This window comes from Micromonospora sp. NPDC050686 (assembly GCF_040654475.1).
Lineage (GTDB): Bacteria > Actinomycetota > Actinomycetes > Mycobacteriales > Micromonosporaceae > Micromonospora.
Genome location: NZ_JBFAID010000008.1, coordinates 1 through 57671, shown reverse-complemented (window position 1 = coordinate 57671; position 57671 = coordinate 1). Strand labels below are relative to the sequence as shown.

The window sequence follows — 57671 nt, the reverse complement described above, 5'->3', positions numbered from 1 at the left end:
CGGACGGCCGACCCGTCGACCAAGCTCTGCTACAACGACTACAACATCGAGAACTGGAGCTACGCCAAGACACAGGGCGTCTACAACATGATCCGGGACTTCAAGTCCCGCGGCGTACCGATCGACTGCGTCGGTCTGCAGACCCACTTCACCGGCGGCAGCTCGCTGCCCGGCAACTTCCAGACCACGCTCTCCAGCTTCGCCGCCCTCGGGGTCGACGTGGCGCTGACCGAGGTCGACGTCACGAACGCCTCCACCAGCCAGTACGCCGGGCTGACCCAGGCCTGCCTGAACGTACCGCGCTGCATCGGCATCACCGTCTGGGGCGTCCGCGACAGCGACTCCTGGCGCTCCAACGAGAACCCGCTGCTGTTCGACGGCGGGGGCAACAAGAAGGCCGCGTACACCTCGGTCCTCAACGCCCTCAACGCCGCCGGCCCGGGGCCGACCACCTCGCCGACGGCGACGCCGACCAGCTCGCCGACCACGCCGCCGCCGGCCGGCGGCGCCAACCGGATCGTCGGCAGCCAGTCGGGCCGGTGCATCGACGTGCCCAACTCGTCGCAGACCAACGGCACCCGCGTGCAGCTCTACGACTGCCACGGGAACACCAACCAGCAGTGGACGTACACCGGGAGCAGGCAACTGACGGTGTACGGGGGCAGCAGGTGCCTGGACGCCGCCGGCTCCGGCAACAGCGCGGCGATCCAGATCTACAGCTGCAACGGCCAGACCAACCAGCAGTGGAACGTCAACTCCAACGGCACCATCACGGGCGTCCAGTCCGGCCGCTGCCTCGACGTCTGGGGCACCGGCAACGGGCAGCAGGTCCAGCTCTACGACTGCAACGGGCAGGCCAACCAGCAGTTCCGGCTCGTACCCATCTCCTAGTGGCGGGCGGTGGCTCGCCGTCGTGGCTGGTGCCGCGGCGGTGAGCCACCGCGGTCACCAAGCGCTGGCGCCCGCCGTGGCCGGGCCCCACCTGGATGTCCGGCCACGTGTGTGACGCGGCGACTAGCCGACGGCGGTGAGCCCTTCGTATTCCCCCACCGGGGCGGTGCCGACCCGCTCGTACTCGAGCAGCAGCAGGCCGTTCGCCGTCGCGTCGTGGTGAACGAGTCGCAGGCCGACGGGTGCGCTCGGATGGTCCAGTAGCCGCCGTCCGGAACCGGTCACGGTAGGGGCGACGACGAGTCGGAGCGTGTCGACAAGACCGGCCGACAGCAGGGCGTTGCCGAGCCGCGCGCTCCCGTGGATCTGGAGTTCCCGTCCTGGCTGCGCCCTGAGCTCCCCGACGGTCTGAATCGGGTCGCCCTGGAGCAGCGTCAAGGGGTGCCAACTGCCCTCGGTCAGGGGGTTGGTGACGACGTACTTCGGTAGTGAGTTCATCCGTTCGGTGAACGGGTCGTTCGGGTCGGTGATCTGCGGCCAGTCGCGCGCGAACGCCTGGTAGGTCCGCCGCCCAAGGAGCAGACCGTCGGCCAGGTCCAGCCAGTCGGAGGCGCACTGGACGAAGTGTTTGTCCAGGTAGGGCACGAGCCAGCCACCCCGAGTGAAGCCGTCGCTTGAATCCTCGGTCGGCGAACCGGGACCCTGGCTGACTCCGTCGAGGGTTACGAACTCGGTCAGGGCGATCTTCATCGCGATTCCTCGCTTTCGGCGACCACGGCAAGCTGCTTGGTCACCGACCACCAACCGTCCGCGAAGCCGAGTGCCTCGTGCCGGGCACGAGCGGCGGGATCACCGTGGCGAACAACGACCCGATAGTCCGTGCCGTCCGAATGATCGTTCAGGGTGATCTCGGCGGTCATGGCGACCGGGGTCGGGTTCGCGGGCCGCCAGGCGCTGTCGATCGCGTTCGTGAACACGATCCGCTCGAACTCCTCCACGACGAGGAAGGTTGCGTCCATGTGTGGGGCGAACTCCACCCCGTCGTCGCTCAGCCTGGTCACGAAACCACCACCGGGACGGACGTCCAAGCGGTCGACGCGACAGCGGGCAGGGGCGGGGACCCACCACTTCTCGAAGCGGGACGGGTCGGTCCACGCGCTCCAGACGGCGGCGCGCGGCGCGCGGATGACCCGCTCCACGGTCAGGTCCAGGTCGGGATTCACTGTTGGCTCTCCTTGGGGTCGGTGACGAAACGTTCGAGGCGATCGGTGCGCTCTTCCCAGATCCGGCGCTGCTCCGCGAGCCAGTCGTCGATGACAGCGAGGCGCTCGCGGTTGAGCACGCAGGTGCGCACCCGACCAGCCTTGGTCGTGTGGATCAGCCCGCTGGACTCGAGGACCCGGACGTGCTTCATGAAGGACGGGAGGGTCATCGGAAACTCGCTGGCGAGATCGCCGACGCTCGTCGGACCGCGGCCGAGGCGTCGGACGACCCCGCGCCTGGTCGGGTCAGCGAGGGCGACGAACACGCCGTCGAGTTGTGCCGAATACTGTGCCATGCGGCTAAGCATGGTCCGTAGCAATACTTAGCGCAACGGCTAAGTATTTCGTGCGAGCCCTGAAGTGGCCGCCGACGAGCCAACCGAAACGCATTGCCTGGTCGCCCACCGGCGGCAGCCGTCCAGAATGATCGAAACGCGCGCGCTCACGGAGGGCGGATGGAAGGTCTGGCGGCAACTACGGCTCGCTGCGCTGACGGAGACGCCGTATGCCTTCGGTGCACAGCTGGCGGACTGGTAGGGCGACGGCGACCGCTACGTCGTGACGGACTGTTCCGTGCGGCGTTATCGGAGGACGCTTCTCAGACCGCTCGGCCGCAACACTTCTTGCCCTTGGCTGTCGAGCCGCACCAGCATGGGGAGTTGCGCGGTGGCGGCTACGCGAGCGTGTGCTTCTCCCGTCCGGACTCCGGCGGCACACCTGCGCAGGGACAACGCCGCATCCATACGGATACGGCGCTGTCCTCTTGCGATCGGCTAGCTGGTCTTCTTGCGGTAGATCGCTGTCGCGACGGCGTAGGCGGCCACGAGCATGCCGGCGCACCAGGCGAGGGCGATCCAGATGTCGTTGCCGACGTGCTGCTGCGCAAACAGTGCGCGGAGAGTGTTCACGATGGATGTTACCGGCTGGTTATCGGCGAACCACGCGACCGGGCCGGGCATCGAGTCGGTGGGGACGAACGCCGAGCTGATGAAGGGCAGAAAGATCAGCGGGTAGCTGAAGGCGCTCGCGCCGTCGACGGTCTTGACGGACAGGCCCGCTATCACGGCGATCCAGGTGAGGGCGAGGGTGAACAGGATCAGGATGCCGACGACGGCGAGCCAGTCGGCTACGGATGCGCCGGTGCGGAACCCCATGATCAGCGCGACGCCTGTGACGATCACGATCGAGGCCAGGTTGGCGACGAGTGAGGTCAGGACATGCGCCCAGAGCACGGAGGGTCGTGGGATCGGCATCGACTGGAAGCGTTCGAAGACGCCGCCCTGCATGTCGAGGAACAGGCGGTACGCCGTGTAGGCGATGCCGGATGCGATCGTGATGAGCAGGATGCCCGGGAGCATGTAGTTGATGTACGACTCGTCGGATCCGGTGTTGATGGCTCCGCCCAGCACGTACACGAAAAGCAGCATCAGCGCGACCGGAGTGACCGCGGTGGTGATGATGGTGTCCGGGCTGCGGAGGATGTGACGCAGGGAGCGGCCGGTGAGGGTTCCGGTGTCGCTGAGGACGTGGACGGTCATCGGGATTCCCCTCCTGCGGACATGGCGGCCTCGTCGGCGGTGTCACTGGCGTCGCCAACGAGGGCGAGGAAGACGTCCTCGAGGGTCGGCTGCTTCTCGACGTACTCGACCTTGGCGGACGGGAGGAGCTGCTTCAGCTCGGCGAGGGTGCCGTTCTGGATGATCGTGCCTTTGTGCAGGATCGCGATCCGGTCGGCAAGTTGCTCGGCCTCGTCGAGGTACTGGGTGGTCAACAGGATGGTCGTGCCATCCTTGGCGAGCTGCTTGACCGTCTGCCAGACCTCGATGCGGGCCTGCGGGTCGAGGCCGGTGGTCGGCTCGTCGAGGAATACGACCGGCGGGTTGCCGACAAGGCTCATCGCGATGTCCAGCCGCCGGCGCATGCCACCCGAGTACGTCGCCGCTCGGCGGTTCCCGGCATCAGCGAGCGAGAAACGGGCGAGCATGTCGTCGGCGATCGCACCCGGGTTCTTCAGGTGGCGGAGCTTCGCGACCAGGACCAGATTCTCCCGGCCGGTGAGCACCTCGTCGACTGCGGCGAACTGGCCGGTCAGGCTGATCGACTTGCGTACGTCGACCGGAGCCGAGGAGACGTCGAAGCCGTGGACGGTCGCGGTGCCGGTGTTCGCTTTCAGCAACGTCGACAGGATCCGCACCAGCGTGGTCTTTCCGGCGCCGTTCGAGCCGAGCAGAGCGAAGACGCTCCCGGCTGCCACGTCGAAGTCGACGCCCCGTAGCACGTGCAGGTCCTTGTAGGACTTCGTGATGGACTGCACCCTAATCGCGGGTTCGCGCGTCTTGGTGATCATGCGCTCTTTTCCTCGCCGTTGTCGCCGGCGGCGGCGTCGATCGCCGTCCGGAGGCGCTCGCGTTCCTTGTCTATCCACTGCTTGCCGGAGTACGCCTGCAGGAACGTCTCGGCGAACTCGACCGGGTCGTCTCCGACGATTGCGCGGACCGGCGTTCCGTCGGCGACCGCACGATCCCAGAGGTCGACGAAGTCGCCGAGCATCGTGATGAGCGTGTCGCCGTCGAGGATCTCTCCGTGGTACATGAAGTACCGCTGAAGAGCCTTGGCCGCGCTGCGATAGGGCTCCGGCAGGGCCTCGATTCGAGCCATGTGGCGCTTGTACTGCTTCTTCTGCTCGAGCGACCCGACGAGCGTCTCGATCCACTTCGTGGCCATGCTCATGCTCCTTGGTCCTGTTGGTTGTCGTTGTGGTGGAGTTGCTCGATGCGTTCCGCGAGGACGCTCCACGTCCTCCAGAACTCGGCGAGTTGGTCTCGCCCCTTCGCGTTGAGCGAATACACCTTCCGCGGGGGCCCTTTTTCCGAGGGAACCCTCTCCACGTCCACGAACCCGCGCTGCTCGACGCGGACGAGCAGCGCGTAGATGGTGCCTTCCGCGATGTCCGAGAATCCGCGGTCGCGCAGCCACGCGGTGATCTCGTAGCCGTATGCGGATCTGCGGGCCAGGATCGCCAGGACGATGCCTTCGAGAGTGCCCTTCAGCATCTCTGTCATCTGGTTGCCCATGCCATCATCCCCTCGCTACCAAGCGACGCTTACTACCGGTAGACGGTAACACTAGGTACCGGTAGATAGCAACGCTGAATACCGAGGGATTTCAGAACGGACCACTCGGCGCCGAAGTCCACATCATCCTGATCCGGTTGCCCCACGACGGCTGGGTGGACGAGGTGATCAACAGCGCCGGAACGATCGCGGGCGGTCCGGGCGCATGGACCCTCATCGCCAGCCAGGACGGCGGCAAGGGTCGCCCCACCACATACCGGCAGACGCCCGCCCCGCGCCGCTAACACTCCAGCCAGCGACCATTCACGCCATCAGGCCGACCCTGGCGCGCGCGCGACTACACCCGATTCGCACGGTGACATTTGTGGGGCGGACGGGACTCGAACCCGTGACCGATCGATTATGAGTCGACTGCTCTAACCCGCTGAGCTACCGCCCCGTTACCGCGCCGGATCGTAACCTGCCCGCTCGGGCTGCGGCCACCATCTTGGGTGCCGGATTTCGCCCACGCCGTCAGGGCCGGCGCCGCAGGGACCGCACGAAGGGCAACGCGAGGATAACAGCGAGCAGCCAGCACACCACGATCAGGATCCATACCCCAGCGGGGTCCGACACGTCGTCGAACGCTGCTCCGAGGGTGCACAGACAGGACAGCCCGGCCAGCAGCACGGCCAGCACCAGCGTGGTGATCACCACCGGCTTGGCGGACCAGTTGATCGCCGGGGCCTCCGCTCCGGCGGAGGCGGACCCGCCGGCGGCGGGGGCGGAGCGCTGCGCCGGTTGCGGGATCCGCTCGGGCGCTCGCGGCGGGAGGTCGACCCGGCGCTCCGGCGTGATCTGCCCGTCCAGGTACTGCATCGCGCCGGGGTGCAGGTCGAACAGGGTGGGCTCGATCCGGACGATGATGCCGTCGTGGCCGGTGAGCTGCCGGGCGCCGTCGGGCCACGCCAGCATCGCGGCGCACTCGGCGTACCGGACGGTGAGCAGCCCTGCGGGCAGGACGAGGCTGACCCCGTCGGGACCGATCCGCAGTTCGCCGCCGTCGTCCTCGCGGGACCGGTACGGGGTGCCGGCGACGGCCTCGGTGGAGAGCGTGGGCGCGGCGACGAAGCCGGCCCAGTCGGCGTCACTTCCCTCGGGCACCATCAGCAGCGCGGAGGCCATCACCTCCTGAGCCACGGCGTGCACGTCGGCCGGGGTGACCGCCTTCAGCTCGGCCCGGTACTCGTCGACGGTCAGGTTGGGGTGCCCGGTGAGCAGGTTGAAGGCCTGCGTCGGCAGCATCGCGGCGTGCACCTCGGCCACCCCGAGCGATTCGCTGGCCTTGGCCACGTGCGCGTCGACGTCGGCCTGCTCGATCCGGCCGACGGCCAGCTTCGCCAGCACGTCGACGAACCCGCCCAGCACGGCGTCCTGCTTGTCCGGCAGCGCGTCGGCGAGCCCGCGCACCGTGGCGTACCCGTCTCCCCGCGGCTCGTAGCCGGCGGTGGCGGTGTAGCAGAAACCGCCCTCCTGGCGCAGCGCCCGGAACAGCTCGCGCTCCAGCACCCCGGCGAAGACGCTGCCGGCGATCCGGCGGCGGACCACGGCGTCGAGCGCGACGGCCCGGCCAGGCCCGATGAAGTACGCGGGCGTCTCGGGCAGCGCCGACGACGGCGCCGGCACCGGCTGCCGGTTCCCACCGGGCAGGGCCAGCCGCAGCCCGGCCGGGACCCGGTCGCCGGCGATCCAGAGCACGGCGTTCTCCCGGGTGAAGTACCGGGCGGCCCAGCCGCGCAGGTCGTCGGGGCCGAGCATGCCGAGCCCGAACTCGGGGTAGCTGGCCAGGCCGTGATCCCGGGCACCGTGCCGCCACAGCGGGACGGAGTCCATCGCGCCGGGGGTGCGGGTGCTCCACTCGGTGCGCAGGATCTCCTTCTCCATCTCCAGCCGTTGCAGCGGCGGCTGGTGCAGGTGCTGGCAGACCGCGGTGAGGAACCGGGCGATGTCCGGCTCGGAGCCCTGCATGTGGAAGTACGTGAAGACGCTGCCGGTGGCCCCGTTGTAGTGGTAGTCGACCTCGCTGAGCGAGGCCAGCGCGAGGTGCTCCAGCAGGTGCGTGATGCCGGCGCGGGCCAGCGTCTCGTCGGCGGTGCCGACCCGGAACACCAGGCCGGCGCGCATCGGCCCGCCGGTGGGCGCGAGCAGGGTGGGCACCCCGTCGACGTCGAACTGTCGGATCATCGCGGGCCGCCCTTCGCGTACGCCTCGGCGCGGTACTCCCGGAACTGTTCGGCCGGGTCACCGGGGAGGTAGTCCCACATCCAGTCGTCGCCGTACGGGCCGAGCGCCGCGAACTGCCCGGCCGCGGCCGGCCACTCCCCCGCCAGGCTGAACGCCAGGGCGAAGGTGCTGCGGGTGAGCACCCAGCCCGGCCCGTGCCGGAAGGCGGGGTTCCACACCGACCGCTGGGCCGCCTCGTGGATCTCCTGCCAGACCTGCGGCGTACGCAGGTAGCCGGTGGCGTCATCGACGCCGCCGAGGTCGAGGGCGTGCTCCAGGTGCCCCTCGACGACCACGACCGGGCTGCACGATCCGGGCGGCGCGGTGCGCAGGCACTCCCGGGCGAAGCCGTGCGCGCCCTCCCAGGTGCCGCTCCACTTGGGGCAGAGCTTCTGCAGCAGCGACGACTGGGCCGGCTGGTGGTGCGGCTGGTGCCGGGCCAACCGGTCGTAGCGGCGGCGCGCCTCCGACTCGCCCAGTTCGAGACCGCGGGCGGCGGTGATGCGCAGGTACCAGGCGGTGACGTAGTCGGGGTGCCGGGCCGTGACCTGGATCAGGGCCCGCTCGGCCTGGCGCAGGTACTCGTGGAACCGGGCGAACTGCTCCCGGCTGACGTGCTGGGCGCGGTGTGCGGTGCGGACCCGCCAGCCGGTCCGGATCAGGGTGGAGGCGAGCATGGTCGCGGCGACCGGGTCGGCGGGCTGCCGGGCGACCACCGCGCGGAGGAACTCCTCGGTCCCCTCCAGGTCACCGCAGAGCCCGGTGAAGATGGAGATGCCGGCCCAGTCGAGCCCGCCGATGATTTGCCGGACGCCCGGCCAGTCGCCGGCGCCGAGCGCGGCCCGCATTCGGGCCAGTTCTGGGTACGCCGCGCCCGGCTCGAACACGGGCGCCGGGGGCTGGCCGGGAGCAGGCATGGCGGGGATCATAAGTGATCCACCGGCCGTCCATCTGCCCCGCGACCGGCGGATGTGCCCCTCGCATCGGCGTTGCCGGGTGGGCGGCTATCCCGCCCGCAGCCGGGCCAGCACCGCCCCGGCGGCCCGCCAGCCACTGGCCAGCGCCCCCTGGATGGACGGGCTGTCCCGGTGGTCCCCGGCCACGAAGAGCCCCGCGCCGAGGTCCACCGGCTTGCGCAGCCGGCCCTGCGGCGGCGGCGCGGCGGGCAACGCGGCCGGGACGGACACCGTGGCCAGGTGGGCCCAGTCGGCGGTGGCGCGCCCGTACAGGCGGGCCAGTTCGGCCCGGATCACCGGCTCGGGTGGCGCGGCCGGCCCGACCACCGAGGTGGCCACCAGGTGCCGGCCGGCCGGCGCGTACGTCGGCGCGGCCCGGCTGACCACCGCCGTGTTCGCGACCAGTTCCCGCCGGTCCCCGTCGACCAGCAGGATCGGCTCGTCCAGCGGCGCGTCGTCCGTGCCGTGGTAGTACGTCGTGTAGCTCTGCATGCGTACCCGGGACAGGGCCGGCAGGAGCGCGGCCGCGGCCGGCGGGTCGACGGCGACCACGACGGCCCGGCAGCCGATCTCGCCGGACCGGGTGCGGACCCGGCCCGGGGCGACCTCGGTGACCGGGGTGTCCAGTTCGATCAGGTCGGCCGGGAGCGGGTCGGCGACGGCCCGGGGCAGCGCGGCCATCCCGTGCGCCGGCAGGCCGATCCGGCCCCGGGCGAACGACCGCAGGATCATCGCCAGCACGTGGCTGGAGGTCGCCAGCTCCCGGTCGACGAGGACGCCGGAGAGGAACGGCCGGAGCAGTTCCTCGATGATCGCGTCGGAGAGTCCGGCCCGGCGCAGCGCGGCCTCGGTGGTGGTCTCCGGCGCGGCGAGCAGCCGGCCGGGCGGCAGGGTGGCGCAGCCGGTGGCGAGCCCGGCGAGGCGGAGCCGGTCGCGCAGCGAGCCCACCCCGGCGAGCGCGGTGCGGGGCGCGCCGGCGGGCTCGCGCAGCGGGTTGACCAGCCGATGGAGCCGGTCGCCCCGGCGGACCAGCACCCCCGGGGTGAACCAGCCGAGGTCGAGGGCGGCCGGGTCGAGCAGCCGGCCCAGCCGGGGGTAGGCGGTGTTCAGCACCTGGAAGCCGCGGTCCAGCAGGTAGCCGTCGACCGCGTCGGTGGCGACCCGACCGCCGAGCCGGTCGGCCGCCTCGACCAGCCGCCACGGCACGCCCGCGCGGTGCAGCCGCCGGGCCGCGGCGAGGCCGGCGAGGCCGCCGCCGACGATGACGACGTCGGTGTCAGGCATCGGCCCGCTCCCCCGCGCCCCGGGAGGACCGGGACAGCCGGCTGGGCCACCACACCTTCGGCCCGATGTCGTACGCGAGCGCGGGCACCAGCAGCGACCGGACGACGATGGTGTCGATCAGGACACCCACCGCGACCGCCACGCCGAGTTCCACCAGCACCACCAGCGGGAGTACGGCGAGCGCGGAGAAGGTCGCGGCGAGCACGATGCCGGCGGAGGTGATCACGCCGCCGGTGACGGCCAGGCCGACGAGCACCCCGGCCCGGGTGCCGCGTCGGACGGACTCCTCGCGGACCCGGCTCATCAGGAAGATGTTGTAGTCGATGCCGAGGGCGACCAGGAACACGAAGGCGAAGAGCGGGAACGACTGGTCCACGCCGGGGAAGTCGAGCAGGTACCGGAAGACCAGCGCGCAGAGCCCGAGGGTGGCCAGGAACGACAGCACCACGGTGGCGATGAGCAGGGCCGGGGCGACCAGCGCGCGCAGCAGCAGGGCCAGGATGATCGCGATCACCGCCAGCACCACCGGGATGATCACGTTGCGGTCCCGGGCGGCGGCGTCCGCGGTGTCCACGTTGATCGCGGTGAAGCCGCCGACCACCGCGCCCGCGTCGGGCACCCGGTGCACCGCCTCCCGCAGCGCGCGGATGGTCCGCTCGGCACCGTCGCTGTCCGGCGAGTCGGCCAGGGTCGCCTCCAGCTCGACCATGCCGTTGCTGACGACCGGTGGGGCGTTCGGGTCGGGCACCCCCGCCGGGCCCGGACCGGGGAGGGGGCGGACGGCGACCACGCCCGGCACGGCCTGCGCGACCCGGGTCACCTCCTCGACGGCCCGCCGGTTGGTGAAGATGGTGGCCGGGCTGCCGGTGCCGCCGGGAAAGTGCCGGGAGATCACCTCCTGGCCGGCCACCGAGTCGGTGCGCCGGGTGAACTGGTCGGACTGGCCGAGCGTGGTGACGCCCAACTGGGGCAGCGCCAGCACCAGCAGGGCCAGCAGGGCGGCGGTGACCAGCCAGACGGTCCGGGACCGGCGGGCGACGAAACCGGCGATCCGGCTCCAGAGGCCGTGCTCGGCGCGCGGGTCGGCCTGGTCCTCGCGCGGGACCCGGGGCCAGAACGCCCACCGCCCGCCGAGCACCAGCAGGGCGGGCAGGAAGGTCAGCATCACCAGCAGGGTGGCGGCGATGCCGATCGCGGCGACCGGGCCGAGCGCGCGGTTGGAGTTCAGGCTGGACAGCAGCAGGCAGAGCAGGCTGACGATGACCGTGCCGCCGGAGGCGATGATCGCCGGAGCCGCGCCCTTCCAGGCGGTCCGCATGGCGTCCCAGGGGCGGGCGTGCCGGTGCAGTTCCTCGCGGTAGCGGGCGATGAGCAGCAGCGCGTAGTCGGTGCCGGCGCCGAAGACCAGCACGGTGAGGATGCCCTGCGCCTGGCCGTTCAGCTTGAGCACGTCCGCCCGGGCCAGGACGTAGACGAAGACGGCCGCCAGCGAGTACGACATCCCGGCGGCGAGCAGCGGAAAGATCCAGAGCACCGGGCTGCGGTAGACGATCAGCAGGATGATCAGCACCACCGAGAGGGTGACCAGCAGCAGCGGCCCGTCGATCGCGGCGAACACCTCGATCAGGTCGGCGAGCAGGCCGGCCGGGCCGGCCACCTCCACCGTCATCCCGCCACGGTTCTGCCCGACGATGGCTCGCAGTTGGTCGACGACGCCGCCGATCCGCTCCCCCTCGGCGCCGTCGATCGGCACGACCACCTGCACCGCCTGCCCGTCCGCGCTGGGGATCGGCGGGGGCAGCGGCGCGACCACGCCCGGCACCCGGGCGAACCGGGCGGCGTCGGCGGCCACGAGTCGCTTGTCCGCCTCGGTGATGCCGGCGGTGCGTTCGTAGACCACCAGGGCGGGGGTGCTGACCTTCTCGGTGAACCCGGCGGCCAGGTCCTGGGCCTTCGTGGCCTCCGCGCCGGCCGGCAGGAAGGCGGCGTTGTCGTTGGTCGCCACCTCGCTCAGCCGCCCCGCGTACGGTCCGGCGATCCCGCCGACCACCAGCCACCCGAGCACGACCGCCACCGCGATCAGCGTGGCCGTAGGGCGGCCCCGTCCTCCGGCCATCTGCACCCGTCCCTGAATCGACTCACCGATCGACGCAGCGGGAGCCTAGGACCATCCTGCCGGCCCACCGCGCCTGCCGGACCCGAAACGTCCCACCTCGCCGCGCGACAGCCCCCACATCCCGCTACCCGGCCGGACACCGACCGGGCGGCCCGGTCGGTGTCCGGCCCGGAAACGAAGGACGCCCGTCGGCTATGCCGACGGGCGTTGATGGTGGAGAAGCTCCCCCGTTTGGACTCGAACCAAAAACCTGCCGGTTAACAGCCGGCTGCTCTGCCAATTGAGCTACGGGGGACCGCACGTCGTCGCGCTCCGGATCTCTCCGGCGCTCGGCGACGGCACAAGAGTACAGGACTCCGGGGGGTGTAGGTCCAGGGGGTTACCACCCTCGTCCGGTCGCCGAAGAGGAAACAAAAGCGGGCATATCGCCATCCGGGCACAACCAGGTATGAGCACAGAGCAGGATGGGTAGTTAGCTGCGGACAGGACGCAGGCGCGAAATGGTCGCCCCGGCGGAACACCCGCCGGGTCCGACGGCGCGTCAGGTACGGAAGGAGCCGCCATGCGCGGAAAGATCATGTTTCTTGGCGGGCTGGCTGCGGGATTCGTCCTGGGCGCCCGTGCCGGCCGGGAGAAGTACGAGGAGCTGGTCGTGCGGGGCCGCAAGGTGCTCGACCACCCGACCGTCCAGGAGGCGGCCGGGGTCGCGCAGGCCCAGGCGACCCGGCTCTACAGCGAGGGCAAGGACAAACTCGGCCAGTCCAAGCTGGGCGAGAAGCTGAGCACGGGCAACGGCAACCGGCAGGAGCTGACCGCGGCCGACGACGCGTTCGCGGGCACGCCGGCCACCGTCGGCGCCAAGGCCGGCGGCAGCTCGTCGAGCAGCAGCTCGACCGGCTCGTCGTCGACCAGCACCACGCCGCGCGGCAAGTCGTCCGGCACCGGCACCAACGGCAGCACCGTCTGAGTCACCGTACGCGGAAGGGGCCGGTCACCTCGGTGGCCGGCCCCTTCGGCGTGCCCGGCGCCGGCTGGTGGCGACCGCCCAGCCGATCGGTCGCCACGATCCACCGAACGAGCTACACCCGGACGCCGAAGGGACGACCGACACCCCCGGCAGGCGCTGCCACCTGCGAAAACGCCGGCCGACGGGCTCACCCCTCGCCACTTTCGCCGATCCGAAGCAAAAGTACGGACTCCTTGTAGAAAACTTCGTCCCTCAGCCTCTTTTCTTTATCGCCGCTCGGAAATATCGTCCTGCGTAGAACCTGGCCAGGCTCTCGTCTCCCCCAGAGCGACCACCTCAGCCGCATCCAACGGACCGAGGCGGACCCGCCCAATTAGAGCGAGGTTCGATGCGCAAACCAGGCCGCAGGGCCACCACCTTCCTCAGTCTCCTCACCCTCGTCGGCGCGACCCTCGTCGCCACGGCGAGCCAATCCCCCGAGCCGGCCTCCGCCGCGCCCGTGCTCACCGCCCCCGCCCCACACAGCAACGGCATCCAGTACAAGGTCCTGGTCTTCACCCGGTCCGCCGGCGGCAGCAACGCCGCCACGGCGGCCGGCGTGCAGGCGATCCAGCAACTCGGTCAGGACCGACGGTTCACCGTGGAGGTCACCAACGACCCCCGCAAGTTCGACAAGCCGCACCTCAAGCAGTTCCGCGCGGTCGTCTTCCTGAACACCGCCGGCGACGTGCTGGACGACGCGCAGCAGGCCGCCTTCGAGGCGTACTACCGCGACGGCGGCGGCTTCGTCGGTGTGCACTCCGCCATCGAGGCCGAGCCGGGGTGGTCCTTCCTCACCGACGTGCTCGGCACCCGGGCCACCGGCGCGCCCTCCGCCGCCAGCACCGCGACGGTGACGGTCGCCGACCGGGTGCACCCGGCGTCGGAGAACCTGCCGGAGCGCTGGAGCACCACCGACCGCTGGTACAACTACGCGGCCAACGTCCGCGGCGTCTCGCACGTGCTGGCCACGGTGGACGAGAAGACGTACGCCGGCGGGACGATGGGCTTCGACCACCCGGTCACCTGGTGCAAGGACTACCAGGGCGGCCGGTCGTTCTACACCGGCCTCGGCGCCACGCCGGAGAGCTACGGCAGCACCGACCTACGCGCCCACCTGGGCGGCGCGATCCAGTGGGCGGCCGGCGTGACCGACGGCGACTGCGGCGCGACCGTGCTGGCCAACTACCAGATGACGGTCATCGGGGCGCAGCCCAACGTCAGCGAGCCGATCGGCTTCGACGTGCTCCCCGACGGCCGGGTGATCCAGACCGACCGGCGCGGCGGCGTACGCCTGCACAACCCGGACACCAACAAGACCACGGTGCTGGCCCAGATCCCGGTCTACACCCACAGCGAGGACGGGATGTACGGCCCGGCGATCGACAACGAGTTCGCCACCAACAAGTGGGTCTACCTGTACTACGCGCCACCGTTGAACACCCCGGTCGGCGCCGCGCCGACCACCAGCACCAATCCGGCGGCGTGGGACCAGTGGCAGGGCTACTTCCAGCTCTCCCGGTTCAAGTTCGTGGACGGCGAGACGCCCTCGCTGGACGTGAGCACCGAGCAGAAGATCATGCAGGTGCCGGTGGACCGGGGCGCCTGCTGCCACGTGGCCGGTGACATCGCGTTCGACTCGAAGAACAACCTCTGGCTGGTCACCGGGGACGACACCCCGGCCGGCGGCGGTGGCTCGGGCGGCTTCTCGCCGCACAACGACTCGGTCAGCGCGACCGGCGTCTACCAGGCCCCGTACGTGGACGCGCGGCGCAGCTCGGCGAACACCAACGACCTGCGGGGCAAGGTCCTGCGGATCACGGTCGGCGCGGACGGGTCGTACACCGTGCCGTCGGGCAACCTGTTCCCGGCGGGCACGGAGAAGGCCCGCCCGGAGATCTACGCGATGGGCCTGCGGAACCCGTTCCGGATCACCCTCGACAAGGACGACGTCGCGTACGTCACCGACTACTCCCCCGACTCCTCGACGCCGCAGGTGGGCCGGGGACCGGCCGGCACCGGCCGGATGATGGTGGTCGACAAGCCGGCGAACTACGGCTGGCCGATGTGCGTGCAGCCGAACCTGCCGTACATCGAGATGAACTGGACCACCAGCCCGATCTCGCCGGTCGCGCCGTTCGACTGCGCGGCGCCGAAGAACACCTCACGGCACAACACCGGGCTCACCGACCTGCCCGCGGTGAAGAAGTCGGAGCTGTGGTACTCGTTCCAGGCACCCACACCGTGCCCGGAGTCGTACCTGTCGACCCCGACGCAGACCTGTCCGGTGCTCTTCCCGGAGCTCGGTACCGGTGGCGTCGGCCCGCACGGTGCGGCCAAATACGACTACGACCCGGAGCTGAGGTCGGAGACGAAGTTTCCCGAGTACTTCGACGACGCGATCTTCTTCGGTGAGTTCACCCGGGACACCCTCAAGGAGATCCGGCTGGACGAAAAGGGTGACATCCTGAAGATCAACAACGTGTTGAACTGCGGTCAGGAGCCCACCACGCCGGCCAAGCCGTTCCTCTGCGACAACCCGATGGACATGCGCTGGGGCGCGGACGGCAACTTCTACCTGCTGACGTACGGCGACGGGTTCTTCAACATCAACCCGGACGCGGCGATGGTGAAGTTCAGCTACGTCAAGGGCCTGCGGGCGCCGAGCGCGGTGCTGAACGCCACCCCGACCAACGGCCGGGCGCCGCTGACCGTCGCCTTCTCCAGCGAGGGTTCCAAGGACCCGGACCCGGCCGACTCGATCTCGTTCGCCTGGGACTTCGACGGCAACGGCACCACCGACTCCGTCGACCCGAACCCGACGTTCACGTACACCACCAACGGGGTCTACACCGCGCGCCTGACGGTGACCGACTCCAGCGGCAAGAGCGCGTCGGCGAACACCACCATCACGGTCGGCAACACCGCGCCGACGGTCACGGTGAACACCCCGGTCGAGGGTGGGTTCTTCCAGTGGGGCGACGACATCCCGTTCTCGGTGACCGTCACCGACCCCGAGGACGGCCCGGTCGACTGCGGCAAGGTCGAGGTCACCTTCGTCCTCGGCCACGACAGCCACGGCCACGGCGAGGCCAACATGTTCGGCTGCTCGGGCGTGCTGCCCACGGAGGCCGACAACGCCTCGCACGGCGGCTACATCTACGGCGTGATCAGCGCGTCCTACACGGACAAGGGGGCCAACGGCCAGCCGGCGCTGACCACGGTCGGCCAGCGGGTCATCCAGGACAAGCGGCAGGAGGTCGAGTTCGCCCTGGCGCAGTCCGGCACCACCGTCGGAGCCAGCGGTGACGTCGGCGGCGGCCAGCAACGGGGCAGCCTCGACCCGGGTGACTGGATCGCCATCAACAACACGGTCAACCTGAAGAACATGCAGTCCGTGACGCTGCGCACCTCCGGAGGCAGCGCCGCGACGGCCGGCCAGCCGCGGTTCGGTGTCGAGTTCCGGCTCGACTCCCCCACCGGTCCGCTGCTGACCACGGCCACCGTCAACGCCACCACCGGCAACACCGCCTTCACCAGCACCACCGCCCCATTGACCGACCCGGGCGGCTCGCGGAAGCTCTACCTGGTCTTCACCACCGTCCCCGGTGGCCCGGCCAGCGGCTTCGGCAACCTCAACTGGGTCCACTTCAACGGTCAGGGAATCGGGACCACCCGCTGACCACCGGCGGGTGGGGCCGCTCGCCGGCCCCACCCGCCACCAACCACCATCGCCGGCACCACCACCTTCAGTACCGAAAGGCAGACAGGGACATGAGCGACACACAGCACGGGATGAGCCGCCGCCGGATGCTCGGCGCGATCGCCGGGGTGGCCGGCGCCGCCGCCGTCGGCGCCGCCGGGCTCGGCACCACCGCCGCCTCCGCCGGCAACGGGGTGCTGGTCCCGCCCGGCAAGCGGGGCATCATCCTCTACAGCGTCCGGGACCGGATCAGCGCCGCCCCGGACACCAGCGGCGTGCCGTACGGCTTCGAGCGGGTGCTCGGCCGGCTGGCCGAGATCGGCTACAAGGAGGTCGAGTTCGCCGGCTACACCCAGAACGCCGGCATCCTCGGCCGGCAGATCACCCCGGCGGAGATCCGCAAGATCCTGGACGACAACGGGCTGCGCGCCAACGGCTCGCACGCGTCGGTCCCGGGCTCGGTCACCCCGACCACCCTCGCCCAGTTCGAGCAGACGCTGGACACCGCCGAGATCCTCGGCATGACCAACATCGGCACCGGCTCCGACCCGACCAGCAGCAACTACAAGGCGGACTGGGACGCCGCGGCCGACCGGTGGAACACCTTCGGCGAGATGGCCGCCGCCCGTGGGCTCAAGCTCTACACCCACAACCACGACGCGGCGTACAACTTCCTGCTGGACAGCGGGCCGCTGGACGCCGCGGGCCGGCCCACCCGGTCCTCCGGCGTCCGCAAGCTGGAGTACTTCTTCGGCATCACGAACCCGGAGTGGGTCTGGTTCGAGATGGACATCTACTGGGCGCACGTGGCCCAGCACCGGTTCCAGACCTACACCGACCCGGACGGCCAGCTCCAGACGAACCTCTTCGACCCGCTGGCCACGGTGGCGTCCCGGACGAAGCGGTTCCCGCTGTTCCACGCCAAGGACGGCGCGCTCCGCCCGGACCTCGCGGCCGGTTACGAGATGGTGCCGCTCGGCGAGGGCGACATCGACTACGGCGGCTTCTTCGCCAACATGGGCGCCAAGGGTTACCACAACCCGATGTGGGAGCAGGACACCGCGCCGGGCGGCACCGCCGACCCGGGTCGTTCGCTGCGCTTCGCCGAGGTCAGCTACCGCCACATGGCCAGCCTGCGCGGCTGACCCGTCCCGCGCCAGGTTTGGGGGGTCGTGTCCGGGAAACCGGATACGACCCCCTCCCGCCATCCGGTGGTAACCACGTCGGGCAAGATTCCGGGTGGAGGTGGTTCGCGTGGTCGTCGTACGACCGGAGAACCCGCACCAGGCGCGTCTGCTGCGCCTGCTGCGTGATGACGGCCCCCGCTCCCGCGCGGAGTTGGGGGATGCCGTCGACCTGGCCCGGTCCCGGCTCGCCGGTGAACTGGACCGGCTGATCGAGCGGGGTCTGGTGGAAAATGCCGGCCCGGCGGCCTCGCGGGGCGGTCGCCGTTCGCCGTTGCTGCGGGTCGCCGGCTCGGTCCGGTTCATCGGGGTCACGGTGGCGCCCGACCGGATCGACCTGGCGCTGACCGACGGCGAGCTCAACGTGCTGGCCCGCACCGGCGAGCCGGCGGACGTCCGGGGCGGGCCGGAGGCGATCGTCACCCGGGTGGTCGAGCTGATCGGCAAGCTGCGCGCCGAGGCGGGCGTGGACCGGTTGACCGGGGTCGGCGTCGGGCTGCCCGCGCCGGTCGCGTTCGCGGAGGGGATGCCGGTGTCGCCACCGGCGCTGCCCGGCTGGCACCGCTTCCCGGTCCGCGAGGCCCTCGCCGCCGAACTCGGCTGTCCCGTGCTGGTCGACAACGACGCCAACGTGATGGCGCTCGGCGAGAAACACGCCGGCACCGGCCGCGCCTTCGAGGACTTTCTCTACGTCAAGCTGGGCTCGGCCATCGGCTGCGGCCTGGTGCTCGGCGGGACGGTCTACCGGGGCGCCACGAGCGGCGCCGGGGACATCGCCCACCTGCGGCTGGCCGACGACGGCCCGCCGTGCGGGTGCGGGGAGAGCGGCTGCGTCGAGGCGTACTGCGGCGACGCCGCACTGGTCCGGGAGGCGACCGCCGCGGCGCGGTCCGGCCGGTCCGGACCGCTGGCCGACCGGCTGGCCGAGGCCGGCGGGCTGACCGTGACCGACGTGGCGCGGGCGGCGACCGGCGGGGACACCAGCGCCCAGGCCATGGTCCGCGCCGCCGCCCGGCGGCTGGGGCAGACCCTGGTCGGGCTGGTCAGCTTCTTCAACCCGGGCATCGTGATCATCGGCGGGGTGGTGCCGGGCATCGGGCCGGTGCTGCTGGCCGAGATCCGCGGCGTGGTCTACCGCCGGTCCGCCCCGCTGGCCACCGGGAACATGCCGATCGTCCTCTCCGACCTGGACGACCGCGCCGGCGTCGTCGGCGCCGCCCGCCTGATCAGCGACCACCTCCTCACCCCCTGAGGAGGGGGCTGTTCCCGGGATGTGGTGGCCTCGCCGCCGCGCGGTGGCCACCACATCCCGGGTCGAGCGTCAGGACGGGGCCTAGTCGCGGCTGCTGAAGGCCGCGTCGAAGGCGGCCGACGGGGCGTCGAAGGCGAGCCGGCGGACGAACTGCAACGCCTCCGGGGCACCGACGAGGCGGTCCATGCCGGCGTCCTCCCATTCGATGGAGATCGGGCCGGAGTAGCCGATCGCGTTCAACGCCCGGAAGCAGTCCTCCCAGGGCACGTCGCCGTGGCCGGTGGAGACGAAGTCCCAGCCCCGGCGCAGGTCGGCCCAGGGCAGATGGGAGGAGAGCCGGCCGCGCCGCCCGTCCCCGGTACGGACCTTCGCGTCCTTGCAGTCGACGTGGTAGATCCGGTCGGCGAAGTCGAAGATGAAGTTGACCGGGTCCAGCTCCTGCCAGACGAAGTGCGACGGGTCCCAGTTCAGGCCGAACGCGGGACGGTGCCCGATCGCCTCCAGGGTCCGCTTGGTGGTCCAGTAGTCGTACGCGATCTCGCTGGGGTGCACCTCGTGCGCGAACCGTACGCCCACCTCGTCGAAGACGTCGAGGATCGGGTTCCACCGGTCGGCGAAGTCCTGGTAGCCGCGCTCGATCATCGCCGGCGGGACCGGCGGGAACATCGCCAGGGTGTGCCAGATCGACGAGCCGGTGAAGCCGACGACGGTGTCGACACCGAGCTTCGCCGCCGCCCGGGCGGTGTCCTTGATCTCCTCGGCGGCCCGCTGGCGTACCCCCTCGGGCTCACCGTCGCCCCAGATCCGGGCGGGCAGGATGTCCTGGTGGCGCTCGTCGATCGGGTGGTCGCAGACGGCCTGGCCGACCAGGTGGTTGGAGATCGTGAAGACCTGGAGGTTGTGCTTGGCCAGGGTCTCCTTCTTGCGCTCCACGTACGAGTCGTCGGCCAGCGCCTTGTCGACCTCGAAGTGGTCGCCCCAGCAGGCGATCTCCAGCCCGTCGTAGCCCCATTGCGAGGCGAGCCGGCAGACCTCGTCGAACGGAAGGTCGGCCCACTGGCCGGTGAAGAGCGTGATGGGTCGCGCCATTGTCCTTCTCTCCCCTGTCGTGATGGGGATTCCACGGTGCGGAAACCGGGGCGAGGGCGACCGGGCGGTGCACGGCGGACCGTCACGGGGACACCGGCGGGCGCGGGGTGCGCGCCTGACTCGACGGGTTGCGCCTCCCGTCGGGCCACCGGCGGCCTACGCGGTCGCCGTCCCCCACTCTAGGGCCGCGCCCCGACGGTTAGGAAGGGCCCCCGCCACAGCAGAATGCGTTAGGCGGGGCCCCCCTTACACGTCAGGGCAGGGTCCACTTCTGGTTGGCGGCGGTGTGGCAGGTCCACAGGTGCACGGGGGTGCCGTCGGTGGAGGTGTTGCCGGAGACGTCGAGGCACTTGCCGGACTGCGGGTTGCGTACCGTGCCGTCGGCCTGCGCGGACCAGTTCTGCGCACCGCTGCCGTTGCAGGTGTAGAGCTGGATCTTCGTGCCGTCGGCGGAGCCGCCACCGGCGACGTCCAGGCACTTGCCCAACGCCTTGACCGTCGAGTTCGGCGTCACCGTCCACGACTGGGCGGCGGTGCCGTTGCAGGTGTAGAGCTGGATCTGCGTACCGTCGGCCGTGGCCGCGTTGCGCACGTCCAGGCACTTGCCGCCCAGCCCCTTGATCGGCCCCGTCCGGCTCGTGCCGCCGGCCGTCCGCACCAGGGTGAAGTCGTCGACGTCGAACAGTCCCGAGCCGGAGCCGGTGAAGGTCAGGTAGAGGGTCTGACTGCCGGTGGGCACCCCGGACAGGGCGGTGGACACGACGGCGAAGGTGGTCCAGCTGCCGGTGTTCGGCACCGCCACCTGCCCGAGCAGGGTGCCGGTGGGCGAGCCGGTCCGCACTCCGATGGTGCCGCCGGGCCCGCCGGAGACCACCCGGGCCCGGAACGAGGTCACCCCGGTCAGGTCCAGGCCCTGGTACGCCGCCCAGTCGCCCGGGTCGACGTACCCGAGGGTCTGCCCGCCGTTGGCCCCGGCCTTGCCGTACGCGCTGACCCCGCTGGCGGAGCTGAACGCCTCGGCCTGCACGGTGGTGTCGCCGGTCGGCGGTGGGGTGCCGCCCAGTTCCTTGATCCGGATATTGCGGAACGACACGTCGTCGCCGGTGCCGTGGTTCTGGATGCCGATGTGGCCGGCGAGCGAGCGGACCGGGTCGGTGTTGGTGAAGTCGTTGATCTTCACCCCGTTGAGCAGGACCTGGAGGCGTTCCCCCTCGACCAGCAGCTCGTAGGTGTTCCACTCACCGGCCGGATTGAGCGCGGCGTCCCGGGCGGCCAGGTCGGCGGACTTGAAGGTGTAGATCGCCCCGGTGGTGCGGTCCGCGCTGTCGGTGGGGTCGATCTGCACCTCGTATCCGTTGTTCACCGCCGACACCGGGTCGCTGGACGGCGGGAAGCCGATGAACACGCCGGAGTTGTCGTCCCCGGCCAGCTTCCAGTCCAGCTTCAGCGAGTAGTTGGTGAACTGCTTCGCGCTGTACCAGAACAGGCCCATCCCGTCGTAGGAGGTGAGGGTGGCGTCGGTGTTGGTGAAGCCGCCCGGCCCGGCCTGCGACCAGCCGGTGGTGGTGCCGTTGTAGAGCGGCGTGTACCCGGTCTCGGGGCGGCAGTCGGCCCGGCTCCGGCCCGCCGCGTACCGGATCCCACCGAGCAGGTGCGCCCGGAACGCCGGCTCGGTGTAGGAGGACTGGGTGTGGCCGCCGCCGGTGTAGAAGGACCGGCCCCCGGCGTACGCCTTGCACCAGGCGTGCGGGTGGTCGCCCCCCATCGACCCGCCGGAGTACGACGACTCGTCGATCGTGGCCAGCACGTGCGCCGTCGAGCGGGCGTTGGTGCGGTAGTTGTACCACTCGTCGGTGCGGTTCCAGGTGCGCGGCAGGTGCGCGGTGGCGGCGTGCGCCCGGTCCTCCACCTTCACGTTCGCCGCCTGGATGGCCGGGTGGGAGGCGAACCAGGCGCCGACCAGGTTGCCGTAGAACGGCCAGTCGTACTCGGTGTCGGCGGCGGCGTGCACCCCGACGTAGCCGCCGCCGGAACCGATGTACGACTCGAAGGCGGTCTGCTGGGTCGGGTTGAGCACGTCGCCGGTGGTGTTGAGGAAGACCACCGCCCGGTACCGGGCCAGGTTGGCGGTGGTGAACGTGGCGGCGTCCTCGGTGGCGGTCACCGTGAAGTTGTTGGCCGCGCCCAGCTCCCGGATGGCCTGGGTGCCCACGGCGATGGAGTCGTGCCGGAAACCGGCGGTCTTCGAGAAGACCAGCACGTCGTACGGGGCGTCGGCGGCGACCGCCGGGCTGGCCGGGGTGGTGGCGGCGAGGACGGCGAGAACGGCGGTGGCCGCGCCGAGGGCGGGACGGAGAAGTCTGCGCATGTCGCTCTCCTAGCGGTTAGGAGGGGCCCCCGCCACAGCAGAATGCGTTAGGCGGGGCCCCCTTACACGTCAGGGCAGGGTCCACTTCTGGTTGGCGGCGGTGTGGCAGGTCCACAGGTGCACGGGGGTGCCGTCGGTGGAGGTGTTGCCGGAGACGTCGAGGCACTTGCCGGACTGCGGGTTGCGTACCGTGCCGTCGGCCTGCGCGGACCAGTTCTGCGCACCGCTGCCGTTGCAGGTGTAGAGCTGGATCTTCGTGCCGTCGGCGGAGCCGCCACCGGCGACGTCCAGGCACTTGCCCAACGCCTTGACCGTCGAGTTCGGCGTCACCGTCCACGACTGGGCGGCGGTGCCGTTGCAGGTGTAGAGCTGGATCTGCGTACCGTCGGCCGTGGCCGCGTTGCGCACGTCCAGGCACTTGCCGCCCAGCCCCTTGATCGGCCCGGTACGCACCGCGGAGGTGGCGAGGGTGAACGAGTCCAGGTCGAAGAGCGCCCCGGTGCCGCTGCCGGCGAAGGTCAGGTAGAGCGTGGTGGTGCCGCTCGGCGCGCCGGTGACGGTGCCGCTGACCGTGGTGAAGACGTCCCAGGCGCCGGTGACCGGGACGGTGGCCTGGCCGAGCACCGTGCCGGTGGGTGAGCCGGCCCGGAGCTGGAGGGTGCCGCCGGCCCCGGCCGAGGAGACCCGGGCGGTGAACGAGGTGACGGTGCCGAGCTGGTACGGCTGGAAGGCGATCCAGTCCCCGTTGTTGATGTCCCCGACCGTCCGGCCGCCCTCGGCGGGGGTCTTGGCGAAGGTGTTGATCCCGGACGCGGTCTTGTAGTGCTCGGCCTGCCGGTGCCGGGGTTGCAGGGTGTGCTGGGTGTGCGTGGTGAGGCCACCGGCGTCGGTGTACTCGGCGTCGAAGATGCCGAAGATGTTCGCCGCCTCGTCGTGCTCGCCGTCCACCGGGATGGTGATCGAGCCGGTGCAGCCGGTGGTCGAGGTGATCTGGTGGCCGTGCTGGTCGTGGCCGAGCACGTAGGTCATCCGCACCTTCGCGCAGTCGATGGTGCCGTCCTCGGCGTCGCGGACGGTGATCCGGAACGGCACCGTGTCCCCGTACGAGAAGAGCTGGCCGTCGCCGGGCGTGTCGATGGTGACCGTGGGCGCGGTGTTGCCGACCGTCACCGTCACGCTGGCGGTGCCGGTGGCGCCCTGCGGGTCCCGGACGGTCAGCGTGGCGGTGTAGACGCCGTTGGCGCCGTACGTCTTCGTCGGGTTGGCGGCCGTGGAGGTGCTGCCGTCGCCGAACGCCCAGGAGTAGGTCAGCGCCCCGCCCTCCGGGTCCGACGACCCGGCCGAGGAGAACGCGACGGTCAACGGGGCGGTGCCGGAGGTCCGGTCCGCCGACGCCCGGGCGATCGGGGCCCGGTTGCCGGAGCCGATGTAGTCGAAGCGGTAGAGCGCCGAGTTGGCGTCGCCGTTGAAGTAGCCGGTGCCGTAGTCGAGCACGTAGTAGGACCCGTCCGGCCCGAACGCGGAGTCCATCACCTGCTTGCCGGTCCACGGGAAGGTGTCGATGGCGCCGCGCGAGCCGTCGGCGTTGACGTGGATCGGTTTGATCCAGCCCCGGCCGAACTCGGTGGCGAAGAACTGCCCGTCGAAGGACTGCGGGAACTTGGTGGCCGCCGCGTTGGCCGGGTCGTACCGGTAGACCGGGCCGCCCATCGGCGACTCGGAGCCGCTGCCGAACTCGGGCGGGCTGCCGGCGTCACCGGCGTACCGGATCCAGGCCGGCTTGGCGGCCGGCAGGGTGGTCAGGCCGGTGTTGCGGAACGAGTTGTTGGTGGGGCCGCCGGCGCAGTTGTACTTCGGTCCGGCCGTGCCGGTGGCGAAGTCCCACTCGGCGTACGTCTCGGCGGTGGTGTTGGTGCCGGTGCAGTACGGCCAGCCGTAGTTGCCCGGGCCGGTGACCCGGTCGAACTCGACCTGCCCGGACGGGCCGCGCGCCGAGGAGCTGCCGGCGTCGGGCCCGTAGTCGCCGACGTAGACCACGCCGGTGGCCCGGTCGACGCTCATCCGGAACGGGTTGCGGAAGCCCATCGCGTAGATCTCCGGCCGGGTCTTCGCGGTGCCGGGCGCGAAGAGGTTGCCGGCCGGGACCGAGTACGACCCGTCGGCGTTCACCTTGATCCGCAGGATCTTGCCGCGCAGGTCGTTGGTGTTGCCGGCGCTGCGCTGCGCGTCGTACCCGGGGTTGCGGTTGGTCCGCTCGTCGAGTGGGGCGTAGCCGGCGGACTCGAACGGGTTGGTGTCGTCGCCGGTGGAGAGGTAGAGGTTGCCGGCGGCGTCGAAGTCGATGTCCCCGCCGACGTGGCAGCACAGCCCCCGGTCGGCCGGCACGTCGAGCACGTCGACCTTGCTGGCCTGGTTGAGGGTGAAGTCGGCGTTGAGGGTGAACCGGGACAGCCGGTTGACGCCCTGCCAGGCGGAGAAGTCCGTGCCGGTGGCCGGGGCGTCGCCGGCGGGGGTGGACAGCGGCGGGGCGTAGTAGAGGAAGATCTGCCGGTTGCTGGCGAAGTTGGGGTCGACGCCGACGCCCTGCAGGCCCTCTTCGTCGTGGTTGTAGACCGCCAGGGTGCCGATCACCCGGGTGGCGCCGGCGGCGTCGGTGCGTCGCAACGTGCCGTTGCGGGCGGTGTGCAGCACGGACCGGTCGGGCAGCACCGCAAGGGACATCGGTTCGCCGGTCTCGGCGACGCCGCGGGCGAGTTCGACCTGCTGGAAGTCGCTGGCGGTGATGGGGTGGGCCGCCGCGGGGGCGGGGCCGGCGGCCAGGGTGACCGGGCCGACCGCGGCGACGAGCAGCAGCGCGGCGAACCCGGCGGGGAACCGGGGTCGGCCGGGGCGGCGGGTGGGTGGGGGTGTCGGGGTGGGGGCGGGGTGGTTGGACATCGTGGTGTCCCTTCCTGACGCAGCTGCCAGGGCGGGGCGCGCGCCGTCGCGCCGGATGCCGTTGCGGGGTGGGGTGCCGGGCTCGCGGGCGAGGCCGTCCGCGGTCCGTCGGGGCCAGCCGTCGAGGGCGTACCGCGCCGCCGGGACACCTCGACGAAACATGTTCGCGTTGGCGGCGACATTAACGGTTCTCGATACGCTTGTCCACAGCTTCTGACCCGGCGGCGTGAACTTCCGCTCATCCTGATGAAAGTCAGGCCCGATCGGCCGCGTACCGGATGCCGCCGAGCAGGTGCGCCCGGAACGCCGGCTCCGCGTACGACTCGCGGGTGTGGCCGCCACCGGTGTAGAAGGACCGGCCGCCCGCGTACGCCCGGTACCAGGCGTGCGGGTGGTCGCCGCCCATCCCTCCCCCGGTGTACGACGACTCGTCCAGACTGGCCAGCACGTGCGCCGTGGCCCGGGCGTTGGTGCGGTAGTCGTACCACTCGTCGGTGCGGACCCAGGTCGGGCCGAGGTGCGCGGTGGCCGGGTGGCCGCGGTCCTCCACCCGGATGGTGGCCCGCTGCACCTGCGGGTGCCGGGCGAACCGGGCGCCGACCAGCTCGCCGTAGAACGGCCAGTCGTACTCGGTGTCGGCCGCCGCGTGCACCCCGACGAACCCGCCGCCCGCCCCGATGTACGCCTCGAACGCCGCCCGCTGGGCCGGGTCGAGCACGTTGCCGCTGGTGTTGAGGAAGACCACCGCCGCGTACCTGCCGAGGTCGCCGGTGAGGGCGGCGGCGTCCTCGGTGGCGGTCACCGCGAAGCCGTGGGCCGCGCCGAGCTCCCGGATCGCCTGGATGCCGGCCGGGATGGAGTCGTGCCGGTAGCCGGCCGTCTTCGAGAAGACCAGCACCTGGTAGCCGGCGTCGCCGGACCCGCCCGGGGTGGGGGTGGCCGCCGGGTCCGGGGGGTCCGGCGCGGTGCAGGCGGTCGCGGCGAGGACCGCCGTGGCCGTGCCGAGCAGGGTACGGAGGAATCTCATGCGCCTGTCAACTCCTGACTGCCGGGATCACGCCGTACGGTCCACCGCCTGCTCGGCCAGCGCCGCCAGGGCGGCCCGCGCCGGCCCCGCCACCGGCAGGCTTTCCAGCGCCGCCCGGGCGGCGTCGGCGCGGACCCGGATCATCTGCTCGATCTGCTCCCGCGCCCCGGTCCCCTCGATTATCTTCCGCAGTTCGGCGGCGCCGTCGGCGTCCAGTTCGGCGTTGCCGAACAGCTCCCGCAGCCGCGCCGCCTGGGTCCGGTCGGCGGCGTCCCGGGCCAGCGCCATCATCACCGTCGGCTTGCCCTCCCGCAGGTCGTCCAGGACGGACTTGCCGGTCACCGCCGGGTCACCGAAGACCCCGAGGACGTCGTCGCGGAGCTGGAAGGCGTCGCCCAGCGGGTCGCCGAACTCGACCAGGGCTTCCAGCAGGGACGGGTCCGCGCCGGCCAGGGCCGCCCCGATCTGCATCGGCCGGGTCACCGTGTACCGGGCGGCCTTCATCCGGATCACCGTCAACGCGCTGGCCACCGAGCCGTCCCCCACCCCGGAGACCAGGTCGAGGTACTCCCCCGCGATCACCTCCGTGCGCATCAGCGCGAACCACGCGTACCCCCGGTGCACGTCGTCGGTGCTCAGGCCGCACTCGTGGAACATCTGGTCGGACCAGGCGGCGCAGAGGTCCCCGCAGAGCAGGGCGGTGTTGCGCCCGTACGCCTCGGGGTCGCCGCGCCAGGACGAGCGGGCGTGCAGGTCGGCGAAGATCCGGTGCACCGAGGGCTCCCCCCGGCGGCGGTCGCTGCCGTCGAGGATGTCGTCGTGGATCAGCGCGAAGGCGTGGAACAGCTCCAGCGCCGCCGCGGCCACCACGATCGGGGTCTCGTCCCGGCCGCCGGCGGCCCGCCAGCCCCAGTAGCAGAAGAGCGGGCGCAGCCGCTTGCCACCGGCCAGCACGAAGCGGTACAGCGCGGTGAACACGCCCCGGGGCGCGCCGTCCGGCCAGTCCGGGCCCTGCCGGTCCAGGAACGCGGCGAGTTCCGCGTCGAACCGGGCCCGCAGCCGGGCGGCGTCCGCCGGGGCGACGGTCACCGTCACGGCGTGCCCGTCGGCAGGCCGGCCAGCTCCAGCAGCAGCGCCTTGACCTCGGTGGCGGCCACCCGTTCCCGGGCGGCGGACGGGTCGGAGCAGAGCAGCACCGGGCCGTCCGCCGGGTCGGCCGGCAGCCGGCCGTGCGAGCCGCGTACGGCCCGGGCGCCGGCGTCCAGCCCGATCGCGCTCATCAGGTACCGCATGCCGAGTTTCTTGCGGGCCAGCGCCACCGCCGCCCGGCGTTTGGCGGCACCCGGCGCGGCCGGGTCGAAGAACAGCTCCGCCGGGTCGTAGCCGGGTTTGCGGTGGATCTCGACCAGCCGGGCGAAGTCGGGGGCCCGCGCGTCGTCCAGCCAGTAGTAGTAGGTGAACCAGGAGTCCGGCTCGGCCACCAGCACCAGGTCGCCGGCCCGGTCGTGGTCCAGCCCGTACCGGGCCCGGCCGTCGGCGTCGAGCACCTCGGCCACCCCGGGCAGGCCGGCGCAGAGCTTCGCCACGGCCGGCAGGTCGGCCGGGTCCTTCACGTACACGTGGGCGACCTGGTGGTCGGCGACGGCGAACGCCCGCGACGTCCACGGGTCGAGGTACTCCATGCCCTGCTGGGTGTGCACCCGCAGCAGCCCCTCGGCGCGCAGCAGCCGGTTGACGTCGACCGGCCGGGAGACCTCGGTGATGCCGTACTCGGAGAGCACCACCACCGTCGCCCCCCGGTCGCGCGCGGCGTCCAGCAACGGCCCGAGCACCCCATCCAGCTCAGCCGCGGCCTGCCCCGCCTGCGGCGCGGACGGGCCGAAGCGTTGCAGGTCGTAGTCCAGGTGCGGGAGGTAGACCAGGGTCAGGTCGGGCTGGTGCCCGGCCATGATCTGCTCGGCCGCCCGGGCGATCCACCGCGACGAGGTGATCCCGGCGCCCGGCCCCCAGTAGGTGAAGAGCGGGAAGGTGCCCAGCTTGCCGGTCAGCTCGTCGTGCAGCTCCGGCGGGTCGGTGTAGCAGTCCGGGTCCTTGCGCCCGTCGGCGTGGTAGACCGGGCGCGGGGTGACCGTCCAGTCGACGTCGGCGCCCATCGCGTACCACCAGCAGACGTTGGCCACCGTGTAGTCCGGCCGGTGCCGGCGGGCGGCCTGCCACACCTTCTCCCCGCCCATCAGCCCGTGGTGCTGCCGCCACAGCAGCACCTCGCCGAGGTCGCGGAAGTACCAGCCGTTGCCGACGATGCCGTGCCCGCTCGGCGGCTCGCCGGTGAGGAAGGTGGCCTGCGCCGAGCAGGTGACCGCCGGCAGCACGGTGCCCAGTTCGGCGGTGAACCCGCCGTCGGCGACCGCGCGCAGCCGGGGCATGTGGGCCAGCAGCCGGGGGGTCAGCCCGACCACGTTCAGCACCACCAGGGGGCGGCTCATCGGCGTACCCCCGATCCGGCCGGCACGGCGGCGGTCGCCGGCGTCAGGCCGACGGCGACCAGCTCGTCGCGGGCGAAGGCCAGCTCGGCGGCGATGCCGGCAGCCAGGTCCGCGTCGGTGCGCGGTCGCCGCTCGGCCGGCAGCACCCCCCAGGTGTACGTCTCGACGTCCAGGTGGTCGCAGCCGGCGGCCGGGCCGGCGAAGAGCCCGGCCAGGGCGTCCCGCAGCACCGGCACGGTGGAGGTCAGCGGTGGTTCGGGCGGGGCGTGCAACGGCACGTGGTAGTGCACCCGCCATGCCCCGGGCAGCCGCGCCTCGAGCGCGGCGTCCAGGTCGTCGGCGGCGTACGCCGGGTCGGCCGGGTCGACGCCGCCGGCGCACCCGGCGGACCGGGTCTGGTGCAGGAAGCGGGGTTCCACCCAGCGGTGCAGCGCGCCCCGGGCGGCGGCCGGGTCGCCGGCCTCGACGGCGGCGGAGACCTGCACCTTGACCACCGGCAGCCCGGCGTCGCGCAGCCGGGCCAGCGCCGCCGCCGGCTCCTCCCAGGCGCAGGCCAGGTGGGCCAGGTCGAGGCAGATCCCCAACCGGCTCACATCCATGCCTGACAATACCGTGGCGGCCTGCGCGGTGGACTCCACCACGCAGCCCGGCTCCGGTTCGAAGCCGACCCGGACGCTGCGGCCGGTCTCCCGCTCCACCGCGGCCAGCCCGTCGGCGAGCTGGTCCAGCCGGTGCCGCGCCGCGTCGGCCCGGGTCGGGTCCCACGGGTCCCGCCAGGCCAGCGGCAGGGTGGAGATCGAGCCGCGGGCCGCGTCGTCGGGCAGCAGGTCGGCCAGCACCCGGGCCAGGTGCAGGGTGTACGCCAACCGGTCCGGCGTGGTCCAGTCCGGGTGGTAGACGTCGCCCTTGACCACCGGCGCCTGGAAGGCCGCGTACGGGAAACCGTTGAGGGTGACCACCTCCAGGCCGCGTACGGTCAGCTCGTGGCGCAGCCGGCGGGTCAGCGCCGGGTCGGCGGCCAGCTCGGCGGCGACCGGGGCGGCCAGCCAGAGGCCGAGCCCGAGCAGGTCGGCGCCGAGGTGCTCGCGCACCGGCCGGGCGTACGTGTCGAGCTGGGCGAGGACACCGGCCAGGTCCTCGGCCGGGTGGACGTTGGTGCAGTAGCCGAGGTGGACGGTGCTGCCGTCGGCGTGCCGGAGCCGCATCACTCACCCCCGCGCAGGATCGAGTTGCCGGCGAAGGTGGCAGCCGGGTGGTCCACGCCGGCCAGGTCCAGCCGCCCGGACTGCCCGTAGAACTCCACCGGGTTGCGCCACAGCACCCGGTCGACGTCGTCGTCGGTGAACCCGGCGAGCAGCATCGCCTCCCCGGTGGCCCGGGTGAGCAGCGGGTCGGAGCGCCCCCAGTCGGCGGCCGAGTTCACCAGCATCCGCTCGGTGCCGTACGTCTTGAGCAGCTCCACCATCCGCGGTGGGGACATCTTGGTCTCCGGATAGATGGAGAAGCCGAGCCAGCAGCCGGTGTCCCGGACCAGCTTCACGGTCACCTCGTTCAGGTGGTCGATCACCACCCGGCCCGGCTCGATGCCGGACTCGGCGACCACGGCGAGGCTGCGCTCGACGCCGCGCGCCTTGTCCCGGTGCGGGCTGTGCACCAGCGCCGGCAGGTCGTGCGCGACGGCGAGGGCGAGCTGCGCGGCGAACGCCTCGTCCTCCTCCGGAGTCATCGAGTCGTAGCCGATCTCGCCGACCGCGACCACGCCGTCCTTGTCCAGGTAGCGGGACAGCAGGTCGAGCACCGGCCGGCAGCGCGGGTCGTTGGCCTCCTTCGGGTTCAGCGCGATGGTGGCGTGGTGCCGCACGTCGAACTGGCCGGCGCGGAACGGCTCCCAGCCGATCAGCGAGTCGAAGTAGTCGGTGAAGCTCGCCGGGCTGCTCCGCGGCTGGCCGAGCCAGAACGCCGGTTCCACCACCGCGCGCACCCCGGCCGCGGCCATCCGCTCGTAGTCGTCGGTGGTCCGGGACGTCATGTGGATGTGGGGGTCGAAGATGCGCATCAGGCCTCCCTGGGGCTGAGCTGGGCGAGCAGTGCGGTGGCGTCGGCGGGCATGGCGCGGCCGGCGGCGTCGCGCTCGGCGGCGAGCCCGCCGAGCATGACGGCCAGTTCGCCGTCGGCCCGTTCGTCGAGATCGGCGACCGCCTCGAGGGGCACGCCCATGAAGACGCACTTGAGCACCCCCTGCCGCCAGGCGGCCTGGTCGAGGTGCCGGGCGTATGGGCCGAGGGCGGCGGCGACCAGCCGGGTGTCGTTGGTGCGCAGCGCGTCGAGCAGCAGCGGCACGCCGGCCGGGCCGACCGGCAGCAGCGGCAGCGCGCGCAGCACGGCCCGCTTCTCGGCGGCGTCGCCGTCCCGGTAGAGCGCGGTGACGGTCTTCGCGTGCCCGGCGCGCAGGGCGGTCAGCAGCAGCACCCGGGCCGCCTCGTCGGCGGTCCAGCCCGGCGGGTCGGGCAGCGGGCCGCGACCGCAGTGCCGGCCGGCGGCGGCGAAGAGCCGCGGGATCTCGCCGGGGTCGGCCGCGACGCGGCGCAGCGCCGCGTCCAGCCACTCCTGATCGGGTACGCCGTCCAGCGCGGCGCGCAGTCGGTCCGGTGTCATGCCGTCTCCCCTCTGAGCCGGGTGGCAGGTGGTCAGGCCGCCGGGTGTGTCAGTCGCCGCCTTTGCTCTGCTTCACCCCAGGCGACACCGAGGGCCCGGAAGTGTTGCCTCCGTTGAAGCAGAGCAAAGGGGCCGGGTCGGGTGTCTCCGCTGCGGCCGGCCCGCGGTCGTCCCGGCGCGGTGACGCCGACCGGGCGGCGGCGCGCAGGAAGTCCAGCGACGCCGCAGCGACGGCCGGGGCGGCGTGCGAGTGCCGGGGCAGTTCCACGGCGACCAGCCCGCGGTAGCCGACCTCGGCCAGCGCGGCCAGCACCGGCGGGAAGTCGATCTCGCCGGTGCCGAACTCCAGGTGCTCGTGCACGCCCCGCCGCATGTCGTCGATCTGCACGTTGACCAGGTGCTCGCCGACCTGGCGTACGCAGTCGGGCACCGGCCGGGGCTCCAGGCAGCGGCAGTGTCCGATGTCGAGGGTGATGCCGAAGCCGGGGGGGTCGCCGAGGGCGGCGCGCAGCCGGCGCCAGTCGGCGATGTCCGCCACCAGCATCCCCGGCTCCGGCTCGAAGCCGAGCGGCACGCCGGCCACCCCGGCCGCTTCGCAGACCGTCGCGCAGCCGGCGACCAGGCGGTCCCAGGCCCGCTCCGGCGGCACCCCGTCGGGGCGTACGCCGGACCAGAAGGAGACCGCCTCGGCGCCCAGGTCCGCCCCGACCGCCACCGCCCGGCGCAGGAACTCGATCCGGCGGTCCGGCTCGTCGTGCAGCAGGGTCGGCGCGTGCTTGTGCCACGGGTCGAGCAGGTAGCGGGCCCCGGTCTCGATCACCACGGCCAGGCCGAGGGCGTCCAGCCGGCGGCGTACGGCGGCCACCCGGGCGGCCAGCCCCGGCGCGAACGGGTCGAGGTGGTCGTGGTCAAGGGTGAGCGCGACGCCCCGGTAGCCCAGGTCGGCCAGCACCGCGAGGGCGTCGTCGAGCCGGTGGTTGGCGAAGCCGTTGGTGCCGTATCCGAGGCGCAGTTCCGTCGGGTCCAGCGGCGTCGGCGCGGTCATGTCGGCGACACCAGACGCGCCAGCCGGCGGCCCAGCGGGGCGGCCGCCGCGACCGCCAGGCCGAGCAGCCGCGCCCCGGCCCGGGCGGTCAGTGCGCCCTGCAACGCGGGCAGGCCGGTGATCCCGGCGCCGACCGCGGCCCGGACGGTGCCCGGGGACGGGTCGGCGAGCACCCGCGCCTGGGCGCCGCCGTAGCGGGTGGCGTACCCGGCGGCCAGCGCGGCCGGCACCACGCCTGCCCGCGGGCCGACCGCGGCGGCGGCGACCAGGGCCGTGCCGGCCAGGGTTGCCTGCGGCAATCGTCGATCCGCGCCGGTCACCTCCCGGCGGGACAGCTCGGTGACGGTCCAGGTGTGCGCGGCCACGGTGAGCGCCGCCGGCACCGCCCGGGCCAGCCGGCCGGCGGTCGCGCCGAGCAGCACGTCCAGCCCCCGACAGGCGGCCATCACCGCCGGTCCGGCCGCGGTGTTCTTGGCGGCGAGGTCGTAGCCCCAGACGGTGGCGGCCAGCGGCACCGCGACGGCGGCGGCCCGGCGGCCACCCGCGGCGGCGGCCAGCGCCACCCCGGCGACGGTGAGGCCGGCGGCGACGCCGAACGCGGCGGACGGGCTGATCCGGCCGCTCGGGATCGGCCGCTCCGGCCGCTCCACCGCGTCCAACCGCCGGTCGGCCCAGTCGTTGGCGGCCATCCCGCCCCAGTACAGCAGCACCGAGGCGCCGGCCAGGGCGGGCGTACGACGGCCCAGCGTCCCCGCGGCGGCGGCCCCGGCCAGCACGTCCCCCGGCACCGACAGCCCGGCCGGCGCGCGGACCAGCTCCACCAGGTCAGCCACGCGGCCCATCGGCACCTCCCGTGTGCAGCCGGCGGGCGAAGTCCCGCAGCCGGGCCCACTGCTCGGCCAGCGAGTGGGTGGGCGCGCCCAGCGGGTCCTTGAAGAAGAACGCCAGGTCGGCCAGGGGTCCACTGTGACCGGTGGCGTGCGCGGCGGCGGTGAGCCGGGCCAGGTCCAGCACCAGCGGCGCGGCCAACGCCGAGTCGCAACCGTGCCAGGTGAACTCCATCCGCATCCGGGTGCCGAGGAACCCGGCGAAGGTGACCAGGTCCCAGGCGGTCTTGAAGTCGCCGAGGTCCTCGACGTACTCGATCCGGGTGTGTCCCTGCGGGACGTAGCCCAGCGTCTCGCCGAGCACCCGCTGCTTGCTCTCCACCTTGGCCGCGTTGGCGGCCGGCTCGGCCAGCGTGGCGCCGTCGCCACCGCCGAGCAGGTTCACCCCGGACCAGGAACGCACGGCCAGGTTGCGCATCGCGAACATCGGGGCGAGCACCGACTTGACCAGGGTCTCCCCGGTCTTCCCGTCGTGCCCCGCGTACGGCAGGCCGTGCCGCGCGGCGAGGTCCGCCAGCGCGGGCAGCCGGGCCCCGGTCGACGGGGTGAAGTCGACGTACGCTGCCCCGGCGGTGAACGCCGCGTACGCGGCCAGCGAGCTGGACGGCAGCACCTCGTCCGGTCCGGCCAGCGCGGCCCGCAGCGCGTCGAGGTCGGCGTGCGCCGGGTGCGGCGTGGCGATCGGCTCGGTGGCCGAGACGTTCACCACCACCAGCCGCTCCAGCGCGTGCCGCTCCCGGAAGGCGGTCAGCTCCCGGATGAGCGCGTCGGCCCGTTCGGCCTGGCTCCCGCCGGTCGGGGCGGGCCGCAGGTCGTTCTCCACCGCGGCCAGCCGGTCGGTCAGTGCGGCGACCAGCCGGGCGGGCACGACCTGCGCGTCGGCGAGCGACTCGGCCCGCTTCGTCAGCGGCGTGCACACCAGATCGTGTCCACCGAAGACCAGGTCGGAGAAAGCCGGCAGGGCGGGTCCCCGCAGCTCGGGCAGCTCGGTGACGCAGCCGGTCGGGTCGGCCAGGCCGGCCCGCAGGGCGAGCGCCCCGACAATGCTGGTGGTCGCGACCGAGCCGCGCGCTCCCACCAGCCAGACACCCGTACGCATGATGCTCCTTCCCGTCCTCGGGGGCCGGTGCCCGTCGTGGCCGGCGTTGCTCGCCGGCCGCGGTACGGACCAGCCGTGGTCGACGCGGATGGCCCCGCCCGCCCCCGCCCGTCGTGGGTTGCCCGGTGCCGATGTCGGCGGCACCGGCCCGGGCGGACCCGGACGGTCGGGGCGGGCGGGGCCGACAGGCAGGGTCGGTCGGCGTCCGGCCCTGCCTCCCCCGCGTCGGTCCTGTCCGGTCGTCCGGTGCGGCCGGGGAATCCCGGTCCGGCCGCATCGGACGACCGTCCTGCTTCGTGCGCCACCGGACACCTGGGTGCCGGTCGCACGCCCTCCGGATCCGGCCTCGTCCCGGCCGCGGGGCGCAACCGCGGCCGGCCCTCGCCGGTCGGGCCCGGGGAGCCGTCGGGCGACGGGGGCGGGTGGGCCACCGTCGCGAACTCGGGCGGTGCGGCGGGCGCCGCGACCGCGGGTGGGTCGGGGTGCCGGCGGACCGGCACCGGGTCGATGGCGGCGCCGGCGGATGCCGGCACCGGGGGGTCGATGGCGGCGCCGGCGGGTGCCGGCACCGGGGGGTCGATGGCGGCGCCGGCGGATGCCGGCACCGCCGTGGCTCAGGCGGCCACCGAGGCCAACTCGGGGCCCACCACGGTCCAGCTGGAGCCCTGCTCCGCCGAGCGGGTCACCGCGTCCAGCACCAGTTGGACCTGGAGCGCGTCCTCGAAGGACGGCTGCGGGTCGGCGCCGGTGGCGACCGCCTCGACGAAGTCGCGCATCTGGTGGGTGAAGGAGTGCTCGTAGCCGATGATGTGACCCGGCGGCCACCACGCCGACAGGTACGGGTGCTCGGGCTCGGTCACCAGGATCCGGCGGAAGCCCTGCTCCGTGGCGGGTTGGGTGCCGTCCAGGAACTCCAGCTCGTTGAGGCGTTCCAGGTCGAACACCAGGCTGCCGAGCGAACCGTTGATCTCCACCCGGAGCGCGTTCTTGCGGCCGGTGGCGAACCGGGTGGCCTCATAGGTGGCCAGCGAGCCGCCGTCGAGCCGGGCGACGAAGACCGCCGCGTCGTCGACCGTGACCTGGCCGGTGGCCGGGCCGTGCCCGTCGGCGGAGCCGTGCCCGTCGACCGACCCGTGCCCGTCGACGTGCGCGGCCAGGCCGCTGGAGCCGGCCGGCAACGGCCGCTCCTTGACGAAGGTCTCGGTGATCGCGCTGACCCCGGTGATCCGCTGGCCGGTGACGTACTGGGTGAGATCGATGATGTGCGCACCGATGTCACCCAGCGCGCCGGAGCCCGCCTTGTCCTTCTGCAACCGCCAGACCAGCGGGAACTGCGGGTCCACGATCCAGTCCTGCAGGTACGTCGCGCGGACGTGCCGGATCGCTCCGAGCCGTCCGGCGGCGACCAGCTGCCGCATCATGGTCACCGCGGGCACCCGGCGGTAGTTGAACCCGCACATCGAACGCACCCCCGAGGCTCGGGCGGTCGCCGCCGCGGCGGCCATCGCCCGAGCCTCGTCGACCGTATTGGCCAGCGGCTTCTCGCAGATCACGTGCTTTCCCGCGGCCAGCGCGGCGAGCGCGATCTCAGCGTGGCTGTCTCCCGGTGTGCAGATGTCGACGACGTCGATCTCGTCGGACGTCACGAGGTCCCGCCAGTCGGTGGTCCAGCCGTCCCAGCCGAGCCGGTCGGCGGCTTCGGCCACCTTCTGCGGATCCCGGCCGCAGATGGACGACATCCGGACCCGCGCCGGCAGGTCGTACACCCGGTTCACGGTGCGCCACGCCTGCGAGTGCGCCGCACCCATGAACGCGTAGCCGACCATGCCGACCCGCAGTTGCCTGTTGTCAGTGGACAAGGGAGGTCTCCCAACCGTGTGTCAGAACCCGAGCTTCAGGTAGTCGCTCGCGTTCTCCTTCGTGATCGTCTCGGAGGCCAGCACGATCTCCTTGGGCACCTGCAGCTCCACCAGGTCGGACATGCCCCGGCCCTGGCCGATGAGGCGGGCCAGCGAGATGGCGGAGGAGGCCATCGACGGGCTGTAGGTGACGGTCGCCTTCAGCACCGTGTTGTCGGCATGGATGTCCTGCATGGCCTTCTTCGAGCCGGCGCCGCCGACCATGAAGAACTCCTTGCGGTTGGCCTGGTTGACCGCGGCGAGGACGCCGATGCCCTGGTCGTCGTCGTGGTTCCAGATCGCGTCGATCTTGGGCAGGGCCTGGAACAGGCCGGTGGCGGCCTGCTGCCCGGAGTCGGCGGTGAACTCGGCGGGCCGCCGGTTGGCCACCTTGAGGCCGCTCGCGGCGAGGGTGTCGGCAAAGCCCTTCGAGCGTTCCTGGGTCAGCTCCAGCGAGTCGATGCCGGGGATCTCACCGATGATCGGGTTGCTGACGCCCTTGGCCTTGAGCTGCTCGATGATGAAGGTGGCGGCGGCCACCCCCATGCCGTAGTTGTCGCCCTTGATCTGCAGCCGGTACGCCTTGGCGTCCGGGAAGGCACGGTCCAGGTTGACCACCGGGATGCCGGCCTTCATCGCCTCCAGGCCGAAGGCGTTGAGCTCCTTGCCGTCGTGCGGCAGCAGGACGATGACGTCCGGCTTCTGGGAGATCAGGGTGGACAGCGCCGCCCGCTGGGCCGCCGCGTCCGCGCCGGCCTCCACCGACTTGAACTCCACGTCGGAGTACGCCCCGGCCTGTGCCTTGGCGTTGTTGGTGATGGCGGCGATCCAGCCGTGGTCGGCGGCCGGGGCGGAGAAGCCGATGGTCACCTGCTTGCCCGGGGTGCTGTTGCCGCCGGACTCGGTGACGGCGGCCTTCGTCTGCGCCTCGGTGGGCGTCTCCTCGTTGCTGGTGCAGCCGACGAGCAGGGCGCCGGCGCCGAGCGCCGCCCCGCCGAAGAGCAGTCGACGGCGGGACAGGTCGCGGCCGTTGGATGTCATGTCGACCTCCTGAGAATTCCGGGTGGGGGGAGAAAAAGGGTGTGGTCGGCCCGGCCACCATCAATGGGTCAGGTGGCCGCCGGTGCAGCGTTGATCGGGTACGGGGTGGACGGGGTGGGGCGGACGGTGCCGGTCCGGCGCCGTCAGGCGGTGCTGGCCCGCTTGCGGCCGAAGCGGTTGCCCAGGTTGCCGAACTGCACCTGCTGGATCAGGACGGCGGCCACGATGATGCCGCCCTTGACCATGTTCTGCGCCTCCGTGGAGAGGCCGTTGATGGCGAAGAGGTTGGTGATGGTGGAGAAGATGATGACCCCGAGCAGGGAACCGACGATGGTGCCCCGCCCGCCGCTGAGCAACGTGCCACCGATGATGGCGGCGGCGATCGCGTCCAGCTCGTACAGGTTGGCCATCGCCGCCTGGGCGGAGTTGGCCTGCGCGGTCAGCATGATCGCGGCGATACCGCAGCACAGGCCGGAGAGCGCGTAGAGCAGCAGGGTGTGCAGCCGTACGTTGATGCCGGCGAGCCGGGCGGCCTCGGCGTTGCCGCCGACGGCGACCGTGCGCCGGCCGAAGGTGGTCCGGTTGAGCAGCACCCAGCCCGCGATGACCACCGCGGCCAGGATGTAGACCAGCAGCGGGATGCCGAGCGGCTGGGTGCTGGCGATGCCGTTGATGAACTGGTTGTCGGAGACCTGCGTCTGCTTGTCGGAGATCTCCGCGGCGAGCCCTCGGGCGGCCACCATCATGGCCAGCGTGGCGATGAACGGCACCAGCTTCCCGTACGAGATGAGCAGGCCGTTGACCACGCCGACCGCCAGCCCGACGACGAGCGCGCTGAAGATCATGCCGCCGGCGCCGTAGCTCTGGGTGGCGACCGTGGTGCACCACACCCCGGCGAGCGCGACGATCGCGCCGACCGACAGGTCGATGCCGCCGCCGATGATCACGAAGGTCATCCCGACGGTGACCACGCCGACCACCGAGGCGAGCTTGAGGATGGTGAGGGTGTTGCCCCACACCCAGCTGGCGTTGCCGTACAGGTCGGGCCGGGTGGCGATGCCGATCACCACGAGCACGACCAGGGTGGCGAGCAGGCCCAGGTTGCGCCGGGCGCCCTCCCCGCCGTCGCCGCTCCAGAACGGGATCCGGCCGGTCGGGGCCTTGCCGGCGGCGGCGTGCTCGGCCGCCGCCGTCTGCGCCGGGTCCACCGGCGGCGACTGGGCCGGCAACTCCGCCCGGTCGGGCGCGGCCTTGGTGCTGTCGGTCGTCATGCCGGTGCGCCTTCCATCAGGGACCCCGCCATGACGAGGTCGAGGACGGTGTTCTCGTCGAGTTCGTCGGCCGGGGCCTCGCGGACGACCCGCCCCTCCCGCATGACCAGCACTCGGTCGGCCAGGCCGAGCACCTCGGGCACCTCGCTGGAGACCAGCAGCACCCCGACGCCCTGCGCGGCCAACTGCCGGATCACCTGGTACAGCTCGGCCCGCGCGCCCACGTCCACGCCGCGGGTGGGTTCGTCCAGCAGCAGCAGCCGGGTGTCGCCGAGCAGCCAGCGCCCGACCACCACCTTCTGCTGGTTGCCGCCGGAGAGGGTGCCGACCGGGCGGCGTACGTCGCGGGGCCGCAGCTCCAGGTTGTCGGCGATCCGGCCGGCCTCGTCGCGTTCCCGCCCGGCGTCGGTGAAGCCGAGCCGGGAGTACCGGCTGAAGGTGGCCAGTGTGACGTTGCGGTAGATCGGCTCGCCGAGCAGCAGCGCCTGGCTCTTGCGCTCCTCCGGGGCCATCCCCATGCCGGCCCTCACCGCCGCGCCCACGCTGCCGGCGCGCAACGCCCGGCCGTCCATCCGGACCGTGCCGGACTCGGCCCGGCGGGCGCCGTAGATCGTCTCCAGCAGCTCCGAGCGGCCGGAGCCGACCAGCCCCGCGATGCCGACGATCTCGCCGGCCCGGACGGTGAGCGAGACGTCGGCGAACTCCCCGGCCCGGGTCAGCCCGTCCACCGTGAGCAGCTCCGCGCCCGCCGGCTCGTCGGCCGGGCGGTCCGGGAAGACGTACTCGATGGTGCGGCCGGTCATCCGGGACACCAGGTCGCGGGTGGGGGTGTCGCGGGCCGGCAGGTTCGCCGCGGTGGTCCGGCCGTCCTTGAGTACGGTCACCCGGTCGCCGATCTCGCGGATCTCCTCCAGCCGGTGGGAGATGTAGATGACGGCGATGCCCTGCGCGGTCAGCTCCCGGATGATCCGGAAGAGGTTGCCCACCTCGTCGTGGGCCAGCACCGCGCTCGGCTCGTCCATGATGATCAGCCGGGCCTCGTGCGACAGCGCGCGGGCCATGCTGACGACCTGCTTGCCGGCGGCGGGCAGGTGGCGCACCAGCCGGCCGGGCGGGATCTCCCCGTGGCCCAGCCGGGCCAGGATCTCCCGGGTGCGGCGGGCCATGTGCCCGCGGCGGACGAAACCGAGCCGGCGCGGCTCGTGACCGAGGAAGGCGTTCTCCGCGACCGAGAGGTCGTCCACCAGGTCGAGTTCCTGATAGATGGTGGCGATCCCGGCGCGCATCGCGGCCTGCGGGTTGGCGAAGGCGGCCGGCTCGCCGCGCCACGCCACCTCGCCCGAGTCCGGGCGGTGCACCCCGGCGAGCACCTTGATCAGGGTGGACTTGCCGGCGCCGTTCTGGCCGAGCAGGCAGTGCACCTCGCCGGCCCGCACCTCCAACTGCACCCCGTCCAGCGCCCGTACGCCGGGGAAGGTCTTGACCACGTCGGTGAGCCGCAGCACCACCTCGCCGGCGACCGTGTCGGCCGGCGCCTCCACCAGCGGCCGAAGGCCGCCGTCCTGCTCCTGCTCCGCGGCGTGCCGGCCGGTGACCTCCTGGTCCGGCCCGGCGTGCCGGCCGGCGGCGGTCGCGCCGTGGTGGTCGGCGGTCGCGCTCTGGTGGCCGCCGGTGGCGGTCCGGCGGTCCGGCGCGGCGGGACCGGTGGCGGTGGGGTCGCGGTCGTCGGCGGCGCTCATGATGCCTCCCCGAAGGCGACGTCGCTGGCGAGAACGGCGGCGCCGGTGACGCCGGCCCGGCCACCGAGTTCGGACAGGACCACCGGCAGGTTCCCGGTGGCCAGGGGCAGCGACCGGCGGTAGACCACGCTGCGGATCTCGGCCAGCAGGATGTGCCCGAGCTGGGCCAGCCCGCCGCCGATCACGATCATCGAGGGGTTGGTGAAGCTGACCAGGCCGGCCAGCACGCCGCCCACCCGGCGACCGCCGTCGCGGATGAGCTGGATGCAGGTGACGTCACCCTCGCCGGCGCCCTCCGCGACGTCCAGGGCGGTCAACTCGGACCGCTCGGCCAGCCGCTCGGCCAGGGCCGGGGAGAGGCCGCTGCGGGCGGCGGCGGTCGCCTCCTTGGCCAGCGCGCCGCCGCTGAACAGCGCCTCCAGGCAGCCCACGTTGCCGCACGAGCACATCGGGCCGTTGGCGTCGACCTGGATGTGGCCGATGTCGCCGGCGCACCCGTCGGTGCCGCGGTAGACGTCGCCGCTGAGGTAGATGCCGCAGCCGATGCCGGTGCCGATCTTCACGAAGAGGAAGTCGTCCACCGAGTGCGCCACCCCGCCGTGCCGCTCGCCGATGGCCATGATGTTTACGTCGTTGTCGACCACCGCCGGGCAGCCGTGCTCCCGGGTGAGCAGCTCACGCACCGGGAACCGGTCCCAGCCCGGCATGATCGGCGGGGACACCGGCACCCCGTCGCGGAAGCTCACCGGCCCCGGCACGCCGACGCCGACCGCGTCGAGGCGCTCGTACGCGCCGTCCACCTTGGCCTTGTGCAGCAGCTCGTTGACCCGCTGCAGGATCGTCTTCGGGCCGGAACGGATGTCGGCCGCCTCCGCGTACGCGGCGATCGGCTCCAGCCGCCCGTTCACCACCTCGACGTCGATCGAGCTGGCGCCCAGGTCGACGGCGGCGAAGCGCAGGCGCGGGCTCAGCTCGACCAGGGTGGAGCGGCGTCCGCCCCGGGAGGCCGCGAGGCCCGCCTCGGCCACGTAGCCGAGGCTGACCAGCCGTTCCAGTTCGGCGAGCAGACGCGGGCGGGGCATCTCCAGGCGGTCCCCCAGCTCCGCCCGGGACACCGCCCCTTCGTCGCGGAGCAACCGCAACAGCCGTACGTGCAGGGGGTCCTCGGTCCGCACCGCACCCACCTCCGCATCGGACTCGTTCACATCGAAGCACTGGCGATGTGTTGTGCTCGACACAGTAAGAGCCTTCCGCGCCGCCTGTCCAGAGCTTCAACCAATCCGACGCCAACTTTTGTACCAACGAACAAAAGCTAAGAGTTGATCAAGGAAAGCTCACCGACCCTCGGCGGGTGACCCCCAAACCACCGGCCGACCCGCCATCCGCCCTGCTCATTGCGCCCCCGACAGGCGCACGCTCCCGCCGCACCCCTCCCCGCAACGGGCCGATCCCCGTCCCAAACCTCGCCCCCTCCCCCACCCCGCCGCCTCCCGGGCAGGCGCAGGGGACAACTTCACCGAAGTAGTCCCCCTCCCAGCAGGCGGAAGGCACAGCATCCCCGAAGTAGTCCCCTCCGGGGCGGGCGGAGGCGGCAGGCGGGCGGGGGGCGGGGAGACGTGGATCGCCCCGCCGCGGGTGGGTGCGGCGGGGCGATCGGGGCGGGTGGGTCAGCGGCCGGTGGCGGCGTTGCGCTTCTTGCGGAGCTTGCGGTCGTCGCGCAGCTCGACGTAGGGCTCCTCCTCGGCGGGGTGGCCGGCGGAGATGGCCCGGCCCCGCTCCAGCTCGGCGTCGAACTCCGCGCCGAGCAGGATCGCGATGTTGCTCAGCCAGAGCCAGACCAGGAAGATGATCACACCGGCGACCGCGCCGTAGGTCTTGTTGTACGAGCCGAAGTTGCTCACGTAGAGGGCGAACAGGCCGGACACGATCAGCCAGATCACCACGGCCAGCACGCCACCCGGGCTGACCCAGCGGAAGCCGCCGTGCCGGGCGTTGGGCGAGGCCCAGTAGAGGATGGCGAACATCAGGCTGACCAGGATCAGCAGCACCGGCCACTTGGCGATGTTCCAGATCGTGACCGCGGCGCCGCCGGCCCCGATCGCCTGACCGGCCTGCTCGGCGAGGCTGCCGGTGAACACGACGATGACCGCGCTGGCCAGCAGCAGCACGCCGATGACCGCGGTGACCCCGATCCGGATCGGCAGGGTCTTCCAGATGGGCCGGCCCTCCGGCACGTCGTAGATCGAGTTGGAGGCGCGCATGAAGGCGGCGACGTAGCCGGAGGCGGACCAGAAGGCGGCGAGCAGACCGACGATCGCGGCGATGCTGGCCAGCCCGCCGGAGGCGCCCGCCTGCTCGATCGCGCCCTCGATGATCCGGCGGATGTTCTCCTCCGGCACGGCCTGGTTGACGGTGTCCTTCACGCCCTCGGTGGCCCGCTCGCCGAGCAGGCCCAGCAGCGAGATCAGCACCAGCAGGCCGGGGAAGATCGAGAGCACGCCGTAGTAGGTCAGCGCCGCGGCCCAGTCGGTCAGGCTGTCCTCCTGGAACTCCTTCCTGGTGCGGCGCAGCGCCGCCTTCCAGCCCGCGCCGGGCAGCTCGGTCGGGCTGTCCGGCCCGGCGTCCGGCCCGACCGGCCCGACGTGTCCCCGGTTCCGCCCGGCCCGGCCCGGGTCGTCGTGGTGCCGCCCGACCCTGGACGGGTCGTCGCGGTCCCGCCCGACGCGGGGCGGGTCGTCGTGGTGCCGGCCGTGGTGGGGCTCGATCGCGGTCGTGCTGCCGGGTTCTTCCCGGTCGCGCCCGTCGCGGGCGGGAGACTCGTCGGAGGCCATCGCCCCTCCCTCGTGGTCGGCGGTGTCCCCCTGCACTTGCCCCGTCGGGACCGCCGGCTAACGCCTCAGCGGTAGAGCAGTCGCTGCATCCGGCGGCCGGCCACCGCCAGCCCCACCCCGAGCACCACCAGCAGGTAGAGCACGTCGGGCAGCCAGAACCAGCCACCCTCACCGAGGGTGATCCCCCGGATCAGGTGCACCGACCGGTAGAGCGGGGTGAGTTCCACGACCCAGCGCAGCACCGCCGGGTATGCCTCGGCCGGCACGAACGTGCCGGAGAAGAGGAAGAGGGTGAACTGGGCCGAGCCGAGCAGGTCGAAATCCTGCCAGCTGCGCATCAGCGTGGCGATGGTCATGCCCAGCGCGCCGAAGGCGAAGCCGACGAGCACGGCCGCCGGCAGCGCGACGGCGGCCCGGCCGGCGGTGGTCAGCCCCATCGCCACCATGACCACCAGGAACGCCGCCGAGTAGGCGCTGCCCCGCACCATCGCCCAGGCCAGCTCGCCGAGGGCGATCTCGAACGGCCGGACCGGCGTGGCGATCATCCCGTCGTAGAGCTTGAGGTATTTCATCTTGCCGAAGAAGTTGAACGTGGTCTCGGCCAGCGCCCCGGTCATCGCCGACGAGGCGAGCATGGCCGGCGCGACGAACGCGGCGTACGGCACCACGGCGCCGCCGGGCAACGTGAGGTCGCCGATCAGCGCGCCGACGCCGACCCCGATGCTGAGCAGGTAGAGCAGCGGCTCGACGAAGCCGGAGAGCAGCAGCAGCAAGTAGGCCGGGCGCAGGGTCGCCACGTTCCGCTCGACCACCGACATCGACCGGCGGGAGGCGGCCGGGACGTCGAGCAGCCGGGGCAGGGCGAAAGCGAGCACGGGCACCTTCCTAGACGACGAGCCGGCGACGGAAGCTCCGGTGGGCCAGCAGCCAGCCCGCCGCCGCCCACCCGGCGAGGTAGAGCAGGTGACCGGCCACGGACCACTGCGGCGCCACGCCGAGGGTGGCGGCCCGGCACAGGTCGACGCCGTGCCAGAGCGGGGTCAGGTACGCCAGCCAGCGCAGCGCCCCGGGCAACTGCTCGACCGGGAAGAACACCCCGGCAAACAGCGTCATCGGGATCACCGCGAAGCGGAACAGCATGGCCAGCCAACTGTCGCTGTCCACCGCCGAGGCGTACGCGAAGGTGGGGGTGGCGACGGCCAGCGTGAGCAGCGCGACCACCGGGAGCACGGCGAGCGCCCAGGGCGAGCGCAACGCGCCGAACAGCGCGGTCACCAGCAGGAACGCGCCGGCGGTGGTGAGCACCCGGAACAGCACGAAGGCGAGGTGCCCGGCGAGCAGGTCACCGATGCGCAGCGGCGCGGCGATCTGGGCGAAGTATGTCTTGATCCACTGGAAGTTGCTGAACACCGGCCAGGTCGACTCGCCCACCGCCACCTGGAGCGCGGTGGACGCGATCAGGCCGGGCACCAGCCAGTCGAGGTAACGCACCCCGCCGACGCCCTGGTCGATGTAGGCCCCGACGCCGAACCCGAAACCGACCACGGTCAGCACCGGCAGCAGGAACGAGGAGAAGACCCCGGCCCGCCAGGTGCGCCGGTAGCCCACCAGGTAGTGCGCCAGCACCGCCAGCGCCGGCACCCTGGGCAGCGCCGGCCGGGCCCGCTCGGCCACGCTCACGTGCCCACCCCCGTCCGCCTCACTCGGCCTTCCTACCCCAGGGGTACGACAGGCCGCCGGCAACCCTACGACCGGCGGGCAGGGATGTCGCAGGTATTTCCCCGGCCGGCATCCCGCGCATGATCAGCGATCTTTCCCTGCCGTACTCCCGCCATCGGATCCGTCACCGGATCAGCCACGCCGACCGAGCCTGGTGATGAGTTGTCGGGCCCGCGCCCGTCACACCTACGACGGGACACGACGAGGCGGAAGGATGACGTGATGAGTGCGGACACGCGGCTGAAGGAGCTGGGCGTGAGCGGGCTGGGCGGAAGCGGGCTGGGCGAGGTCGACGAGCCGGCGTTCTCGGGGCTGGCGGAGCGGCACCGGCGGGAGCTGCACGTGCACTGCTACCGGATGCTCGGGTCGTTCGAGGACGCCGAGGACACCGTGCAGGAGACTTTCCTCCGTGCCTGGCGGCGGCGGGAGACCTTCGAGGGGCGGTCGACGTTCCGGGCCTGGCTGTACCGGATCGCCACCAACGCCTGCCTGGACCTGCTCGCGAAGTGCCGCCCGGAGCCGGCGACCGGCGGCGAGGTGCGGTGGCTGCAGCCCTACCCGGACCGGCTGCTCGACGAGCTGCCCGCGGGCGAGGCGGACGAGCCGGAGAGCGTCGCCGTCGCGCGGGAGACGATCGAGCTGGCGTACCTGGTCGCGGTCCAGCACCTCGCGCCGCGCCCGCGGGCCGTGCTGATCCTGCGGGACGTGCTCGGATGGCCGGCGAAGGACGTCGCGGAGCTCCTCGGGGACTCCGTCAACTCGGTGAACAGCGCGCTGCAGCGGGCCCGCGCCGGCATGCGGGAGCACCTGCCCGCCGAGCGGCAGGACTGGACCGGCGGCGAGGAGGACGCCGGGACCCGCGAGCTGGTGCGCCGCTTTACCGACGCCAGCGTGGCCACGGACATCGGCCGGCTCGCCGCAATGCTGCGGGACGACGTCCGCTGTTCGATGCCGCCCACGCCGGGCCTGTACGTCGGCCGCGACGCGGTGGTGAACAACTGGGTCGAAGACGGTTTCGAGGGCATGACGGGTCTGCGCGCCGTGGCCACCGCCGTGAACCGGCAGCCCGCCGTCGCCTTCTACCACTGGCGGAAGCGGGAGGCCGCGTACCTGCCGCTGACGATCGACGCCCTGCGGATCACCGGCGGGGTGATCACCGAGATCGTCACGTTCCACGACGACCAGTTCCCGCGGCTCGGGCTACCGGAGCGACTGCCGGCGGACGGCACGGAGTAGTCCCGGTGCGGACGCTCACGCTGCGTGGGGGCGCGCGTGTCGCGGTGGTTGCCGCGCAGTGGCGCGACGCGTTCGGCGTTGTCACCCGCGGGCGGGTGCAGCTGGAGCTGCGCGACGGCGAGCCCGGGCCGATCCTCGGACGTGACGCCGGATTCTGGCTGCGCGGCACCGGCGTCCGCGCCCTGCGCAACCCCGGCCGCCGCACGGCGCGGGTGCGCATCGTCACCCCCAAGGCCAGGACCGTCACCTGGCAGTCAACACAACAAGCTACCGAACAACGGAGGAACGACATGGACAGCATGCAGGACACCGGGGTCGTCGCAGGCCCGGCATCGGGCCGGACCAGCCGCACCCACCGACTCCGCAGGCTCGCCGGCACCGGCTTCCTCGCCACGCTCGCGGCGGTGGTGACCACCACCCTCGCCGCTGCCCTCGCCCGGGCCGTTGGCGTCGACTTCGAGATCCCCGCTGGTGGCGAGACGATCCCGCTGGCCGGGTTCGCCGTGGTGACCGGCTTCTTCTCCGTCGTGGGCGTCGTCATCGCCGCCGCGCTGCTTCGGTGGAGCGCTCGCCCCGCCGAGCGATTCGTGTGGACGGCGGGGTCGCTGACCGCGATCTCGATGGTCCCGCCCCTGCTCGCCGGGGCAGACACCGCCACCACCATCGCCCTCCTCGGGCTACACCTCGTCCCTGCGGCGGTGATGATCCCCACCCTGGCGCACAGCCTCCGCGCCCCGACCGATTGACGATCCCGCAGCAGGAGACGACCCGGCCGGCACGAACCATCGAGTCGTACTACCGGCCGGCGGCGATCCCAACGACGAACGCGCGCCACGCGCCGGGGGCGAAGGCCAGCGCCGGACCACCCGGGTCCTTCGAATCACGTACGGCCACCACGCCGGGCAGGTTGTCGGCCACCTCCACGCACGCGCCGCCCTGGCCGCTGCTGCGGGTGCTCTTACGCCACCGCGCGCCGCTCAGATCCATGTCTCCGCCACCTCCGCCATCAGATCGAGGGACTGCCGCTGCGATAGTGCCTCACCCCGGATCGACTCCCACACCTCGACCATCTCCTGCAGGAAGTCCGTGCGGTCGACCGCCTGCCCGTGACGCTGCCCTTCCAGGTAGACCACGTCCTCCCCGGTCGACGAGGTGGCGAGCACGAAGTGCCCGGCAAGCCCAGGGTATGCCCCAGCCGACATCGGCACGACCTGGATTCGGACCCGGGGCAGCGTCGAGCCCAGCTTCACCAGGTGGAGCACCTGTTCGCGCATCACCTCCGGCCCACCAACGCAGCGGCGCAGCACGTGTTCGTCGATGACGGTCGTGAGCAGCGGCGGCCGGTCCCGGGTGAGCACCGCTTGGCGGTCCAGCCGGGCCGCCGCCTGCTGCTCCACCTCATCCGGCGCGAAAAGTCCGCCGCCGGACAGCAGCGCGTGAGCGTATCCCTCGGCCTGCAACAGGCCCGGCACGCAGAGCGGTTCGTACCAGCGCAGCGCCGTCGCCTCCTGCTCGATGCCGGCCCAGTCGCGGAACCACGGCACCACCGTTTCCCGGCTGATCCGCCGCTGGATCCGCTCGAACCGCCCGTCCGTGCCGAACACCATGTCGCAGCGCCGGGCAAAGTCGAGACTGGGCCGGCGTTCGCAGGTCTCCACCTTGGCCACCAGCGCGGCCGAATAGCTCAGCGCCTCGGCCAGCGCCGTCTGCGACATGCCGCTGGCCGCCCGGGCGAGCCGCAACTCCTCGGCGAAGTGGTCCAGCATGGACGAGCTTTCCACGGACAGCCTCCGTACATCCTCGTACCGCTCGGGGTCGGCCGGCGTACGCGCTGGTCGTCGGTGCGCAAGACCTCCCACGGTAGTCGAGTCCTCAGCAGACTGTCACGCAGCGAAACCGCTCACGGGATCTCGACGGCGGGCGGAACCAGGCCGGGAGCGCCCGCGCGGCCGTGGTCGGCGGGCGCCCCCTCCCACTCGACGGAGGCTCACTCATGCGCATCAGGTTCTGGCGGTGCCCCCGCCCCGCGTCACCCGCCCCGCTCCACCGGCGTACCCCGAACGAGCGCCCGACGTGGGCGACCGCCCCGACGGAGGTGTTCCCCGTCGACCGCCCGGGCAGCCCGGGCCGGCTGACCCGCGCGCAGGAGTGGCGGGCCGGCGGGGGTCGCCCGCTGCCGGGTCCGCGCCGGTCGGCGGAGAGCACGTACGGGGGCCGGCGGCCGGGCGGGCCGGAGAACCCGCGCTGATGCCCCGCTACCGCCCGCACGTGGCGGCCCGCCCGTCGTGGCGTTGCCGGGTGTGCGGTGCCGCCTGGCCGTGCTCGGCGGCGAAGCTGGCGCTGCTGGGCGAGTACCGGGAGAGCCGCACCGCCCTGCTGATCTATCTCGGCACCCTCCTGGCGGAGGCGCTGACCGACCTCGCCGCCCACACCACCCCGGCCGCGCTGGCCCACCGCTTCCTCGCCTGGGCCAGACCCCACGACGGCTGAGCAGGCGCGGGCGGTCAGTCGATCAGGGTGCGGCCGGTGAGCTGGAGGAAGACGTCCTCCAGGCTGCTGCGCCGCACCAGCACGCTGGCCGGGGTCAGCCCGAGCGCGGTCACCTCGTCGACCGCGGCATCGCCGTCGGGCACGTAGAGCAGGATGCGGTCGGGCAGCACCTCCACCCGCTGGGCCAGGCCGTCGAGCTTGCCGGCGAACGCCTCCTGCGACTCGGCGGCGAAGCGCAGCTCGACCACCTCCCGGGTGGAGTGCTGCTCGATCAGCGCGCGGGGTGCGCCCTCGGCGACGATCCGGCCGCCGTCCATCACCACCAGCCGGTCGCAGAGCTGCTCGGCCTCGTCCATGTAGTGGGTGGTGAGCACCAGCGTGACGCCCTGCCGCTTCAACCGGAACAGCCGCTCCCAGACCAGGTGCCGGGCCTGCGGGTCGAGGCCGGTGGTCGGCTCGTCGAGCAGCACGATGTCGGGCTCGTTGACCAGCGCCCGGGCGATGGTGAGCCGGCGCTTCATCCCGCCGGAGAGCGGGTCGACCTTGCTGTCGGCCCGCTCGCCGAGCTGGACGAAGTCCAGCAGGTCGGCGGCCCGCTGCCGGGCGACCCGCCGGGGGATGCCGAAGTAGCGGGCGTAGGTGGTGAGGTTTTCCCGGACGGTCAGCTCGGGGTCGAGGCTGTCGACCTGCGGGCAGACGCCGAGCCGGGCACGGATGGCCGGCCCGTCGCGGACCGGGTCCATCCCGAGGATGCGCAGGTCACCCCCGGTGGGCGGGGAGATGCAGCCGATCATCCGCATCGTCGACGACTTGCCGGCGCCGTTGGGCCCGAGGAAGCCGAACGCCTCACCCGGCCGCACCTCGACGTCGATGCCGGCCACGGCGGTGAAGTCGCCGAACCGTTTCACCAGCCCACGGGCCTGGATGAGGGGTTGCTCGATGCTCACCCCGACGACCCTAGCCGCGGGATCCGACACGTTCGACCGGATTCGGCGGCGTCCGCAGCCGTCACGGTGAGCAGCGCCTGGTGCGCGAGCTGGACCGTGAACTCAGCGAGACCGCGGCCTCGCGGCGGCAGGCCGCTCAATGACCAATTGACCGCGATACCTCTCAGTCATTTTGATGCCTCAGAGGTATCACGCTCGCTCGGGTCGTCGTCGCGGCGCGGGTGACCGAGCGTCACCAACCGTCGGGGGTCACGTCCGCACCGGCGCTCCCGACCACGAGGGCACGCCCGTACCGCCGGGTCGGTCAGCGGCAGCCGGGGCGGTCAGACGTCGGCCGGGGCGGTGGCGGCCCGGGCGGCGGCGACCAGCGCGTCGGTCTCGGCGCGGACGTCGGCGTCGTCCGGGCTGGTACCCGGGTCGTAGCGGATCGTCCAGCTCAGACCGTCCACGCCGGCCACCCGGCGGGCGGCGATCCGGCCGGAGCCGCCGGGCAGCGCGTGCTGGCGGGTGTACGCCACCGAGCGGGTCACCCGGGCCCGCACCTGGTGCGGCACGTCGCCGGGGTCGACCAGCAGGTAGGTCTCGGCGGGGCCGTCGGCGACGACCAGGTAGCCGTCCCGCTCGGCGACCGGCTCGGCCGGGGTGACGGTGAGTTCCCGGCCGGACCAGGTGGCCTTGAGGATGTCGTGCCAGCCGATCCGGTGCGGCCGGCCGGGCAGCCAGAGGCCGCGGTTGCTGGCCACCACCACGCCGTCGCCCTCGCCGTTGCCGGCGGCGGCCCAGGCCAGCACCCGCTCGTCGGCCTCCAGGGGCGGCCGGGCGGCCGGCGGCAGCTTCGGTTTGCGGTTGAACAGTCCCATCACAGTCCTCCCGCGGCCTGCTCGCGCAGCGCCCGCGCGTGCTGCTCCAGCGACAGCAGTTCCCCGAAGAGCGCGAAGTACTCGTCCTTCTGGTTCACCGGGTTGATCCGCTGGATCTTCGACTTCAGGTCGCGGATCCGGCCGGTCACCGAGCCCCACTGGAGGCGGGCCATGGTGATCGAGACGTAGCGCGGGTCTGGCTCGCCGTCGATCCGCAGCGGCTCCACCGCCAGCTCGCCCACCAGGGCCCGGGCGGCCAGGTCGTCGCAGGCGTCCCGGACCGACTCGATCCACACCGCGCCGCCGGTCGCCGTGGCGACCCCGCCGGCCGCCGCGACGGCGGCCCGCACCGCCGCGTGGACCGGGTGGCGGTATTCGGTGGCCTCCACCGCGTCGAACATCGGGCCGGCCAGCACCGGCTGCTGGAGGGCCAGCTTCAGCGCCTCCCGCTCCACCATCGACCGCGGACTGTCCATGGTGGGCTGCGCCGGGCCGGTGGCGTGGGCCGGCCCGCTCGCCTCGCGCCGCCCCGCACCGGCCGGCCCGGCGGCGGCGGCCTTGAGCACGGCCCGCTGCACCGGCTCGATCTCCATGCCGAGGTCACCGGCGAGCTTGCGGATGTATTCCGGCCGCTTCTCCCGGTCCTTGAGCTTGGCGACCAGCGGGGCGGCCCGGCGCATCGCCTCCACCCGGCCGTCGACCGTGTCCAGGTCGTAGCGGTTGATCACGTGGCGCAGCGCGAAGTCGACCAGCGGCTCGCGGCGGGCGACCAGGTCGCGTACCGCCAGGTCGCCCTTGGCCAGGCGCAGGTCGCACGGGTCCATGTTGTCGGGGCTGACCGCGATGAAGGTACGCCCCACGAACCGCTGGTCGTCCTCGAAGGCGCGCAGCGCCGCCTTCTGCCCGGCGGCGTCCCCGTCGAAGGTGAAGATGATCTCGCCGGCCCGCTCGTCGCTGTCGAAGAGCACCCGGCGCAGCACCGAGATGTGGTCCACCCCGAACGCCGTGCCACAGGTCGCCACAGCCGTCGGCACGCCCGCCAGGTGGCAGGCCATCACGTCGGTGTAGCCCTCGACGACGACCACCTTGCCCTGCTTGGCGATGTCCCGCTTGGCCAGGTCGATGCCGTAGAGGACGTGCGACTTCTTGTAGATCGGCGTCTCGGGGGTGTTCAGGTATTTCGGGCCGTCGTCGTCGTCGAAGAGCTTGCGCGCGCCGAACCCGATCACGTCACCGGTGATGTCCCGGATCGGCCACATCAGCCGGCGACGGAACCGGTCGATCAGCGAACCGGACCGGGCCGGCCGGGACAGCCCGGCGGTGACCAGCTCGTCGTGGCTGAAGCCCTGCTGACGCAGGTGCTTGGTGAGCAGGTCCCAGCCGTCCGGGGCGAACCCGCAGCCGTACCGCTGGGCGGCGGCGCGGTCGAAGCCGCGCCGGGCCAGGAACTCCCGGGCCGGGCGGGCGCCGGCCGTGGTGAGCTGCGCCTGGTAGAACTCCACCGCGGCGGCGTGCGCGGCGACCAGCCGCTGCTTCTGCCCCTGCTGCGGGCGGGCGGCCCGGGGGGCGCCCTGGTCGCCCTCCACGTACCGCAGCTGGATGCCGACCCGGTCGGCGAGCCGCTCCACCGACTCGACGAAGCTCAGGTGCTCGGCGTCCATCAGGAACTTGATCGCGTCGCCGCCGGCGCCGCAGCCGAAGCAGTACCAGACGTTGCGCGCCGGCGAGACGTTGAACGACGGGCTCTTCTCGTCGTGGAAGGGGCAGAGCCCCTTGAGGTTGCCGCCGCCGGCCGACTTGAGGGTCACCGTGTCGGAGATCACCTCGGCGATGGAGGTGCGTTCCCGGACCAGCGCGATGTCCTCGTCCCGGATCCGCCCAGCCATGGCCCACCCCCTTCCGCCCCTCCATCCTGCCTTGTGCCGGCGACGGTTTCCGCTCCGGGTGGGCGCCGCCACGCCCGCTCCCGGACAGCGGGCGGGGCGGGCCGGCGCTGGGCCACGCTCAGGTGAGGGCGGTGCAGACGCTCGTCACCGCCGGGGCCAGCCCGGGGTCACCGCAGTCGGTGGCCGCCGGCGTCCGCGCGACGACCTTCCAGACCCGCTGGTCCAGCCGCAGGAACACCTGGTTGCCGCCGGGCCGGGTGGTGGACTCGCCGGCGATCGCGAACAGCCGCGCGGAGCCGTTGCGGCAACCCAGTACCTCGACCTGCGTCACCGTCGGCGCGCCGAGCGCGGCGGCGGTGGCCTCGAGCAGCACCGGCGGACGGCACGCCGGGTCGGAGTCGGTGGTCGGCCCGGCGGCGAGCCGGGTCGGCGGGGTGGTGGACGGGGCGGGCGCGCCGCCCGGCCGGGCGGGCGGACGGCCCGGCTGGCTGGCCGCCCCGGGGGCCGCCGGCTGGGTACCGGTGCCGGGCGCGGGCGGCCGGGCCGCCGGCTCCGTACCCGCGCCGGGTGCGGTCGGTGCGGGCCCGCCGGAGGTGGCCGGCGCCGCCGGCCCGACGGACGGCTCGGCCGTCGCGCTCGGGGTGGCCGCGACCGGTCCGGGGGCGGCCGCCCGCTCCGGCCGGTCGGCCTGCCCGCACGCGGCGGCCGCGAGGGCCAGGCCCGCCGCCAGGACCAGGTGGATGCTGCGTCGGATCATCATGATCGTGCTACCTCTCCGGGTGACCGCTCGCCGGGACCGTGCCGGCGCTGGCCAGACGCTAGGAAGACGACCTGCGGCGGATCTGGAAGAAACCTGGAAGGGCAGGTCGGTCGCGGTCACCCCGGGTGTACGGCGGACACCGGGCGGCCGGCCGGAGCGCCGGCGGACCCGCACCCGCAGCCCCACCGGCGGTGCCAGTCCGGCACCTCGGCGGCCTCCCGGGTACCGAGCCGCCGGAAGGTGACCGCGGCGCAGTCCCAGGCGTCGTGCGCGGCCGCCACATCGCCCAGCGCGGCGTGCGCCGCCCCCACGTCCCGCAGGGTACGGGCCACGCCGAGGTCGTGGCGCAGCGCGAGCCACCAGTCGTGGGCCACGGCGAGCGTCTCCAGCGCCGCCGCCGGCCGCCCGGCGGCCAGGTGCAGTTCGCCGAGCGTGCGCTGGATCAGCGCCGCGCCGAACCGGTCGTGCAGGCGACGGCAGGTGGCCAGCCCGCGTTCGAGCGGCCCGACCGGTCGCACCAGGTCGCCCTGCCGGAACCACACCTTGGCCAGTGCCTGGTCGGTGTAGCAGCTCAAATGCTCGTCGCCGTGGGCGGTGACCAGGTCATGCGCCCGCGCACACCAGCGGTGCGCCTCGTCCAGGTCGCCGCGCGCCCGGTGGACCAGGCCGATCCCCCGGACGGCGATGGCCTCGCCCCGGAAGTGGCCGAGCGCCCGGTAGTTGTCGATCGCGCGGTTCAACCAGCGCAGCGCGCCGTCGTCGTCACCGAGTTCCCGCAGGCTGTGCCCCATGCCGTAGGTGGCCTCCGCGGCGACGTTGCGGTCACCCAGCCGGCTCAGCGTCTCGGCGGCCTCGGTCAGCAGCGGGATGGCCTCCTGGTGGCGGCCGTACTCGCGCAGCACGGTCGCCAGGCCGTTCCGGGCCGCGGCCGACCCCCGCTCGTGGCGGGCCGCGTCGAACAGCTCGACGGCGCCGCGGAAACCCAGCTCGGCCTCGGCGAACCGGTCCTCCGCGTAGCGCAGCAGCGCGATGCCGCACGCCATCACCGCCTCGCCGACGGGATTGCCGGCGGACCGCGCCGCCGCCAACGCCGCCCGGTGGCTGCGTTCCCAGCCGACGAAGTCGTTGCGCACCGCGAACGACGCGTAGACCAGCGCGTCGGCGAGGCCGCAGGCCGCCACGTCCATGCCCAGCTCGCCGGCCCGTTCCACGGCGATGGTGAGGGCGGGCACCTCGACCTCGACCCAGCCGGGACGCAGGTGATCGGCCGCCGGCCCGGTCGGTTCCGGGTCGACCGGCGCCGGGGGCCGGAGCAGCGGCGGGACGGGGAGCGGCAGATGCTGGCCGAGCCGCTCACTGAGCACGGTGGCGGCCACCAGCACCCGGGCCACCGCGCCCCGCAGCGCGGCGTCGCCGTCCTCCTCGACGGCGCGCTCCCGGGCGAAGAGCCGGACCAGGTCGTGCATCTGGTACCGGAGCAGACCGTGGATCGGGTCGGGCAGGGCGGTGACCAGGCGGGCGTCGGCGAGCTGCGCCAGTAACTCCTCGGCGTCGTCCTCCGAGCCGCCGACCAGGGCCGCCACCAGCCACTCGGCGAAGCTCGGCGCCCCCAGGTAGCCGAGCAGCCGGAACGCCCGCTGGGCCGGCGGGTCCAGCGCGCGGTAGCCGACGGCCACGCTGACCCGTACGGCCAGGCCGTCCGCTGCCATCTCGTCCAGCCGGCCGCGTTCGTCGCGCATCCGCTCGGCGAGCCGGGCCATCCGCCGGTGCGGGCGGGCCGCGATCCGGGCGCCGACGATGCGCAGCGCGAGCGGCAGACCGGCGCACATCTCCACCAGTTCGGTGGTCGCCTCCGGCTCGGCCTGCACCCGCGCCGTGCCGACGATGCCGGCCAGCAGGGTGGCCGAGTCCGCGCGGTTCAACAAGGGCACCTCGATGTGCTCGGCGCCCGGAATGGTGGTCAGCATGGCCCGGCTGGACACGATCAGCGCGCTGCCCGGGCCGCCCGGGACCAGCGGCCGCACCTCCTCGGCGCTGACCGCGGAGTCGAGCACGATGAGGAAGCGGCGGCCGCTCAGCAGCGACCGGTACTGGCCGAGCTTGTCCTCCAGGGTGCGCAACTGCTCGACGTTGGTGGCGCCGAGCGCCCGCAGCACCCGGTCCAGCGCGTCGCCCGGGCCGCCCTGCCGGCCGCTCAGGCTGACGAAGATCTGCCCGTCCGGGTACGCGGGGCGCAGCAGGTACGCCAGCCGGATGCTGAGCGCCGTCTTTCCCACCCCGCCCGGGCCGGAGAGGATGACCACCGGCCCGGCGGTGCCCCGGGGCTGCCCGTCGGCGGGCTGGAGCACGCTCAACGTGCAGGAGATCTCCGGTTCGCAGCCGACGTGGTCGGGCAGGTCGGCCGGGAGCTGGCAGCCGGGTGTGCTGCCCGCCGGCCGGCTCGGCGCGGGCTCCACCGGCGCCGGGGGTGGCGCGGCGGCCGGGGCCGGCCGGGGCGGCTCGGCGGGTGGCCGCAGCGTCCCCCGCAGCATCTCGCGGTGCAGTTCCTGGAGTTCGGCCCCCGGGTCGACGCCGAGTTCGCCGGCGAGCAGGGCCCGGGTCCGGGCGTAGCGGTCCAGCGCCTCCGGCCGGCGGCCGTTGAAGTACAGCGCCCGCATCAGGCAGCCGACGAGTGGCTCGACGAGCGGACTGCGGTCCACGGCGGCGGCGAGTCGATCGACGACCGGGCCCGGCCGGCCGTGGCTCAGCTCGCTGTCCGCCCAGTCGAGCAGCACCTGGACTAGCTGGTGGCCCAGCCCCTCCCGGACCCGGGCCGCCCAACCACCGGGCAGCCCGTCCAGCGGGTCGCCGCGCCAGAGGTCGATCGCCTCGCGCAGCAGCGCCGGCCGCTCGGCGTGGTCGCCGGGGAGGCTCCGGGCCCGCTCGGCGAGGCGTCGCAGCCGGTGCAGGTCGACCCGGTCGGGATCGGCGTCCAGCAGGTATCCGCCCTGGCCGCGGGTCACCGTGATCGGTGCCGCCGCGCCCGGCTGGGCGTCGGCGAGCAGTCGCCGGATCCGGGTCAGATAGGTGTAGAGGACGCCCCGGGCGTCGGTCGGTGGCTCGTCCTCCCAGACCCGGTCGACCAGCACCTCGATCGGCACGCTCCGGCCCACCTCGACGGCCAGCGCGGCGAAGACCAGCCGCTGTTTCGGTGGGCCCAACTCGACCGGCCGGCCGCCGACCAGGACCTGCAAATCACCAAGCACACGTAGTTCCACGGCATCGCCCCCGCGCCCGTAGTACCGAAATCCGGCCCGTGACCAGGCCGTTCGAATTCGTCAAGGACCCGTTCAGGTTCGCTACCGGGTCCGGGACCGAAGGTCTTTTCCGGAACCCCCGGGCGAGGCCGCACCGCCGACCCGGTGGTCGCGCTCCTTCCCTTCCCCTGTCGACAGAAAGGTGACGAACCCACAACCGCATTGCAGGGCCACCAGGGACCGGCCACTCGGGTCGGCCCCCGGGGATACCTGCGTCGCGGACTCTACCGCTCGCATCGCCTTCAGCCAATGCGCCGTACGCCCGATGGGCTGCGGGCTCATTCACCAAGCAATTCCCAACGAAAGGAAGAACTGTGCGGAAACCGTGTTCCCCGCGCCTCGGCCGCCGGGCCACCGCCCTGGCCGCAGCCCTGGCGGTGGTGGCCGGCGGTCTCGTCGGCCTCTCCCCCGCGCCGGCCCAGGCCTCGTCGATCGACGGTCCGATCAGCCGCAGCGAGGTCCTCTCCCGCGCGCAGAACTGGGTGGATCGCAAGATCACCTATACCCAGACCGGCACCTGGGCCAGCGACCCCGAGGGTTCGCACACCTACCGGCGGGACTGCTCGGGCCTGGTGTCGATGGCGTGGCACCTCAATTGGAGCTACGTCACCGGCGACTTCCAGCAGAGCAACTCGCGCTGGACCACTCTCGGCAGCATCGACGACTTCCAGCCCGGCGACGCGATGGTGCGCACCGGCCACATGGAACTGTTCGCGTACTGGGCCGACAAGAACGACCACAGCAAGGGCGCGTACGTCTATTCCTTCAACAGCGACGGCGAGACCGTGCAGAACCCGTACGCGGTCAACAACGCCGGCAAGCGCGGCTTCAACAGTGCCTCGGACCTGCGGACGTACAAGCCGATCCGGCGCACCGGGCTCACCGGCGGGGCGACTGCCCGCAAGGGCCCGGCGCTGGCGCGCGACGACGGCGACGGCACCATGAGCATCTACCGGTGGAACTCCACCGGCAGCGCCTTCGACCACACCACGGACTACAAGGGCGAAGGCTCGTTCAACCTCGCCAACGTGGGTGACCGGGTCGCCGCCGGGGACGTCGACGGGGACGGCACCGACGACATCGTGATGGCCTACCAGATCGCCGACGGCACCTT

48 protein-coding genes, 2 tRNA genes and 1 pseudogene (1 of these 51 running past the window's edge) are annotated in these 57671 nt (G+C 72.7%); 11 read left to right on the top strand and 40 right to left on the bottom strand.

The window, feature by feature from the left end:
• Positions 1–891 carry the 3' portion of an endo-1,4-beta-xylanase gene (locus AB0H57_RS09350; RefSeq protein WP_357504374.1) on the top strand. 573 nt of this gene lie to the left of the window's left edge, so only the last 891 of its 1464 coding nucleotides appear in the window; its start codon lies off the left edge, out of view; it ends in the stop codon at positions 889–891.
• Between the two features lie 123 nt (positions 892–1014).
• On the opposite strand, the gene AB0H57_RS09345 is transcribed toward AB0H57_RS09350, so the two are convergent.
• From AB0H57_RS09345 to AB0H57_RS09315, 7 genes are all read right to left on the bottom strand, one after another.
• Positions 1015–1641 (bottom strand): dihydrofolate reductase family protein, encoded by a 627-nt coding sequence (locus AB0H57_RS09345; RefSeq protein ID WP_357504372.1) that lies wholly within the window; start codon positions 1639–1641, stop codon positions 1015–1017.
• Positions 1638–2114, bottom strand: a complete 477-nt coding sequence (locus tag AB0H57_RS09340) for an SRPBCC domain-containing protein (protein WP_357504370.1) — start codon at positions 2112–2114, stop codon at positions 1638–1640. The genes AB0H57_RS09345 and AB0H57_RS09340 overlap by 4 nt, the downstream gene beginning before the upstream one ends.
• Complete coding sequence (locus tag AB0H57_RS09335) at positions 2111–2449, bottom strand: helix-turn-helix transcriptional regulator (protein ID WP_357504368.1); 339 nt, start codon at positions 2447–2449, stop codon at positions 2111–2113. Before AB0H57_RS09335 ends, AB0H57_RS09340 begins: the two co-directional genes overlap by 4 nt.
• A 477-nt stretch (positions 2450–2926) precedes the next feature.
• Positions 2927–3691: an ABC transporter permease gene (locus AB0H57_RS09330; RefSeq protein WP_357504366.1), complete on the bottom strand. Its 765-nt coding sequence runs from the start codon at positions 3689–3691 to the stop codon at positions 2927–2929.
• Entirely contained in the window at positions 3688–4500 is an 813-nt protein-coding gene (locus AB0H57_RS09325) for an ATP-binding cassette domain-containing protein (RefSeq protein ID WP_357504364.1), read from the bottom strand. Before AB0H57_RS09325 ends, AB0H57_RS09330 begins: the two co-directional genes overlap by 4 nt.
• A complete protein-coding gene (locus tag AB0H57_RS09320) occupies positions 4497–4877 on the bottom strand; it encodes a DUF1048 domain-containing protein (protein ID WP_357504362.1) in 381 nt (126 codons plus the stop codon). Before AB0H57_RS09320 ends, AB0H57_RS09325 begins: the two co-directional genes overlap by 4 nt.
• Positions 4878–4879: 2 nt before the next feature.
• Positions 4880–5227, bottom strand: a complete 348-nt coding sequence (locus AB0H57_RS09315) for a PadR family transcriptional regulator (protein WP_357504361.1) — start codon at positions 5225–5227, stop codon at positions 4880–4882.
• A gap of 137 nt (positions 5228–5364) precedes the next feature.
• Here AB0H57_RS09315 and AB0H57_RS09310 point away from each other — a divergent pair, with 137 nt between their 5' ends.
• Positions 5365–5511 carry a hypothetical protein gene (locus tag AB0H57_RS09310; RefSeq protein ID WP_357504359.1) on the top strand — a complete coding sequence of 49 codons (147 nt, stop codon included), beginning with the start codon at positions 5365–5367 and terminating at the stop codon, positions 5509–5511.
• 81 nt (positions 5512–5592) lie between these two features.
• On the opposite strand, the gene AB0H57_RS09305 is transcribed toward AB0H57_RS09310, so the two are convergent.
• The 6 genes from AB0H57_RS09305 to AB0H57_RS09280 all read right to left on the bottom strand — a co-directional run bounded on the left by AB0H57_RS09305 (position 5593) and on the right by AB0H57_RS09280 (position 12140).
• A tRNA-Ile gene (locus AB0H57_RS09305) sits at positions 5593–5666 on the bottom strand.
• 74 nt (positions 5667–5740) lie between these two features.
• Positions 5741–7450, bottom strand: coding sequence for an insulinase family protein (locus tag AB0H57_RS09300; RefSeq protein ID WP_357504357.1), 1710 nt, complete (start codon positions 7448–7450; stop codon positions 5741–5743).
• On the bottom strand, positions 7447–8406 hold the full coding sequence (locus AB0H57_RS09295) for a hypothetical protein (RefSeq protein ID WP_357504355.1): 960 nt from the start codon (positions 8404–8406) through the stop codon (positions 7447–7449). Before AB0H57_RS09295 ends, AB0H57_RS09300 begins: the two co-directional genes overlap by 4 nt.
• 87 nt (positions 8407–8493) lie before the next feature.
• A complete protein-coding gene (locus tag AB0H57_RS09290) occupies positions 8494–9729 on the bottom strand; it encodes an FAD-dependent oxidoreductase (RefSeq protein WP_357504353.1) in 1236 nt (411 codons plus the stop codon).
• Positions 9722–11845 carry an MMPL family transporter gene (locus tag AB0H57_RS09285; protein ID WP_357504351.1) on the bottom strand — a complete coding sequence of 708 codons (2124 nt, stop codon included), beginning with the start codon at positions 11843–11845 and terminating at the stop codon, positions 9722–9724. Before AB0H57_RS09285 ends, AB0H57_RS09290 begins: the two co-directional genes overlap by 8 nt.
• A 222-nt stretch (positions 11846–12067) precedes the next feature.
• A tRNA-Asn gene (locus AB0H57_RS09280) sits at positions 12068–12140 on the bottom strand.
• A gap of 267 nt (positions 12141–12407) precedes the next feature.
• Here AB0H57_RS09280 and AB0H57_RS09275 point away from each other — a divergent pair.
• The 4 genes from AB0H57_RS09275 (at position 12408) to AB0H57_RS09260 (ending at position 18990) form a co-directional block, all read left to right on the top strand.
• Positions 12408–12812, top strand: coding sequence for a hypothetical protein (locus AB0H57_RS09275; protein ID WP_357504350.1), 405 nt, complete (start codon positions 12408–12410; stop codon positions 12810–12812).
• Positions 12813–13200: 388 nt separating this feature from the next.
• On the top strand, positions 13201–16533 hold the full coding sequence (locus AB0H57_RS09270) for a ThuA domain-containing protein (protein ID WP_357504348.1): 3333 nt from the start codon (positions 13201–13203) through the stop codon (positions 16531–16533).
• A gap of 92 nt (positions 16534–16625) precedes the next feature.
• The gene (locus tag AB0H57_RS09265; RefSeq protein ID WP_357504346.1) at positions 16626–17699 is read left to right on the top strand and encodes a TIM barrel protein; all 1074 of its coding nucleotides are present in this window, start codon (positions 16626–16628) and stop codon (positions 17697–17699) included.
• 109 nt (positions 17700–17808) lie between these two features.
• Positions 17809–18990, top strand: coding sequence for an ROK family transcriptional regulator (locus AB0H57_RS09260; protein WP_357504344.1), 1182 nt, complete (start codon positions 17809–17811; stop codon positions 18988–18990).
• An 81-nt stretch (positions 18991–19071) separates the two neighbouring features.
• Here the strand turns inward: AB0H57_RS09260 and AB0H57_RS09255 are convergent, their stop codons facing one another.
• The 20 genes and pseudogenes from AB0H57_RS09255 to AB0H57_RS09160 form a co-directional block, all read right to left on the bottom strand.
• Positions 19072–20079: a sugar phosphate isomerase/epimerase family protein gene (locus AB0H57_RS09255; protein WP_357504342.1), complete on the bottom strand. Its 1008-nt coding sequence runs from the start codon at positions 20077–20079 to the stop codon at positions 19072–19074.
• A gap of 253 nt (positions 20080–20332) precedes the next feature.
• Entirely contained in the window at positions 20333–22447 is a 2115-nt protein-coding gene (locus AB0H57_RS09250) for a ThuA domain-containing protein (RefSeq protein WP_357504340.1), read from the bottom strand.
• A 69-nt stretch (positions 22448–22516) separates the two neighbouring features.
• Positions 22517–25384, bottom strand: coding sequence for a PQQ-dependent sugar dehydrogenase (locus AB0H57_RS09245; RefSeq protein ID WP_357504338.1), 2868 nt, complete (start codon positions 25382–25384; stop codon positions 22517–22519).
• A 265-nt stretch (positions 25385–25649) separates the two neighbouring features.
• A pseudogene (locus AB0H57_RS09240) lies at positions 25650–26411 on the bottom strand (ThuA domain-containing protein); the annotation flags it as partial.
• 27 nt (positions 26412–26438) lie between these two features.
• The gene (locus tag AB0H57_RS09235) at positions 26439–27500 is read right to left on the bottom strand and encodes a polyprenyl synthetase family protein (protein WP_357504336.1); all 1062 of its coding nucleotides are present in this window, start codon (positions 27498–27500) and stop codon (positions 26439–26441) included.
• Positions 27501–27502: 2 nt separating this feature from the next.
• Positions 27503–28897: a nucleotide pyrophosphatase/phosphodiesterase family protein gene (locus AB0H57_RS09230; protein WP_357504334.1), complete on the bottom strand. Its 1395-nt coding sequence runs from the start codon at positions 28895–28897 to the stop codon at positions 27503–27505.
• The gene (gene eboE, locus AB0H57_RS09225) at positions 28894–30102 is read right to left on the bottom strand and encodes a metabolite traffic protein EboE (protein WP_357504332.1); all 1209 of its coding nucleotides are present in this window, start codon (positions 30100–30102) and stop codon (positions 28894–28896) included. The genes AB0H57_RS09230 and eboE overlap by 4 nt, the downstream gene beginning before the upstream one ends.
• Positions 30102–30953 carry a TatD family hydrolase gene (locus AB0H57_RS09220; protein WP_357504330.1) on the bottom strand — a complete coding sequence of 284 codons (852 nt, stop codon included), beginning with the start codon at positions 30951–30953 and terminating at the stop codon, positions 30102–30104. The genes eboE and AB0H57_RS09220 overlap by 1 nt, the downstream gene beginning before the upstream one ends.
• Entirely contained in the window at positions 30953–31552 is a 600-nt protein-coding gene (locus AB0H57_RS09215; protein WP_357504328.1) for an EboA domain-containing protein, read from the bottom strand. Before AB0H57_RS09215 ends, AB0H57_RS09220 begins: the two co-directional genes overlap by 1 nt.
• 49 nt (positions 31553–31601) lie before the next feature.
• Positions 31602–32597, bottom strand: coding sequence for a sugar phosphate isomerase/epimerase family protein (locus AB0H57_RS09210; protein ID WP_357504326.1), 996 nt, complete (start codon positions 32595–32597; stop codon positions 31602–31604).
• Entirely contained in the window at positions 32594–33439 is an 846-nt protein-coding gene (locus AB0H57_RS09205; RefSeq protein ID WP_357504324.1) for an SCO3242 family prenyltransferase, read from the bottom strand. The genes AB0H57_RS09210 and AB0H57_RS09205 overlap by 4 nt, the downstream gene beginning before the upstream one ends.
• Positions 33423–34583: an inositol-3-phosphate synthase gene (locus tag AB0H57_RS09200; protein ID WP_357504322.1), complete on the bottom strand. Its 1161-nt coding sequence runs from the start codon at positions 34581–34583 to the stop codon at positions 33423–33425. The genes AB0H57_RS09205 and AB0H57_RS09200 overlap by 17 nt, the downstream gene beginning before the upstream one ends.
• Before the next feature lie 614 nt (positions 34584–35197).
• Positions 35198–36442 carry a Gfo/Idh/MocA family oxidoreductase gene (locus AB0H57_RS09195; RefSeq protein WP_357504320.1) on the bottom strand — a complete coding sequence of 415 codons (1245 nt, stop codon included), beginning with the start codon at positions 36440–36442 and terminating at the stop codon, positions 35198–35200.
• Between the two features lie 21 nt (positions 36443–36463).
• Entirely contained in the window at positions 36464–37522 is a 1059-nt protein-coding gene (locus tag AB0H57_RS09190; protein WP_357504319.1) for a substrate-binding domain-containing protein, read from the bottom strand.
• Positions 37523–37665: 143 nt separating this feature from the next.
• Entirely contained in the window at positions 37666–38793 is a 1128-nt protein-coding gene (locus AB0H57_RS09185) for an ABC transporter permease (protein WP_357504317.1), read from the bottom strand.
• Complete coding sequence (locus AB0H57_RS09180; protein ID WP_357504498.1) at positions 38790–40301, bottom strand: sugar ABC transporter ATP-binding protein; 1512 nt, start codon at positions 40299–40301, stop codon at positions 38790–38792. Before AB0H57_RS09180 ends, AB0H57_RS09185 begins: the two co-directional genes overlap by 4 nt.
• Positions 40302–40528: 227 nt before the next feature.
• The gene (locus tag AB0H57_RS09175) at positions 40529–41707 is read right to left on the bottom strand and encodes an ROK family protein (RefSeq protein WP_357504315.1); all 1179 of its coding nucleotides are present in this window, start codon (positions 41705–41707) and stop codon (positions 40529–40531) included.
• A 492-nt stretch (positions 41708–42199) separates the two neighbouring features.
• Complete coding sequence (locus AB0H57_RS09170; RefSeq protein WP_357504313.1) at positions 42200–43363, bottom strand: YihY/virulence factor BrkB family protein; 1164 nt, start codon at positions 43361–43363, stop codon at positions 42200–42202.
• 65 nt (positions 43364–43428) lie between these two features.
• On the bottom strand, positions 43429–44238 hold the full coding sequence (locus tag AB0H57_RS09165; protein WP_357504311.1) for an ABC transporter permease: 810 nt from the start codon (positions 44236–44238) through the stop codon (positions 43429–43431).
• Positions 44239–44248: 10 nt separating this feature from the next.
• Entirely contained in the window at positions 44249–45043 is a 795-nt protein-coding gene (locus tag AB0H57_RS09160) for an ABC transporter permease (protein WP_357504309.1), read from the bottom strand.
• Between the two features lie 261 nt (positions 45044–45304).
• Between AB0H57_RS09160 and AB0H57_RS09155 the strand changes: the two genes are divergently transcribed.
• Together AB0H57_RS09155 and AB0H57_RS09150 are read left to right on the top strand one after the other, a co-directional pair.
• Positions 45305–46318, top strand: a complete 1014-nt coding sequence (locus tag AB0H57_RS09155; protein WP_357504307.1) for an RNA polymerase subunit sigma-70 — start codon at positions 45305–45307, stop codon at positions 46316–46318.
• Between the two features lie 5 nt (positions 46319–46323).
• Complete coding sequence (locus AB0H57_RS09150) at positions 46324–47064, top strand: DUF6069 family protein (protein WP_357504305.1); 741 nt, start codon at positions 46324–46326, stop codon at positions 47062–47064.
• A gap of 49 nt (positions 47065–47113) precedes the next feature.
• Here the strand turns inward: AB0H57_RS09150 and AB0H57_RS09145 are convergent, their stop codons facing one another.
• Together AB0H57_RS09145 and AB0H57_RS09140 are read right to left on the bottom strand one after the other, a co-directional pair.
• Positions 47114–47305: a DUF397 domain-containing protein gene (locus AB0H57_RS09145; RefSeq protein WP_357504303.1), complete on the bottom strand. Its 192-nt coding sequence runs from the start codon at positions 47303–47305 to the stop codon at positions 47114–47116.
• Positions 47296–48099, bottom strand: a complete 804-nt coding sequence (locus AB0H57_RS09140; RefSeq protein ID WP_357504301.1) for a helix-turn-helix transcriptional regulator — start codon at positions 48097–48099, stop codon at positions 47296–47298. The genes AB0H57_RS09145 and AB0H57_RS09140 overlap by 10 nt, the downstream gene beginning before the upstream one ends.
• A 212-nt stretch (positions 48100–48311) precedes the next feature.
• Here AB0H57_RS09140 and AB0H57_RS09135 point away from each other — a divergent pair, with 212 nt between their 5' ends.
• Together AB0H57_RS09135 and AB0H57_RS09130 are read left to right on the top strand one after the other, a co-directional pair.
• Positions 48312–48566, top strand: a complete 255-nt coding sequence (locus tag AB0H57_RS09135) for a hypothetical protein (protein ID WP_357504298.1) — start codon at positions 48312–48314, stop codon at positions 48564–48566.
• Complete coding sequence (locus AB0H57_RS09130) at positions 48566–48808, top strand: flavin reductase (RefSeq protein ID WP_357504297.1); 243 nt, start codon at positions 48566–48568, stop codon at positions 48806–48808. Before AB0H57_RS09135 ends, AB0H57_RS09130 begins: the two co-directional genes overlap by 1 nt.
• A 14-nt stretch (positions 48809–48822) precedes the next feature.
• Here AB0H57_RS09130 and AB0H57_RS09125 read toward each other — a convergent pair whose 3' ends face one another.
• From AB0H57_RS09125 to AB0H57_RS09105, 5 genes are all read right to left on the bottom strand, one after another.
• A complete protein-coding gene (locus tag AB0H57_RS09125) occupies positions 48823–49755 on the bottom strand; it encodes an ABC transporter ATP-binding protein (RefSeq protein ID WP_357504296.1) in 933 nt (310 codons plus the stop codon).
• Positions 49756–50078: 323 nt separating this feature from the next.
• On the bottom strand, positions 50079–50615 hold the full coding sequence (locus AB0H57_RS09120; protein ID WP_357504295.1) for a hypothetical protein: 537 nt from the start codon (positions 50613–50615) through the stop codon (positions 50079–50081).
• A complete protein-coding gene (gene dnaG, locus AB0H57_RS09115) occupies positions 50615–52501 on the bottom strand; it encodes a DNA primase (RefSeq protein WP_357504293.1) in 1887 nt (628 codons plus the stop codon). The genes AB0H57_RS09120 and dnaG overlap by 1 nt, the downstream gene beginning before the upstream one ends.
• Positions 52502–52619: 118 nt before the next feature.
• On the bottom strand, positions 52620–53261 hold the full coding sequence (locus tag AB0H57_RS09110; protein ID WP_357504291.1) for a hypothetical protein: 642 nt from the start codon (positions 53259–53261) through the stop codon (positions 52620–52622).
• 116 nt (positions 53262–53377) lie between these two features.
• Positions 53378–56518 carry a BTAD domain-containing putative transcriptional regulator gene (locus tag AB0H57_RS09105; protein ID WP_357504289.1) on the bottom strand — a complete coding sequence of 1047 codons (3141 nt, stop codon included), beginning with the start codon at positions 56516–56518 and terminating at the stop codon, positions 53378–53380.
• A 353-nt stretch (positions 56519–56871) separates the two neighbouring features.
• Between AB0H57_RS09105 and AB0H57_RS09100 the strand changes: the two genes are divergently transcribed.
• The coding region (locus AB0H57_RS09100) for an FG-GAP-like repeat-containing protein (RefSeq protein WP_357504287.1) at positions 56872–57671 on the top strand (800 nt) is incomplete at its 3' end.

Coding starts and splice junctions, on each gene's coding strand:
- AB0H57_RS09345 (WP_357504372.1), bottom strand. CDS start 1,641: ATGAAGATCGCCCTGACCGAGTTCGTAACCCTCGACGGAGTCAGCCAG.
- AB0H57_RS09335 (WP_357504368.1), bottom strand. CDS start 2,449: ATGGCACAGTATTCGGCACAACTCGACGGCGTGTTCGTCGCCCTCGCT.
- AB0H57_RS09330 (WP_357504366.1), bottom strand. CDS start 3,691: ATGACCGTCCACGTCCTCAGCGACACCGGAACCCTCACCGGCCGCTCC.
- AB0H57_RS09325 (WP_357504364.1), bottom strand. CDS start 4,500: ATGATCACCAAGACGCGCGAACCCGCGATTAGGGTGCAGTCCATCACG.
- AB0H57_RS09320 (WP_357504362.1), bottom strand. CDS start 4,877: ATGGCCACGAAGTGGATCGAGACGCTCGTCGGGTCGCTCGAGCAGAAG.
- AB0H57_RS09315 (WP_357504361.1), bottom strand. CDS start 5,227: ATGGGCAACCAGATGACAGAGATGCTGAAGGGCACTCTCGAAGGCATC.
- AB0H57_RS09300 (WP_357504357.1), bottom strand. CDS start 7,450: ATGATCCGACAGTTCGACGTCGACGGGGTGCCCACCCTGCTCGCGCCC.
- AB0H57_RS09295 (WP_357504355.1), bottom strand. CDS start 8,406: ATGCCTGCTCCCGGCCAGCCCCCGGCGCCCGTGTTCGAGCCGGGCGCG.
- AB0H57_RS09290 (WP_357504353.1), bottom strand. CDS start 9,729: ATGCCTGACACCGACGTCGTCATCGTCGGCGGCGGCCTCGCCGGCCTC.
- AB0H57_RS09285 (WP_357504351.1), bottom strand. CDS start 11,845: ATGGCCGGAGGACGGGGCCGCCCTACGGCCACGCTGATCGCGGTGGCG.
- AB0H57_RS09275 (WP_357504350.1), top strand. CDS start 12,408: ATGCGCGGAAAGATCATGTTTCTTGGCGGGCTGGCTGCGGGATTCGTC.
- AB0H57_RS09270 (WP_357504348.1), top strand. CDS start 13,201: ATGCGCAAACCAGGCCGCAGGGCCACCACCTTCCTCAGTCTCCTCACC.
- AB0H57_RS09265 (WP_357504346.1), top strand. CDS start 16,626: ATGAGCGACACACAGCACGGGATGAGCCGCCGCCGGATGCTCGGCGCG.
- AB0H57_RS09255 (WP_357504342.1), bottom strand. CDS start 20,079: ATGGCGCGACCCATCACGCTCTTCACCGGCCAGTGGGCCGACCTTCCG.
- AB0H57_RS09250 (WP_357504340.1), bottom strand. CDS start 22,447: ATGCGCAGACTTCTCCGTCCCGCCCTCGGCGCGGCCACCGCCGTTCTC.
- AB0H57_RS09245 (WP_357504338.1), bottom strand. CDS start 25,384: ATGTCCAACCACCCCGCCCCCACCCCGACACCCCCACCCACCCGCCGC.
- AB0H57_RS09230 (WP_357504334.1), bottom strand. CDS start 28,897: ATGAGCCGCCCCCTGGTGGTGCTGAACGTGGTCGGGCTGACCCCCCGG.
- eboE (WP_357504332.1), bottom strand. CDS start 30,102: ATGCGGCTCCGGCACGCCGACGGCAGCACCGTCCACCTCGGCTACTGC.
- AB0H57_RS09220 (WP_357504330.1), bottom strand. CDS start 30,953: ATGCGCATCTTCGACCCCCACATCCACATGACGTCCCGGACCACCGAC.
- AB0H57_RS09215 (WP_357504328.1), bottom strand. CDS start 31,552: ATGACACCGGACCGACTGCGCGCCGCGCTGGACGGCGTACCCGATCAG.
- AB0H57_RS09210 (WP_357504326.1), bottom strand. CDS start 32,597: ATGACCGCGCCGACGCCGCTGGACCCGACGGAACTGCGCCTCGGATAC.
- AB0H57_RS09205 (WP_357504324.1), bottom strand. CDS start 33,439: ATGGGCCGCGTGGCTGACCTGGTGGAGCTGGTCCGCGCGCCGGCCGGG.
- AB0H57_RS09200 (WP_357504322.1), bottom strand. CDS start 34,583: ATGCGTACGGGTGTCTGGCTGGTGGGAGCGCGCGGCTCGGTCGCGACC.
- AB0H57_RS09190 (WP_357504319.1), bottom strand. CDS start 37,522: ATGACATCCAACGGCCGCGACCTGTCCCGCCGTCGACTGCTCTTCGGC.
- AB0H57_RS09185 (WP_357504317.1), bottom strand. CDS start 38,793: ATGACGACCGACAGCACCAAGGCCGCGCCCGACCGGGCGGAGTTGCCG.
- AB0H57_RS09170 (WP_357504313.1), bottom strand. CDS start 43,363: ATGGCCTCCGACGAGTCTCCCGCCCGCGACGGGCGCGACCGGGAAGAA.
- AB0H57_RS09155 (WP_357504307.1), top strand. CDS start 45,305: ATGAGTGCGGACACGCGGCTGAAGGAGCTGGGCGTGAGCGGGCTGGGC.
- AB0H57_RS09145 (WP_357504303.1), bottom strand. CDS start 47,305: ATGGATCTGAGCGGCGCGCGGTGGCGTAAGAGCACCCGCAGCAGCGGC.
- AB0H57_RS09135 (WP_357504298.1), top strand. CDS start 48,312: ATGCGCATCAGGTTCTGGCGGTGCCCCCGCCCCGCGTCACCCGCCCCG.
- AB0H57_RS09130 (WP_357504297.1), top strand. CDS start 48,566: ATGCCCCGCTACCGCCCGCACGTGGCGGCCCGCCCGTCGTGGCGTTGC.
- AB0H57_RS09120 (WP_357504295.1), bottom strand. CDS start 50,615: ATGGGACTGTTCAACCGCAAACCGAAGCTGCCGCCGGCCGCCCGGCCG.
- dnaG (WP_357504293.1), bottom strand. CDS start 52,501: ATGGCTGGGCGGATCCGGGACGAGGACATCGCGCTGGTCCGGGAACGC.
- AB0H57_RS09110 (WP_357504291.1), bottom strand. CDS start 53,261: ATGATGATCCGACGCAGCATCCACCTGGTCCTGGCGGCGGGCCTGGCC.